The following is a 57,491-nucleotide window of genomic DNA, read 5'->3' as shown; positions in this document are numbered from 1 at the left end:
GGCGCCGTGAGCAGCAGGAAGTCCAGGGCCGTGCCGATCGGGGTCACGGTGTGGAGGAGCTGGTTGGAGACGGCCTTCGCGCCGCTCAGGCGGGCGATCTCGGCGGCGGCGTTGAACTCGCTCGCCTCGTTGTCGAGGACCAGGTGGAAGACGAGGCCGACGACGGCGATGCAGAGGAGGGTCCCGCCGGTCCACAGCGCGGACAGCGGCGGGCGGCGGGTCCAGGCGCGGACGGCGCCCAGGCCGAGGACGACGGCGACGAGGATGTTCGTCCAGATGGTGAAGAAGCTCAGGACCACGAGCACGTTCCCGTACGCGCACTCGATGACCAGGCCCGTCGCCGCGGACGCGGCGATCAGGGCCCGGAAGGCCGCCGCCCAGGGGCGGCGGCCGACGGGGGACATGACGGCGGAGGCCGGCACGGCCGCGGAAGGGGGCGTGAGCATTCCCCCACCGTAAGCGGTCAGGCACGCGCCGTCAGGGTGAGCAGGGTGACCTCGGGCGGGCAGGCGAAGCGGACGGGGGTGTACCGGTTGGTGCCGCAGCCCGCCGAGACGTGGAGGTACGAGGTGCGCTCCTCCACCGTGTGCGTGGAGAGGCCCTTCACCCGGTCCGTGTCCAGGTCGCAGTTGGTGACGAGCGCCCCGTAGAAGGGGACGCACAGCTGGCCGCCGTGGGTGTGCCCGGCGAGGATCAGCTCGTACCCGTCGGCCGTGAAGGCGTCGAGCGCCCGCAGGTACGGGGCGTGCACGACGCCCAGCGTGAAGTCGGCGTCCGCGTCGGGGCCGCCGGCGACCCGCTCGTACCGGTCGCGCTTGATGTGCGGGTCGTCCAGGCCGGTGAAGGCGAGGTCGGCCTGCGGCAGCTTCAGCCGGCCGCGGGTGTTGGTGAGGTTGACCCAGCCGGCCGCGTCGAAGGCGTCCCGGAGGTCCTCCCACGGGTTGTGGACGGCGCCGACCACCGGCGGGTTGCCGTTGAGCCCGTGGCGGCCCTGCACCTTCTCCATCAGGTAGCGGGCGGGGTTGCGCGGCCGGGGCCCGTAGTAGTCGTTGGAGCCGAAGACGTACACACCGGGGAACTCCATCAGCGGCCCGAGCGCGTCGAGTACCTCCGGCACGGCCTCCGTGTCGGAGAGGTTGTCGCCGGTGTTGACGACGAGGTCGGGGCGGAGCCCCGCGAGGGACTGCAGCCAGGCGCGCTTCTTGCCCTGGCCGCTCACCATGTGGATGTCCGAGACCTGGAGGATCCGCAGGTCGCGCATGCCGCGCGGGAGGACCGGGACCGTCACCCGGCGGAGCCGGAAGGAGCGGGCCTCGATGCCGGCCGCGTAGACGATTCCGGCCGCCGCCGTCGCCGTGAGGCCTGCCGTGATCTTCAGGGGGATGCCGTACCGTGCGCGCATCCCCCCATCGTCGCAGACCCGCCGGGCCGAAATGCGCGGGCGGTCCGGGTGGCGCACCTGCCACACTTGACCCCATGACCACGCTCAAGGCGAAGCTCCAGGACGACCTCAACGCCGCGATCCGGGAGCGCGACGAACTGCGCTCCTCGACCCTGCGGCTCACCATCACCGCGATCACGAAGGAGGAGGTCGCGGGTACGACGAAGCGCGAACTCTCCGACGACGAGGTGCAGAAGGTGATCGCGAAGGAGGCGAAGAAGCGCCGCGAGGCCGCGGACGCCTTCGCCAAGGGCGGTCGCCCCGAGTCCGCCGAGCGGGAGAAGGCCGAGGGCCTCATCCTCGACGCGTACCTGCCGAAGCAGCTCAGCGACGAGGAGCTCGACGGCATCGTCGCGGCGGCCGTCGAGGAGGCGAAGGCGGCGGGCGCCGAGGGGCCGCGTGCCATGGGCGCCGTCATGAAGATCGTGAACCCGAAGGTGGCCGGCCAGGCCGAGGGCGGCCGCGTCGCCGCCGCGGTGAAGAAGCTGCTCGCGGGCTGATCCGCGGAGTCGGTACGAGGAAGGGCGCCCCACCTCAGGTGGGGCGCCCTTCCTCGTACCGGCCTGGCGTCAGTGGCCTCCGCCGCGGGGCTTGTTGCGGCCGCCGGGGAACAGGTCCGTCGGGAACGTGAACCCGGGGGACGGGGTGTCGCCGGGCTTGGCGTCGGCGGGCTTCTTGGGCTTGTTCGGGCCCTCGTCGCCTTCCTTCTCCTCGTCCTTGGGCTTGTCGGCCCGCGGCACGGGGACGGTGACGAAGCCCGGCGTCTGGCCGGCGTCCAGGGCGCCCGTCATCGCGATCTTCCAGATCGGGCCGGGGAGGCAGCCACCGCAGACCTTGTCGTAGTACTCGCCGCCGATGGTGATGTCGTACATCGACTTCTTCTCGCCGACGTCGTCACCGACCCAGACGGCGGTGGACAGGTTCGGGGTGTAGCCGACGAACCAGGCGTCCTTGCGGTCGTTGGTCGTACCGGTCTTGCCCGCGTTGTCGCGGTCGCTGAGGCCGGCCCGCGTACCGGTGCCGTCCTCGACGACGCCCTTCAGCATCTGGTTGATGGTGTCGGCGGTCCGGTCGCTCATGGCTCGCGTGCACTTGGTCTGCGGCACGTTCAGCTTGTCGCCGTTGGCGGCCTTGATCGACTCGATGGCGACCGGGGTGCAGTAGATGCCGCGGTTGGCGAAGGTCGCGTAGACGGACGCCATGTCGAGCGGGGTGGACTCGATGCTGCCGAGGGTGACGGAGGGGCTCTGCTTGATGGGCTTGCCCAGCTCGCGCTCGTAGCCGACGTTCTTCGCCATCGTCAGCGTCTCGCAGAGGCCGGCCATCTGCTCCAGCTTGGCGAAGTAGGTGTTGATGGACTTGCCGAGGGCGCTCGTCATGTCGAAGAGGCCCTTCTCCGACTCCATCTCGTTGCTCACCTCCCAGTTCGCGTAACCGGAGGGCTTGCCGTCGCAGCGGGTGTACTCGCTCTCGCTGATGTTGATCTTCGACGGGTCGTTGAAGCTCGTCGCCGGGCTGATGCCCTTCTCCAGGGCCGCGGCGGCGGTGATCGGCTTGAAGGTCGAGCCGACCTGGAAGCCGTACGTCGTGCCGCCCATCTTGCTGCCGACGGCGAGGTTCAGTGTCGTCTGGTGCTGCTTCTGGTCCAGGCCGTACGGACGGGACTGGCCCATCGACAGGATGCGGCCGGTCTTGGGCTGGACCTGCACCACGGAGGCGGCGACCGGGTCGTCCTTGTTGACCTTCGCGACGGCGGCCTCGTTGGCGGCGGCCTGCGCGCGCGGGTCGAGCGTGGTCCTGATGGTGAGACCACCCAGGTTCCACAGCTTCGACCGCTCCTCGGAGGTCTTGCCGAAGGTCGGGTCGCTGAGGATCGTCTTGCGGACGTAGTCGCAGAAGAAGCCGGCGCCGTCGACGGCGGTGATGCAGCCGTTCTTCGGGGTCTTGACCTTCAGCTTGATCGGCTTGGCCTTGGCGGCGTCCGCCTCGGCCTGACTGATGTCCTTCACGTCGGCCATCCGCTGGAGCACCATGTTGCGGCGCTTGGTGGCTTCCTGGATGTCGTTGATCGGGTCGTAGCGGCTCGGCGACTGGACGAGACCGGCCATCATCGCCGCCTCGCCCAGGTCCAGGTCGGCGGCGTGCTTGGAGAAGTACCGCTGGGAGGCGGCCTCGATGCCGTAGGCCTGCTGCCCGAAGAACGTGATGTTGAGGTAGTTCTCCAGGATCTTCTTCTTGCCCAGCTCCTCCTCGACCTGGATCGCGAACTTCAGCTCGCGGACCTTGCGGCCGATGGTCTGCTGGGTGGCCTGCGCGACCTTCTCGGGGTCGTCACCGGCCTCCTCGACGAAGACGTTCTTCACGTACTGCTGGGTCAGCGTGGACGCGCCCTCCGAGACCCCGCCCGACTGCGCGTTCTTGTTGATCGCACGCAGTACGCCCTTGAGGTCGATCGCCCCGTGCTCGTAGAAGCGCCCGTCCTCGATCGCGACGATCGCCTTCTGCATGTACGGGGAGATCTTGTCGATCGGCACGACCTTCCGGTCACGCGAGTACACCGTGGCGATCAGGCCGCCCTCGGCGTCCAGGATCGTGGTGCGCTGACTCAGCGGTGGGGTCTTCAGATTGGAGGGGATCTCGTCGAACCCCTCCACCGTGCCCTTCGCCGCCAGCCCGAGTGCCCCGGCCGCGGGCAGGGCGATGCCCGCCAGCACGGCTCCGGCGAGCACACTGACACCGAGGAACTTGGCGGCCTGCTGGGTCCCGGTCAGACCACCGCCCGAGCGCTTCTTTGCCATGGGGGCAGCCTACGTTCTCATTCGCCGGACACACGTATATGCCTTGGCCTAAGCTGCTCCCAACTGTCACAGCAGTGCGGTCTCGCATCAAGACCCGGGTGTGACATCGGCATGAAATTCCGTGACCCCGAAACACGGGAACCTCGTGTCCGATTCCTGTTGGTGTGTCATGCGGTGCCCGAAATGGGCCCGTCGAGGAAGGGCATGTCCAGGCGATATGTCCGTTAACACACTCATGTCCTTCGATCACTCCCCTGGGTGATCTGACGCGCACGCATAGTCCGTTCGGGCCATTCAAGATTGGGCCCGAAGGGGGTGTTGCGCTGTGCCCACCTTCCGTAACGTCCCAACTGGCAGCGGTGAATATGCCGCTGCCGCCGTGGGGGAGCCTCGATTCGGGAGAGGACGGCGCCGGTATGGGCTGGGTAGCTGACTGGAGTGCGCAGGCGGCCTGCCGCACTACCGATCCGGATGAACTTTTCGTGCAGGGAGCGGCACAGAACAGGGCAAAGGCGGTGTGCACCGGATGCCCGGTGCGGACCGAGTGCCTCGCCGACGCCCTCGACAACCGCGTGGAGTTCGGCGTGTGGGGCGGCATGACGGAGCGCGAGCGACGCGCCCTGCTGCGCCGCAGGCCGACCGTCACCTCGTGGCGCCGGCTCCTGGAGACCGCGCGGACGGAGTACGAGCGGGGAGCGGGCCTGCTGCCCGTGGCGATCGACGACGACGCGACGTACGAGGCGTACGCCGCGGTCGGCTAGAACCGCTCGACGCGGCTCGGCGCGGTGCCGAGGCGCTCGGCGAACAGGCTCAGGCCGAGGGCGTCCGCCCCGCCGTGAGCCGGTCACCGATGACCCGCAGCCCGGCGAGGTCGTGCACATCGCCGGGCAGGGCGGCCACTTCGGTCACCGCCACCTCCGGGTGGAGCGCGGTGAAGCGGTCGCGGGTGCGCTGCTCACGCGCGAGCACCCGCATGCGCTCGGCATGCAGGCGCAGGAGTCCCGCGGTGAGATGACGTACGTCCACGTCTGTTGTTTCCTGTGCCGGTTCGGCTGTGGGGGCAGCCTCGGGTACGGGATGTGCGGCGGCGGTGGCGAGATCGTTCGGCTCGGGCACTGTCCCGTGCTCGGACTCGGGCCGGGACTCGTGCTCGGACTCGGGCTCGGTGGCCGGGGAGCCACCCAGTCCAGCCTTCCCGCCCCCCTGATCCACAATGCGCCCCTCGTCAAGATTTTCCGCGGCGGCCCGCGCCCGCTCGGCCGACAGCCGGGCGGCGCCACTGCCGTGGACGCGGTTGAGGACGAGACCGGCCAGCGGCATCTCCTCGGCGGCCAGCCGCTCCACGAAGTACGCGGCCTCGCGCAGCGCGTCCCGCTCCGGCGTGGCGACCACGAGGAAGGCCGTGCCCGGGGCCTGGAGCAGTCTGTACGTGGCGTCCGCGCGGGTCCGGAAGCCGCCGAACATCGTGTCCATCGCCGCGACGAACGTCTGCACGTCCTTGAGGAACTGACCCCCGAGCAGCTTCCCCAGGGTCCCGGTCATCATCGACATGCCGACGTTGAGGAACTTCATCCCGGCCCGGCCGCCCACCTTCGCCGGGGCCATCAGCAGCTTGATGAACTTCCCGTCCAGGAAGGACCCGAGCCGCTTCGGCGCGTCCAGGAAGTCGAGGGCCGACCGGGACGGCGGGGTGTCGACGACGATCAGGTCCCACTCGTCGCGGGCCCGGAGCTGACCCAGCTTCTCCATCGCCATGTACTCCTGCGTACCGGCGAATCCGGCCGACAGGGACTGGTAGAAGGGGTTCTCCAGGATCGCCCGCGCCCGCTCCGGCTCCGCGTGCGCCTCGACGATCTCGTCGAAGGTCCGCTTCATGTCCAGCATCATGGCGTGCAGTTCGCCGCCGTCGGAGCCCTTGATGCCGTCGACCTTGCGGGGCGTGTTGTCGAGGGAGTCGATGCCCATGGACTGGGCGAGCCGGCGTGCCGGGTCGATGGTGAGGACGACGACCCGCCGTCCGCGCTCCGCCGCCCGCACGCCGAGCGCCGCCGCCGTGGTCGTCTTCCCGACCCCGCCGGCCCCGCAGCACACGATGATGCGGGTCCCCCGGTCGTCGAGCAGCGGATCGAGCTCCAGGAGGGCAGGGCGGTCGAGCCCGTTGGCGCCTTCGCCCGCGGCGCCGGGGCCGTCCTCCGGGGCGGGCCGGTTCGCGGCATCGGGTCCGGTCGCCGCGTCGGGTCCGTCCACGGCGTCCGGCCCCTCCCCGGCGTCGGGTCCGTCCGCGGCGCCTGCCTTCTCCGTCACGCGCCCACCCCTTGCTTCCGCAGTTCCTTCGCCAGCCGGTAGAGCCCGGCGATGTCCGCCCCGTCCCCGAGGAAGGGGAGTTCGTACGAGGGGACGCCGACGCCGTCCAGGACCGCGCGCTGCGTCCGCTCCAGCTCCACCCGCCGCGCGTGCTCGGCCGCCTCGTCGAGGAGCGGCTCGACCAGGCGCGCGCCGCCCGTGACGCCGGCGGCGGCCAGGGTCCGCGCGATCGCGTCCCGGTGGTCGCCGGAGGCGGCCCGTACCGCCGCCTCGTCGAGGACGTGCGGGCGGACCATGTTCACCACGACCCTGCCCACCGGCAGCTCCGCGGCCCTCAGCTCCGCGATGCCGTCCGCGGTCTCCTGGACCGGCATCTCCTCCAGGAGGGTCACCAGGTGCACCGCCGTCTCGGGGGACTTGAGGACCCTCATGACGGCCTGCGCCTGGTTGTGTATCGGGCCGATCCTCGCCAGGCCCGCGACCTCGTCGTTCACGTTGAGGAAGCGGGTGATGCGGCCGGTGGGCGGCGCGTCCATGACCACGTGGTCGTAGGTGGGCCGGCCGTCCTTCTCGCGCCGCCGCACCGCCTCGCACGCCTTGCCGGTCAGCAGCACGTCCCGGACGCCCGGCGCTATCGTCGTCGCGAAGTCGATCGCGCCGAGCTTCTTCAGGGCCCGCCCCGCACCGCCCAGTTTGTAGAACATCTGGAGGTAGTCGAGGAGCGCGCGCTCGGCGTCGATCGCCAGCGCGTACACCTCTCCGCCGCCCGGGGCGACGGCGATCTTGCGCTCCTCGTACGGAAGGGCTTCCGTCTCGAAGACCTGTGCGATGCCCTGCCTGCCTTCGACCTCGACGAGGAGGGTTCGCTTCCCCTCCGTCGCGAGGGCGAGGGCGAGGGCGGCGGCGACCGTCGTCTTACCGGTACCGCCCTTGCCGCTGACGACCTGGAGCCTGCTCACGCTGTCGAGCCTAACCACTGGCGGCCGCGCGCAATCAGCGGACCGCCCCGGAGAAGCCACCTAGGGGGACCTTCGGGGGCCACCTCGGCGGACAGCCCGGCGGCAGCGGATACAGTCGGCCCCATGACCAAGTGGGAGTACGTCACGGTGCCGCTTCTGGTGCACGCGACCAAGCAGATTCTGGACACCTGGGGCGAGGACGGCTGGGAGCTCGTCCAGGTCGTGCCCGGGCCGAACAACCCCGAGCAGCTCGTGGCCTACCTGAAGCGGGCCAAGGCGTGAGCGGGGCCGTCGAGGCGCGGATCGCCGAGCTCGGCCTGACCCTGCCCGAGGTCGTGCCGCCCCTCGCCTCCTACCAGCCGGCCGTGCAGTCCGGCGTGTACGTCTACACCTCGGGCCAGCTCCCGATGGTGGCGGGCAAGCTTCAGCTGACCGGCAAGGTCGGCGCCGAGGTCACGCCGGAGGAGGCCAAGGACCTGGCCGCCACCTGCGCCCTCAACGCGCTCGCGGCCGTGAAGTCGGTCGCCGGTGACCTCGACCGCATCAAGCGCGTCGTGAAGGTCGTCGGCTTCGTCGCCTCCGCCGCCGACTTCACCGGTCAGCCCGGCGTCATCAACGGCGCCAGCGAGCTGCTCGGCGAGATCCTCGGCGACAAGGGCGTGCACGCGCGCAGCGCCGTCGGCGTGGCCGTGCTGCCGCTCGACGCGCCGGTCGAGGTCGAGGTCCAGGTCGAGCTCGTCGAGGCCTGACGTCCCGGACGGATGCGGAGAGCCGGTTTTCCACAGGCGTGGGAAACCGGCTCTCGTGCATTCCGATGCTTGCGCATAGCATCCGGCCATGTCGAATGGTCAGTCGAAGCAGGCGAAGCAGTCGAACGGGCAGTGGTACCCGGCGGAATGGCCCGACCGCATCCGTGCCCTCGCCGCCGGTGAGCTCACCCCCGTGACGCCCCGGCGCGCCGCCACCGTCCTGCTCCTGCGGGACGGGGCCGCGGGGCCCGACGTCCACATGCTGCGCCGCCGCACCTCGATGGCCTTCGCGGGCGGTGCGTACGCCTACCCCGGCGGCGGCGTCGACCCGCGCGACGAGCAGCCGGTGCGCTGGGCGGGCCCGTCCCTGGAGACGTGGGCGGCCCGGCTCGGCCTCGACGACCCGGCGCAGGCCCAGGCCGTGGTCTGCGCCGCCGTGCGCGAGACCTTCGAGGAGGCGGGCGTGCTGCTCGCCGGGGAGACCGAGGACGGCGTCGTCGGCGACACGACGGGCGAGGACTGGGAGCGGGACCGGCAGGCGCTCGTCGCCCGGGAGCTGTCCTTCGCCGACTTCCTGGACCGGCGCGGTCTCGTCCTGCGTTCGGACCTGCTGGGCGCGTGGGCCCGCTGGATCACCCCGGAGTTCGAGCAGCGCCGGTACGACACCTGGTTCTTCGTGGCGGCGCTCCCGGCCGGCCAGCGCACCCGGGACGTCTCCGGGGAGGCGGACCGCACGGTCTGGATCCGCCCGGCGGAGGCCGCCGGCGGCTACGACCGGGGCGAGCTGACGATGATGCCGCCGACGATCTCGACCCTGCGCAGCCTGGAGGCGTACGGGACGTCCGCCGAGGCGCTGGAGGCGGCGGGGGAGCAGGACCTGACCCCCGTCCTCGCACAGGCGCGTCTGGAGGGCGACGAGCTGGTCCTGAGCTGGCCGGGGCACGAGGAGTTCACCAAGGTCATCCCCACCGGGGGTGAGCGATGAGCGACGCCGCCGCCCTGCCCGGCCAGCCGCGCGGCCTCGTGGAGTCGGGGCCCGCGACCGCCCGCGCCGTGAACGTCCTCGCGCCGAACCCGTCCGCGATGACCCTCGACGGCACCAACACCTGGCTGCTCTCCGAGCCCGGCTCCGGCCTCGCCGTCGTCGTCGACCCGGGGCCGCTCGACGAGGGCCATCTGCGCCATGTGATCGACACCGCCGAGAAGCTCGGCAAGCGGGTCGCGCTGACCCTGCTGACGCACGGCCACCCGGACCACGCGGAGGGCGCGGGCCGATTCGCGGAGCTGACCGGGACGGCCGTGCGGGCCCTCGACCCCGCGCTGCGGCTCGGCGACGAGGGGCTCGGCGCCGGGGACGTGGTGACGGTCGGCGGCCTGGAGCTGCGGGTCGTCCCGACGCCCGGCCACACCTCGGACTCGCTCTCGTTCCACCTGCCGGCCGACCGGGCGGTGCTGACGGGCGACACGATCCTGGGGCGCGGGACGACGATGGTCGCGCATCCGGACGGGCGGCTCGGGGACTACCTGGACTCGCTGCGGCGGCTGCGCTCGCTGACCGTCGACGACGGGGTGCACACGGTCCTGCCGGGGCACGGTCCGGTCCTGGAGGACGCGCAGGGGGCCGTGGAGTTCTACCTGGCGCACCGGGCGAGCCGGCTGGCCCAGGTCGAGACGGCGGTCGAGGCCGGGCACCGGACGGCGGCGGACGTCGTCGCCCACGTGTACGCGGACGTGGACCGCTCCCTGTGGCCGGCGGCCGAGCTGTCGGTACGGGCGCAGCTGGAGTACCTGAGGGAGCACGGCCTCACCTGATCCGCGGGGCGGGACCGGCGCGACCCGCCCAGCGGCCGGACCCGGGTGCCGCAGCGAGTCCGGGCGCCGTGCCCGACCCGGGCGCCGTGCCGGACCCGGGTGTCGCGCCGGGGCTCGTGACGTGGGACCCGGAACCGCTCGGGCTTTCCCCGTGTCTTACGCTCCGCTTACATCTGGCCGTAGCTTCGGGGGGATCGCCCGTGTTCGTCTTCGCCATCCTGCTGTTCATAGCCGCAGTGGTGCTCTTCTTCGTCGGCCGCGCCAACGACTCCAAGGGGCTGAAGTTCGGCGCCCTCGGCGCGCTCCTGGCCGGCCTCTTCTCGCTGGTCGTGAGCATGACGTACGTGATCAGCGCGTACGAGGTCGGCGTGCCGGTCGCCTTCGGCAAGGTGGGCCAGCCGATGACCTCCGGCATGCACGTGAAGTCGCCGTTCACGGACGTCACGACCTTCTCGACCCGCCCGGTCGACCTCAACCTCTCCGACAAGGACGTGGTCGAGGTCCGCTCCTCGCAGGGCGGTGTCATGTACGTCGAGCTGACGGTGAAGTGGTCCGTCGACCAGGCCAAGGCCGTCGAGCTGTACAAGCTCGCGGGCAGCGAGGACGCCATCCAGCAGCGGCTGGTCTACCCGGACAGCCGTGAGATCGTCCGCAACGTCTTCGCCCGCCACACCAGCGAGGAGGGGTACGCCTCCGACCGCGAGGGCATCAACGCCGAGATCGGCACCCTGATCAAGGAGCGCCTGGCCCCGCGCGGCATCGACGTGACCACGGTCAACCTGCGCAACGTGAAGCCCTCGGACGCCCTCCAGGGCCAGATCGACCGCAAGATCCAGCAGGAGCAGGCCACCGAGCGGGCCATCGAGGCCTCCCGTACCGCCAAGGCCGAGGCCGACCGGCGCCGCATCGAGGCGGAGGGCATCGCCCGCGCCAACAAGATCCTCAACGACTCGCTGACGGACAAGGTCCTGATGAACCAGTGCATCGACGCCTACAAGGAGGCCGCGGCGAAGAACCCGGTCTACGCGGTGCCCTGCGGCGGCAGCGGCTCCACCCCGGTGATCGTGGACGGCTCGAAGCGCTGACCTCCGCACGTACGGGAAAGGCCGCCCCGGTCGTCGGACCGGGGCGGCCTTTCCACGTGTGCGGAGCCGCGTACGGCGGTGCTTACCGCGAGCGCTTCGCGAGGCGCTCCACGTCGAGCAGGATCACGGCACGGGCCTCCAGGCGCAGCCAGCCGCGCTGGGCGAAGTCGGCGAGCGCCTTGTTGACCGTCTCGCGGGAGGCGCCGACCAGCTGGGCCAGCTCCTCCTGGGTGAGGTCGTGGACGACGTGGATGCCCTCCTCCGACTGCACGCCGAAGCGGCGCGACAGGTCGAGGAGCGCGCGGGCGACACGGCCCGGGACGTCGGAGAAGACCAGGTCGGACATCTGGTCGTTGGTCTTGCGGAGGCGGCGGGCGACGGCGCGCAGCAGCGCGGTGGCCACCTCGGGGCGGGCGTTCAGCCAGGGCTGGAGGTCGCCGTGGCCGAGGCCGAGCAGCTTGACCTCGGTCAGCGCGGTCGCCGTGGCGGTGCGCGGGCCCGGGTCGAAGAGGGACAGCTCGCCGATGAGCTCGCCGGGGCCGAGGACGGCCAGCATGTTCTCGCGGCCGTCGGGGGAGGTGCGGTGCAGCTTCACCTTGCCCTCGGTCACCACGTACAGGCGGTCACCGGGGTCGCCCTCGTGGAAGAGCGCGTCGCCACGGGCGAGCGTCGCCTCACTCATCGAGGCGCGCAGCTCGGCAGCCTGCTCGTCATCGAGCGCCGCGAAGAGCGGGGCGCGCCGCAGAACGTCGTCCACGAGTTCTCTCCTACTGTCGACCTGCTCAAAGGACCTGGGTCCCATGATGCCGGACGCACAAAACAGTGCGATCAATCACAACAAGTTTGACGTACCGAGTCGCTCGTCCGTACGTCAGGGGCCCGATTGGGCTCCGATCGGCCACGCCCGGGGCGGATGTCGGCGGCGGCGCCTAGGCTGGCCGGGTGTCCAACTCGCCGGTGAGAGCGCAGGCCAAGGGGGCTGAAAGAGTGTCGGGCGAAGGTAATTCCGCTGTGGGCGAACGCGGCGTGTCGAAACGGGCAAAGGGTGCAAAAGGGGAGTCCGTGGGGCCTGTGAAGACCCCCACGCCGACGGACCCCGCCGCGCCCGCGCCCGGCAAGCCCGCCCGGCCCACGAAGCCCGCCCGCGTTGCCAAGCCCGTCGCCAAGCCCACCGCGCCCGAGTCGCGGCTCGCGATGGTGCGGCGGGCGCGGCGGATCAACCGGGAGCTGGCCGAGGTCTACCCGTACGCCCATCCGGAGCTCGACTTCCGCAACCCCTTCGAGCTGCTCGTCGCCACGGTCCTCTCGGCGCAGACCAACGACCTGCGGGTCAACCAGACCACCCCGGCCCTCTTCGCGAAGTACCCGACGCCCGAGGACCTCGCCGCGGCCGTGCCCGAGGAGGTCGAGGAGCTGATCCGGCCGACCGGCTTCTTCCGCGCCAAGACCAAGTCGATCATGGGCCTCGCCGCCGCCCTCAGGGACGACTTCGGCGGACAGGTCCCCGGCCGTCTGGAGGACCTCGTCAAGCTCCCCGGCGTCGGCCGCAAGACCGCCTTCGTCGTCCTCGGAAACGCCTTCGGGGTCCCCGGCATCACCGTCGACACCCACTTCATGCGCCTCGCCCGGCGCTGGCGGTGGACCGAGTCCGACGACCCGGTGAAGATCGAGGCCGAGGTCGCCACGATCTTCCCGAAGAGCGAGTGGACGATGCTCTCGCACCGGGTGATCTTCCACGGCCGCCGGATCTGCCACGCCCGCAAGCCCGCCTGCGGCGCCTGCCCGATCACCCACCTCTGCCCCGCGTACGGCGAGGGCGAGACCGACCCCGAGAAGGCGAGGAAGCTGCTCAAGTACGAGATGGGCGGCTTCCCCGGCCAGCGCCTCAACCCGCCGCCCGGCTACCCGGGCCGCCCGGCGCCCCCGCTGGGCGGCGGCGCGTCACCCGGCGGCGAGGCCTGAACACGCCGGGTGAACACGCCGCCGGGAACGAACCCGTCCACCGATCGCGTTGAGAACCACGGGGGTGCCCATGACGCGCACTGACGAAGAGATCCACGGGCCCGGCACGGCCGGGCTGCTCAGCAGGGACGGGCTGCCCGACTGGCTCGAGCCCGTCGACCGGGCCGCCCGCACGGTCAGACCCGAGCAGCTGAGCCGCTTCCTGCCGCCCGAGAGCGGCTCCGGCCGCCAGTCCGCCGTCCTCGTCCTCTTCGGCGAGGGCGAGCGCGGACCCGAGCTGCTGCTCATGGAGCGCTCCGGCAGCCTCCGCTCGCACGCCGGGCAGCCCTCCTTCCCCGGCGGCGCCCTCGACCCCGAGGACGGCGATCCGGCGGACGGCGGCCTGCTGCGCGCCGCCCTGCGCGAGGCCCAGGAGGAGACCGGCCTCGACCCGGAGGGCGTCCAGCTCTTCGGCGTGCTGCCCCGGCTCTACATCCCGGTCAGCGGCTTCGTCGTCACCCCCGTCCTCGGCTGGTGGCGCGACCCCAGCCCGGTCGGCGTCGTCGACCCCGGCGAGACCGCCCGCGTCTTCACCGTCCCCGTGGCGGATCTCACGGACCCCGCGAACCGCGCGACCTCCGTCCACCCGCTCGGCCACGAAGGCCCCGCGTTCCTCGTCGCATCCGCTCTGGTCTGGGGTTTCACGGCCGGCGTCATCGACAAGCTGCTCCATTTCGCCGGCTGGGAGCGTCCCTGGGACCGGTCCAAGAAGGTCCCGCTCGACTGGCGCTCATGACAGGCTGACCTTCGGGCGGACCGGCCTTCGGGCCGACCGACCCCGGGCGACCGGAAACGAATCTGCGAGGCTATTGACGGTGAACGTGCTGGACATCCTGTTGCTGCTCGCCGCCGTATGGTTCGCGATCATCGGTTACCGCCAGGGCTTCGTCGTCGGCATCCTCTCGGTGATCGGCTTCCTCGGCGGCGGTCTCGTCGCCGTTCTGCTGCTGCCGATCCTCTGGGACCAGCTGACCGACAACAGCGAGGTCTCGACCACGGCGACCGTCGTCTTCGTGATGATCGTCATCGTCAGCGCCTCCGTCGGCCAGGCCTTCACCACCCACCTCGGCAACAAGCTGCGCCGCCACATCACCTGGTCGCCGGCCCGCGCCCTGGACGCCACCGGCGGCGCCCTCGTCAACGTGGTCGCGATGCTGCTCGTGGCCTGGCTGATCGGCTCCGCCCTCGCCCGTACCTCGCTGCCCACCCTGGGCAAGGAGGTACGGACCTCCAAGGTGCTGCTCGGCGTGGAGCAGGTGATGCCGGATCAGGCCTCCGGCTGGTTCGACGACTTCAGCTCCACCCTGGCCCGCAGCGGCTTCCCCCAGGTCTTCAGCCCCTTCGCGAACGAGCCGATCACCCCGGTCACCCCGCCCGACCCGGCGCTCGCCCACAGTCCCGTGGCCGCCCGCGCGCAGCGCTCCATCGTGAAGGTCGTCGGCACCGCGCAGAGCTGCGGCAAGGTCCTCGAAGGCACCGGCTTCGTCTTCGCCGACCGCCGCATCATGACCAACGCCCACGTCGTCGGCGGCGTCGACGAGCCGACCGTCCAGATAGGCGGCGAGGGCAAGCTCTACGACGCCAAGGTCGTCCTCTACGACTGGCAGCGCGACATCGCCGTCCTGGACGTGCCGGGCCTGCGGGCCACGCCGCTGGCCTTCACCGACGAGGACGCCCACAGCGGCGACGACGCGATCGTCGCCGGATTCCCGGAGAACGGCTCGTACGACGTGCGCTCGGCCCGTGTGCGGGGCCAGATCAGCGCCAAGGGCCCCGACATCTACCACCGTGGCGATGTGCGCAGGGACGTGTACTCGCTGTACGCGACGGTCCGCCAGGGCAACTCCGGCGGTCCGCTCCTCACGGAGAACGGCGAGGTGTACGGCGTGATCTTCGCCCGCTCCCTCGACGACGCGAACACCGGATACGCCCTGACGGTCGACGAGATCCGTGAGGACATCGAGCGCGGCCGGACCGCCGACCAGCAGGTCGACACCCAGACCTGCGCCCTGTGAGCGCCGGCTCTACGGAGCGCTAAGCGGTGTCTCTGGGGTGCCGGAGCCGGGCCGAGACCCAGCGGGCCCGGCGGCGCAGGATGCGCGAGATCCCCACGCCTTGCGCCGCGTGGCCCGCGTCCGCGGTGCCACCCCTCTCGCGGGAGCCCGGCCCCGTGGCCGAGCGGCGGTCGCGTGCTGTCGTGTCACCGTAGTCGTGCGTCCAGCCCATACTTCGACGTCTGCCCGGGGGCCAAGGTCGGTAACCGCCCCGGGGCCCGCCAATTGGAGTATGCGCGGGGCACATGGCCGTTCGACGCAAGCCTGTACGCCGGCACGGTCCCTGAAAGGGGCTCAGCGGTCGGGTTCGGGGTCCTTCAGCCAGTTGACGAGCTCCGTGGTGAAGGCCACCGGGTCCTCCTCGTGCGGGAAGTGCCCGAGGCCGTCGAAGAGCCGCCAGCGGTACGGCGCCTCCACGTACTCGCCGGACCCCGCGGCGCTGCGGGTCCGCATCACCGGGTCCAGGGAACCGTGCAGGTGGAGCGTCGGCACCCGGACGGGCCGCTTCATGCGCCGGTTGAACTGGATGCCGTCCGGGCGGGCCAGCGACCGCACCATCCACCGGTACGGCTCGATCGAGCAGTGCGCCGTCGACGGGACGCACATCGCCCGCCGGTACGTCTCGACGGCCTCCTCGTCGACCGGCTTCGGACCCGACCAGTCCCGGATCAGCTCGCCCACGAGCGCGCCGTCGTCCGCGACGAGCTGACGCTCCGGCAGCCACGGCCGCTGGAAGCCCCACACGTGCGAACCGGCCCGCGACTGGGCGAAGTCGGAGAGCATCGCCGAGCGCCAGCGGCGCGGGTGCGGCATCGAGGAGACGACGAGCCGGCGCACCAGCTTCGGCCGCATGACGGCGGCCGTCCAGGCGAGGTAGCCGCCCAGGTCGTGCCCGACGAGCGCCGCGTCGGGCTCGCCCAGGGAGCGGACCACGCCGGTGATGTCGAGGGCCAGGTTGGCGGGGTCGTAACCCCGCGGCGTGCGGTCGCTGCCGCCGACCCCGCGCAGGTCCATCGCGACGGCCCGGAATCCGGCCTCGGCGAGGGCGGGCAGCTGGTGGCGCCAGGTCCACCAGAACTGCGGGAAGCCGTGCAGGAGCAGCACCAGCGGGCCGTCGCCCATCTCGGTGATGTGGAAGCGGGCGCCGTTGGCGGCCACGTCACGGTGCGTCCACGGCCCGTCGAGCCGTACGGGCCCGCCGTTGCCGCTGCTGCTCTCGGGGAGGGTCATACGGACGAGCGTGCCACAGCGGAGGCCTTGTCGAGCGCGGGCTGCTGCGCCGGACGGGGGTGCGGCTTCGCGTTCTGCATGATCGCCGCGGTCTGCTTGGCGGAGGCGATGGACTTCTCCGGCGGCTTGAGCTTCTTGAACTTGGAGTACGCGATCAGCCCGAGCAGCGCCGCGACCAGCACGTTGAAGGCGAAGGACAGCAGGAAGCACCAGACGAGGTTCCAGCCCCCGTTTCCGTTGTGCCCGCCGGTCCAGGTGTTGATGGCGTACGCGAGCGCGAAGCTCAGCATCGGCAGCGAGAAGAGCAGCACCACGGCGGCCGCGGTGCCCGCCGCGCTGCCGATCGCGCCACGCTTGACGTCCTGTCGGATCTCGGCCTTGGCCAGGGCGATCTCGTCGTGCACCAGCGCGGACATCTCGGCGGTCGCCGAGGCGACCAGCTGACCGAGGCTGCGCTCGGTGCCGTCGAACGGGTCGCTCATCGCTGCTCCCTCTCCTTGTGTCTACGGTCCGACTCAGATCATGCCGGACGGTCGCCCCCGTCGCGCGACGCCCCCGCCAGTTGGGCGCGCTGCCGGTGCTCCGCGGCCTTCCGCTCGTAGATCTCGGCCATCCGCAGGTGGTACTCCGGGTTGTCCTCCTCGTAGATGTCGGGGATGCCGTCCTCGTCCTCGTCGCGCTCCTCGGCGGAGACGAGGGCCTGGTACTTCCGGACCCGCAGCTTCAGCAGGACGGAGGCGAGGACGGCCGCGATCAGCGAGCCGATGAGGACGGCGGCCTTCACCTCGTCGGTGAGGACGGCGTCCCCGGCGAAGGCGAGTTCGCCGATGAGGAGCGAGACGGTGAAGCCGATCCCGGCGAGGGTGGCGACGGCGAACACGTCCGGCCAGGCCAGGTCAGGATTGAGCTCCGCACGGGTGAAGCGGGCGGCGAGCCAGGTGCCGCCGAAGATGCCCATCGCCTTGCCGACGACGAGACCGAGGACCACGCCGAGGGTGACCGGCTGGGTGAAGACGTCGTGGATCGCGCCGCCGGAGATGCTCACACCGGCGGAGAAGAGCGCGAAGAGGGGGACGGCGAGCCCGGCCGAGAGCGGCCGGACCAGGTGCTCGATGTGCTCGCCGGGGGAGTGCTCCTCACCCTCGCGGGTGGTGCAGCGCAGCATCAGGCCCATGGCGACGCCGGCGATGGTGGCGTGGACGCCGCTGTTGTACATCAGGCCCCAGATGACCAGGGCCAGCGGCACGTACACGTACCAGCCGCGGACGCCCTTGCGGAGCAGTACCCAGAAGACGACGAGTCCGGCGACGGCGCCGCCGAGCGCGGCGAAGTTCAGCTCGCTGGTGAAGAAGATCGCGATGATCAGGATCGCGAACAGGTCGTCGACGACGGCGAGGGTCAGCAGGAACGCGCGGAGCGCGGACGGCAGCGAGGTGCCGATGACGGCGAGGACGGCGAGCGCGAAGGCGATGTCGGTCGCGGTGGGCACGGCCCAGCCGTCGAGCGAGCCGCCGCCGACGATGTTCTCCAGGGTGTAGACGAGGGCGGGGACCGCCATGCCGCAGAGGGCGGCGATGACGGGGAGCATGGCGGCCTTGGGGTCGCGCAGCTCACCCGCGACGAGCTCGCGCTTGAGCTCGATGCCGGCGACGAAGAAGAAGATCGCCAGGAGGCCGTCGGCCGCCCAGTGCTGGATCGACAGGTCGAGGCCGAGGGCGGCGGGGCCTATGTGGAAGTCGCTGACGGTCTCGTAGCTCGCGCTCAGCGGGGAGTTCGCCCAGACGAGCGCGGCGACGGCGGCGAAGAGCAGCAGGACGCCGCCGACGGTCTCGGTGCGCAGCGCGTCGGCGATGTAGCGCCGCTCGGGCAGCGAGAGACGGCCGAGGAACTTGCGGTCGTTGGGCACGGACACGTGGGTGACCTCCGTCGGGCGGGCAGGGCGAAGCACATGCCGACCAGACTTCCCGGCGCACCTAGGTCTTTCTGTCGCGTTCCTGACGCGATCCTTACTTTACCTAACGAGCCCGGGGTGTGTCCGGCGAGATTCACTTTATGGAGTTTCGTGGCTTTCGTCCCATCGGGGGCGGGCATGGGAAACGCCCGCCCCGAGCGGCTCGGGACGGGCGTTTCCCGGTGCGTGAGGGTCAGTCCTCGCTGGACGTGGCCGGCAGCTGGGTCTGGATGAGCGACATCACCGAGGAGTCGGTCAGGGTGGTGACGTCACCCAGCTCGCGGTTCTCCGCGACGTCGCGCAGCAGACGGCGCATGATCTTGCCGGAGCGGGTCTTCGGGAGCTCCGCCACCGGCAGGATCCGCTTCGGCTTGGCGATCGGGCCGAGGGTCGCGCCCACGTGGTTGCGCAGCTCGGCGACGAGGTTCTCGTCCTCGGTGGCCGTGCCGCGCAGGATGACGAAGGCGACGATCGCCTGGCCGGTCGTCTCGTCGGCGGCGCCGACGACGGCCGCCTCGGCGACGGCCGGGTGCGAGACGAGGGCCGACTCGACCTCGGTCGTCGAGATGTTGTGACCCGAGACGAGCATGACGTCGTCGACCCGGCCGAGCAGCCAGATGTCGCCGTCCTCGTCCTTCTTGGCGCCGTCACCGGCGAAGTACTTGCCCTCGAAGCGGGACCAGTACGTGTCGATGTAGCGCTGGTCGTCGCCCCAGATGGTGCGGAGCATCGACGGCCACGGCTCGGTGAGGACCAGGTAACCGCCGCCGCCGTTCGGGACCTCGTTCGCCTCGTCGTCGACGACGGTGGCGGAGATGCCCGGCAGCGGGCGCTGGGCGGAGCCCGGCTTGGTCTCGGTGACGCCCGGCAGCGGCGAGATCATCATCGCGCCGGTCTCGGTCTGCCACCAGGTGTCCACGATCGGGGTCCTGTTCGCGCCGATGTGCTCGCGGTACCAGATCCAGGCCTCGGGGTTGATCGGCTCGCCGACGGAGCCGAGCACGCGGAGGCTGGACAGGTCGAACTTCGCGGGGATGTCGTCTCCCCACTTCATGAACGTGCGGATCGCGGTGGGCGCCGTGTAGAGGATCGTGACGCCGTACTTCTGCACGATCTCCCAGAACCGCCCCTGGTGCGGGGTGTCCGGGGTGCCCTCGTACATGACCTGCGTCGCGCCGTTGGCCAGCGGGCCGTAGACGATGTACGAGTGCCCGGTGACCCAGCCGATGTCGGCGGTGCACCAGTAGACGTCGCTCTCCGGCTTGAGGTCGAAGACGGCGTGGTGGGTGTAGGCGGCCTGGGTGAGGTAGCCGCCGGAGGTGTGCAGGATGCCCTTCGGCTTCCCCGTGGTGCCCGAGGTGTACAGGATGAAGAGCGGGTGCTCCGCCGGGAACGCCTCCGGGGCGTGCTCGGTGGACTGGCGGGCGACGATGTCGTCCCACCAGACGTCCCGGCCCTCGGTGAAGGCGGTGTCCTGGCCCGTACGGCGGACCACGAGGACGTGCTCGACCTGCGGGCACTTGGCGACGGCCTCGTCGATGGCCGGCTTGAGGGCGCTCGGCTTGCCGCGGCGGTAGCCGCCGTCGGCGGTGACGATCACCTTGGCGTCGGCGTCCTGGATGCGGGAGGCGACGGCGTCGGCCGAGAAGCCGCCGAAGACCACCGAGTGGGCGGCGCCGACACGGGCGCAGGCCAGCATCGTGATGGCCGCCTCGGGGATCATCGGCAGGTAGACGGCGACCCGGTCGCCCTTGCGGACGCCCAGCTCGGTCAGGGCGTTGGCGGCCCGGGAGACCTCGTCCTTGAGCTCGGCGTAGGTGATGGCGCGGCTGTCGCCGGGCTCGCCCTCGAAGTGGATGGCGACCCGGTCGCCGTGGCCGGCCTCGACGTGCCGGTCGACGCAGTTGTACGCCACGTTCAGCTCGCCGTCCGCGAACCACTTGGCGAACGGCGGGTTCGACCAGTCGAGGGTCTCGGTCGGCTCGGTGGCCCAGCTGAGCCTCCTGGCCTGCTCGGCCCAGAAGCCCAGCCTGTCCGCCTTGGCCTGCTCGTACGCCTCCGCCGTCACATTGGCGTCCGCGGCCAGCTCGGTGGGCGGCGCGAACCGCCGCTCTTCCTTGAGCAGGTTGGCCAAGGATTCGTTGCTCACGACATCTCCCTTTCCCAGGGCGTCCTCTGTGCGTATGTGTCCCGTGTCATAGCTCACCAGTCGCAGGCCCGGGTGACAAGAGCATCCAGGAAATTGGTTTAGACCTATGAGTGGCTTGACGTGCGGTGGCCCCTCCGTCCCGAGCGGTGGGAGAAGGGGCCACACAGTCTCACGGCCGGGGGGACCGAAAGGTTCAGGACGCGCGAGCGGCTTCGAGGCGACCGGAGGCTTCGAGACGGTCGGATGTTTCGAGCTGGCCGGAGGCTTCGAGACGGTCGGATGTTTCGAGCTGGCCGGGGGCTTCGAGGCGGTCGGACGCCTCGAGGTGGTCCGTCGGCATCACCTGGGTGAAGACGTCGTCGTAGCTGTGCACCTCGTCCGTCCCGGAGAGCAGATACGCCTGCGCCTCGCCGACGTGGAAGTACACGCCGTGCAGCGTGAGCGTGCCCTCGGCCAGCCGGCGCGCCACCGACTCGTACGCCCGCAGGTGCTCCAGCTGCTGGACCACGTTGGTCAGGCAGAGCTGCTCGACGGCGTCGGCCGGAAGGCGCCCGGAGATGCGGGCCCAGGCGTGGCGTCGGCTCGCCATCCGCTCCAGGCTGGGCCGGCCGTGGCGCAGCCAGCGGCGGAGCGGGGTCGGCGGGTCGTCCGGACTGCCGCCGAGCAGGGCCTGCATCGCGCCGCACCCGGAGTGGCCGCAGACGGTGATCGACTCGACCCGCAGCACCTCCACCGCGTACTCGATCGCCGCCGCCACCGAGTCGTCCCCGCTCTCCTCGCCGGGCAGCGGGACGAGATTGCCGACGTTGCGCACGGTGAAGAGGTCGCCGGGGCCGCTTGAGGTGATCATGCTGGTGACGAGCCGGGAGTCGGCGCAGGTCAGGAAGAGCTGCGAGGGCCGCTGCCCCTCCCGGGCGAGCCGGGCGAGCTCGTCCCGCACGAGCGGCGCGGTGTTCCGCTGGAACTTGCCGATGCCGCTCGCCAGGTGCAGCCGCGTCGTGGGCCCGGTCTCGGCGGGCGTCTCGGTGGTCGGTTCCCCGCACTGGTGGTTGTGCCAGGGCGTCCAGGGGCGGCAGCAGGGGTGCGAGGCGGAGTCGGTGACCGGCGTGGGCTCGGCGATCCGGGCGCCGGAGGGCCCGGTCGTCTCGACCGCCCCGCCGTGCGCCAGGTGCCCCGCGGTCCAGTCGCTCAGCGTCTCGTAGGCGGCGTGGTCCATGAAGGACCCGTCGAGCTCGACCACCACGTCGGAGCCCTGCGGCAGCTGGTGCAGGGCCCGGCTGAGCCGGGGCACGGCGAGGAAGGTCAGCTGGCCCCGGACGCGCAGCAGGTGGCGCCCGTCCCGCTCCTCGCGGGTGATCCGGGTGCGGGTCAGCCGGTGCAGGGCGACCGCGATGGCCACGGCGATGCCGAGGGCGACGCCTTCCAGGATGCCGACGAGGACGACGCCGGCCAGCGTCACCGCGTAGACGACCACCTCGCGGTGCCGTGTGACCGTACGGATGTGGGTGATGCTCACCATCTGGATGCCGACCACCATGACGAGGGCGGCGAGCGCGGGCAGCGGGGTCAGCTCGAGGACGGGCACGAGCAGCAGGGCCGCGAGCACGATCCACAGGCCGTGCAGCATCGTCGAGGCGCGACTCACCGCGCCCGCCGAGACGTTGGCGACGCTGCGGACCGCGACCCCGGCGACCGGGAGCCCGCCGAGCGCTCCGGAGAGCACGTTGGCCGCGCCCTGGCCGGCGAGCTCGCGGTCGAGTGCGGAGCGGGGGACGCTCCGGCCCTGGTTCCCGCCCGCGGCGGCGCGCGCGGCGACCAGCTTGTCGACCGCGACGGCCGACAGCAGCGACTGCACGCTGGTGACGAGGGTGATCGTGAGCACGCCGGCCGCGATGCCGAGGACCGGGCCCTCGGGCAGTCCGGGCAGGGCGTGGCTGCTCCAGGACGGCAGGTCCACGCGGGGCACGGCGAGTCCGGCGAGGGTGGCCGCGGCCGTGGCCCCGGCCACCGCGACGAGCGCGGCCGGGACCTTCCGTACGAGCCGCCCCGCACGGCCCGGCAGCCGCGGCCAGCCGAGCAGCACGGTCACGGTGAGGGTGCTGATGACGAGCGCGGCGGGGTGCGCGTGCGCCAACTGGGCGGGCAGGCCCAGGACGTTGGCGACGGCGGAGCTCTGCGGGGTGCCGCCGAGCACGATGTGGAGCTGGGCGAGGGCGATGGTGACGCCGATGCCGGCCAGCATGCCGTGCACGATCGCGGGCGAGACGGCGAGCGCCGAACGGGCCACGCGCAGGGCGGACAGGGCGAGTTGGGTGAGGCCGGCGAGGACGGTGATGGCACAGGTGGTGCGCCAGCCGTACCGGTGGATGAGCTCGGCGGTCACGACGGTGAGTCCGGCGGCCGGGCCGCTCACCTGGAGCGGGGAGCCGCCGAACCGGCCGGCGACGAGGCCGCCGACGGCGGCGGCCACCAGGCCGGACTGGAGCGGGGCTCCGGTGGCGAGTGCGATGCCGAGTGAGAGCGGCAGCGCGATCAGGAAGACGGCGACGGACGCGGAGAGGTCGGCGCCGGCGACGCGGAAGCGGCGGGGTCCGTCCGGCGGGCTGTGGGGCCGCTGGATCCGGGGTCGGTTGGTCGTGCGGGCGGGGGTGCAGAGGGTCATTCCCGTCTCCTCCGGGGCAGCGCGGTCGCGGCTCGTGCGGGGTGCAGCGGCGGGATTTCCGGCGAGAGCCTCCGGAGTGATTCGAGTGGAGGATCAACGCTCAGTAAATGGATCGTAATGGAGAGTAAAGACTGCGGCATTATTTTCGGGGCAAACAGGGCAATGATTCACCGGATCCGGTGACAGGGCGTGCGCATGTTGCCTGTCGTTGTCGGCCCCTGGTCCTCGCGGTGCGACGTTTACGCCGCTTGTACGGAAATCCGAGGATCTGAGGAGAGGTGCGCGGATGTCAGACGCCCGCAGAACGACCACCGTCCGGAGGAAGGCGCTCGCCGTCGGCGCCCTCACCCTCGCTCTCGCCACCGGCCTCGCCGGCTGCTCGGGATCCGACGGCACCGCCACGAAGGGCACGCCGGGCGCGGGTGCGGGCGTCGGTTCCGGCGCGAAGAAGGGTCCGGCCGCGGCCCCGCAGACGCCCCGGCTGATCGGCGACGGCTCGACCGCCTTCACCGGCGCGCAGCCCCACCAGCCGGTCTGGCACAAGCTCAAGCCCGGTGAGACCCCGCCGCAGTTCGTGGTCTTCTCGTGGGACGGCGCCGGCGAGGACAGCCAGAAGCTCTTCTCCCACTTCCGCGCGGTGGGCAAGAAGTACGACGCCACCATGACGTACTTCCTCAGCGGCGTGTACCTGCTGCCGGAGGACAAGCGGGAGCTCTACGACCCGCCGCAGCACAACGCCGGCAGCTCCGACATCGGCTTCAACGACGTCGAGGGCATCCGCGCCACCGTCCGCGAACTGCGCGGCGCGTGGCAGGAGGGCAACGAGATCGGCACCCACTTCAACGGCCACTTCTGCGGGAAGGAGGGCGGCGTCGGCAACTGGTCGGTCGACGAGTGGAAGAGCGAGATCAACCAGGCCAAGTCCTTCGTCAAGCACTGGAAGACCAACGCCGGCCTGCGCGCCGAGCAGCCGCTGCCCTTCGACTACGACAAGGAGCTCGTCGGCGCCCGCACCCCCTGCCTGGAGGGCCGGACGAACTTCGTCCGGGCGGCGGCGCAGATGGGCTTCCGCTACGACACCAGCGGCGTCAACGACCAGATCTGGCCCAAGAAGGACCTGGGCCTGTGGGACCTGTCGATGCAGCTCGTGCCCGTCCCGGGCCGCGCCTTCCAGACCCTGTCCATGGACTACAACTTCCTGGTGAACCAGTCGGGTACGACCCAGGGCGACCCCTCCCAGCACCGCTACTGGGGCGACCAGATGCGCGACGGCCTGGTGCAGGCCTTCGAGCGCTCCTACCGGGGCAACCGCGCGCCGCTGATCATCGGCAACCACTTCGAGTCCTGGAACGGCGGCACGTACATGCGGGCCGTCGAGGAGACCATCGCCACCGTCTGCGTGCAGAGGGACGTCAAGTGCGTGTCCTTCCGCCAGCTCGCCGACTGGCTCGACGCCCAGGACCCGGACGTCATCGCCAAGATGCGCACCCTGAAGGTCGGCGAGGCCCCGGCGGCCGGCTGGAAGGCCTTCCTGGCCCCCGAGCCGGCCACCCCGGCGGCCGCCGGAGCACAGGGCGTCAAGCCGGCTGAACGGCGCTGAGTCCTTCGGTCAGTACGAAATCGGGGTCGACCTGCGCCGCCAGGTCGGCCCCGGTCTTGGCGTTGCCCCAGCTCTCCGCGTTGCGCAGGTGGAAGTGGACCATCTGGCGCGTGTAGCGCTCCCAGTCGCGGTGGGCGTACGAGTCGTCCGCCGCGTCCTGGAGGGCCTGGAGCGACATGCGGTTCTCCGCCTCCAGGAGCTCGAAACGGGGCGGGCGGCCCTTCTCCATCGCGCGGACCCAGTCCGAGTGGCCCACCGTCACGAGCAGGTCCTCGCCGACCTCCTCGCGCAGGAAGTCCAGGTCGTCCTGGCCCTGCACCTTGTTGCCGACGACCTTGAGCGCGACACCGAAGTCCCGCGCGTACTCCTTGTACTGGCGGTAGACCGAGACGCCCTTGCGGGTCGGCTCGGCGACCAGGAAGGTCATGTCGAAGCGGGTGAAGAGGCCGGACGCGAAGGAGTCCGAACCCGCCGTCATGTCGACGACCACGTACTCGTCGACCCCGTCGACCAGGTGGTTGAGGCAGAGCTCCACCGCGCCGACCTTCGAGTGGTAGCAGGAGACCCCGAGGTCCGACTCGGTGAACGGCCCGGTCGCCATCAGTCGGATCTCGCCGTCGTCGAGCGCGACCGGACGCGCGCACGCCTCGTACACCGGGTTGTCCTCGCGCACCCGCAGCAGCCGCGAACCCTCCCCGGGCGGCGTCGTCTTGATCATCGTGTCGGCGGAGGCGATCCGTGGATTGCTGCCCCGCAGGTACTCCTTGATGAGCGGCAGATGCGCGCCCATCGCGGGCAGCGCGGCGGCCTCCGCCTCGGGCAGACCGAGCGCGGCGCCCAGGTGCTGGTTGATGTCGGCGTCGACGGCGACGACCGGCGCTTCGTTGGCGGCGAGGTGGCGGATGAAGAGCGAGGACAGCGTGGTCTTGCCGCTGCCGCCCTTCCCCACGAAAGCGATCTTCATGTTCACCTAGGGTAGTGGCACGATCGCTACCCGTGGTCAAGCTGCGTGAAGAAGACCACTCCAACGTGGGGCGGGCCCCCAGGGCGCGTAGCCTCCCTACTTATGAGTACGCACGCCTCTGACCCCTTGGCCGCCCTCGGCTCCCTGCCGGGCGTCGCCGAAGCGGTGGACTCCGTACGCAAGGCCGTCGACCGGGTCTACGGCCACCGCGTGATGCGCCGCCGCAGCAACGAGATCTCCTCCGAGGCGGCCCTGCGCGGCGCGCGCGGCTCGGCTGCCCTGTCCGGGGCCGACTGGGCCCTGGAAGAGGTCCGCCGGCGCACCGACTTCAGCGCCGACGCCGAGGCCCGCACCGTCGGTGCCGCCCTGCGCCTCGGCGCCGAGGCCGGGCAGCTGCTCTCCATCTGGCGCCAGTCGCCGCTGCGCGTGCTCGCCCGGCTGCACCTGGTCGCCGCCGGCGACACGGGCGCCCCGGCCGGCACGGGCGCCCTGGCCGGCACCGGCGTGGCCGACTCCGTGGGCCGACCCCGCCTGGACGGCGAGACGGTCGACGAACCGCTCATCGGCGCCCCGCTGCCGACGCCCGCCGAGGTCGCGGGCCGACTCGACGGCCTCGCCGAACTGATCGTCGCGGGCAGCGAGGCCCCCGCGCTCGTGACCGCCTCCGTGGTCCACGGCGAACTGCTCGCGCTGCGCCCCTTCACCTCGTACAACGGCCTGGTCGCCCGGGCGGCCGAGCGGATCGCGCTGGTCGGCAGCGGACTCGACCCGAAGGCCGTCTGCCCGGCCGAGGTCGGCCACGCGGAACAGGGGCGGGCCGCCTACCTCGCCGCGTTCGAGGGGTACCTGTCGGGCACCCCGGAGGGCGTCGGCGCCTGGATCGCCCACTGCGGCCGCTCGGTCGAACTGGGCGTCCGCGAGTCCACGGCCGTCTGCGAGGCCCTCCAGCGCGGCGCCGCCTGAGCCCCCGACCCCACCCGGCCTTTCGGGGGCACATGGGGCGTGGGCCTCATGTGCAGGGGTGCGGCCGGGACTGGTGAGGCGCGGCCGGGTCCGGTGAGGCGGAGCCGGGTCTGGTGGGGCGCGATCGCGTCCGGAGATGGTCCGCGACCGCTTCCGGAAACGAGGCGGGCCGCCTCTGGAAACCAGGCCGGGTCAAGCCCGGAAATGCGGCGTGGCCGGTGCCGGAAATGGGTTGCGGCGGCACCAGTCCTGGTACCGCCGCTGGCACGTCCACCCAGTTACCAAGCGTCCTCGATATGTGCCCATCAGGCCGGGAACTTTGCCCGTGGCCTGGTGCGGCTGGCCCGTAATCGACGGGTCGACGTCGCGTGGGTGCCCGGTTTCAGTGCTAGGTCCGTGGGGCCTTCATGCTCAACAGGTGATCCTCTCGGATGTCCTCGGTCTCGCGGGCCTGATTCCTTTCTACTCCTGTCCGGGGGGAAGCGAAAGTGGTGGATCCGCTTCTCCGTCGATTGCTCAAATCCGGGCAAAGTCGCCGGCGAGCTGCTGGGCGAGGGCGGCCTGCCGGCGCCGGGCCGCGTACCAGACGAGTCCGGCCCCGACGGCTGCCGCTCCCACCGCCGCCGCGGCGACGAGCGTGGGGCGGGGCGGCATCCGGAATTCGGGCAGCCGCTGCTTGAGGCGCACCGGCTTGTCGAAGGCGAGAACCGGCCACTCCCGCGCCACGGCCTCACGGCGCAGCGTCCGGTCGGGGTTGACCGTGTACGGGTGACCGACGGCCTCCAGCATGGGGATGTCGGTCGCCGAATCGCTGTACGCGTAGCAGCGCGAAAGGTCGTAGCCCTCCGACTCCGCGAGCTCCCGGACCGCCTCCGCCTTCGTCGGCCCGTAAGCGTAGTACTCCACCTCTCCGGTGAAGCATCCGTCCTCGCCGACCACCATTCGGGTGGCGACGACCCGATCGGCACCGAGCATCTCGCCGATCGGCTCGACCACCTCGGCACCGGAGGTGGAGACGATCACGACGTCGCGGCCGGCGGCGTGGTGTTCCTCGATGAGGGAGGCGGCCTCGTCGTAGATGATCGGGTCGATCAGATCGTGAAGGGTCTCGGCGACGAGCTCCTTCACCTGGGCGACGTTCCAGCCTTTGCAGAGCGCGGAAAGATATTCACGCATCCGCTCCATCTGGTCGTGATCGGCTCCGCCCGCCAGGAAGACGAACTGGATGTAGGCCGTCCGCAGGGCGGCGCGGCGGCTGATCAGTCCGCCCCGGTAGAAGGACTTGCTGAAGGTCAGCGTCGATGACTTCGCAATGACCGTCTTGTCCAGGTCAAAGAAGGCGGCTGTGCGCGGCAAGGAGTGGTTTTCCACAAGCCCGAGCATAGGTGCCCGCCATTCGGCGTACGCTGGGGCGCGTGGGTTTGCCTGAGAAGGCTCTCGGGTACACCATGGAAGTCACGGATCGTTCGCGACCGTGCTAACCCGGTCCGGCTCCTCCCCCCCCGAGTCGGCCGGAGAGACGACCCCCGCTCTCCCCCCCGGCGGGGGTCGTCGCATGTCCGGAGCCGTTTCGGCCCTGTGCGCCATCGCTTGCTCCCTTCCTTCCGTTCATCGGTCATGAGTGGACCGGGGCCCCGCCCGGCTCTCGATCCATCACTCACAGTAATCGGCGGACTGCGTTCCGGACAGTCCCCGTAGGAGTGGCGAAGTTATTCACAGCCCCCCGCTTATCCACAGTTTTTCGGTGAGATCGGCACGATTTCCAGGGCGGCCCCACGGTGATTCCTGTCGCGAAGTTCGCGGACACGAGGAATCACGAGAGGGGTGTGCGTCGTGGAGACATCCAGCACTTCCGGGACCAGGGGTACGACACACGGCTCGGCGCCGTGGGGACGGGAGCCGTGGGGGCCGGAGTCGTGGAGGGGCGGGCCGTGGAGGACCGGGTCGCGGGCAGCCGGCTCGCCACGGGCGGACGGACTGAGCGCGGACGGACCGGGGTCGAACGGACCGGAGCCGGATGAGACGGGGAGGGAGGTGACGGGGGCGGGCGGGCCGCGGCGGGCCGGGCCGCTGATCGTGACCGAGGACCTCGGGCTGCTCGACGACCTCCTGCGGCTGTGCGCCGCCGCCGGCGTCGAGCCCGAGGTCGACCACCGGGTGCCGGAGCGGCGGGCGAGCTGGACCGATCCGCCCCTCGTCCTGGTCGGTGACGACGTCGCGGCCCGCTGCCGGGGAGCGGTGCGGCGCCCCGGGACCCTCCTCGTCGGGCGTGACCGGGACGATCCGGAGCTGTGGCGGATGGCCGTCGAGATCGGCGCCGAGAGCGTGCTGAGCCTCCCGGGCGCCGAGAGCCTCCTCGTCGACCGCCTCGCCGACGCGGCCGAAGGAGTGGGCAGGGCGGCACTGACCGTCGGTGTCGTCGGCGGCCGGGGCGGCGCGGGGGCCTCCACCCTCGCCTGCGGTCTCGCGCTGGCCGCCGCGCGGGCCGGACACCGCACGCTGCTGGTGGACGGCGACCCGCTGGGCGGAGGGCTCGACGTGTTGCTCGGCGGGGAGCGCGAGGAGGGCAGGCGATGGCCCGACTTCGCCGCTTCGAAGGGCCGCCTGGCCGGCGGCGCCCTGGAGGAGTCCCTGCCGTCGGTGCGCGGGGTCCGGGTGCTCAGCTGGGGCAGGGACGCGGCGGCGCCGGTGCCGCCCGGGGCCGTGCGGTCCGTGCTCGCCGCCGCGCGGCGCCGGGGCGGGGCCGTCGTGGTCGACCTGCCGCGCGGGAGCGACCCGTCGGTCACCGAGGCCCTGGCCCAGCTTGACCTCGGACTGCTCGTCGTCCCGGGGGAGTTGCGGGCCGTCGCGGCCGCCCACCGGATGGTCTCGGCGATCGGGCCGGTCGTCCGCGACCTGCGCGCCGTGGTCCGCGGTCCGTACGCGGCGGGGCTCGACGAGAGGTGGGTCGCCGACGCGCTGCGACTGCCGCTCGCCGGTGAACTCCCCTACGACCCGGGGATCGTGGCCGACCAGGACGCGGGAGTGCCGCCGGGCGCCGAGCCCCGGGGCCCCCTCGGCCGGTTCTGCACCGCTTTCTGGGAGCACGCCGGCGGTGAGGCGTGACCGGGGCGGGGGGCGCCGCCCGGGGCGCGGTCGGCGGTGCGGAGGGTGCCGAGCTGCTCGATGCCGTGCGGCAGCGGCTCGCGGCGAGCGGGGCCGAGCCCACTCCGGCGCGCGTGGCGGCGGCGTTGCGGGCCCAGGGGCGGCTGCTCGGCGACGCGGAAGTGCTCGGCGCGGCCGAGGCGTTGAGGTGCGAGCTGATCGGCACCGGTCCGCTGGAGCCGCTGCTCGCCGACCCGGCGGTCACCGACGTCCTGGTCTCCGCGCCCGACGAGGTGTGGGTGGACCGGGGCACCGGTCTCGAACGGGCCCCGGTGTCCTTCCCCGACGCGGCAGCCGTCCGCCGCCTCGCACAACGGCTCGCGGCGGTGGCCGGGCGCAGGCTCGACGACGCCCGGCCCTGGGTCGACGCCCGGCTCCCCGACGGCACCCGGATGCACGCGGTGCTGCCGCCGGTCGCGGTCGGCTCGACCTGCCTGTCGCTGCGCGTGGTCCGCCCCCGTGCCTTCTCCCTGGAGGAGCTGGTCGCGGCCGGCACCGTGCCGCCGGGCGGTGCCCCGATCCTGCGGGCCCTGATCGACGCCCGCGTGTCGTACCTCGTCAGCGGCGGCACCGGGACGGGCAAGACCACGCTCCTCGCCTCGCTCCTGGGGCTCGTGGGGGAGCGGGAGCGGATCGTGCTCGCCGAGGACTCGGCGGAGCTGAGGCCGGACCACCCGCACGTCGTGCGCCTGGAGGCCCGGCCCGCGAACCAGGAGGGAGCCGGGCTCGTGACCCTGCGGGACCTGGTCCGCCAGGCGCTGCGGATGCGTCCCGACCGGCTGGTGGTCGGCGAGGTCAGGGGCGGCGAGGCGGTGGACCTGCTGGCCGCCCTGAACACCGGCCATGACGGCGGCTCCGGGACGGTCCACGCCAACACGGCGGCGGACGTCCCGGCGCGCCTCGAAGCCCTGGGCACGGCGGCCGGGCTCGACCGGGCCGCCCTGCACAGCCAGCTGGGCGCGGGCCTGTCCGTCGTCCTGCACGTCGTACGGGACCGGGACGGGCGACGGCGGATCGCCGAGGCGCACGTCCTGGAGCGGGACCGGGACGGCCTGGTCCGGACGGTTCCGGCGCTGCGGTGGGGCGCGGCCGGATTCGAGCGGGAGCGGGGCTGGGAGCGACTGAGGTCGCTGATCGGAGGGGGATCGCGGTGACGGGTGACCTGGTGCCGGTACGAAGCGCGGCACACGGGGCGGCGGCGCTCTGCACGGTGTTCGCCCTGTGGTGGACGGCCCAGCGGCGGCGCGGTGCGGGCCGGGCGCGCGCGGTGCTCGCGGACGGAGTCCCCGGCGGGCTCGGCGGCCGGGAGTGGCCGACGGTCGCCGCGCGGTGGTGGGCCGTGCTGCGCGGGCGGCGCGCGTGGCTGTGTCTGCCGGTGGCGGGAGTTCTCGCTCTCCTCGGCGAGTCACCGCTGCCGCTGGTGGCGGGGGCGCTCGCGGTGCCCCTGGTGGGACGGCGGCTGCGGGCCTCCGAGCGCACGAAGGAACGGGATGCGTGGGCCGAGCGGGTGGTGGCCCTGTGCGGGGCCGTCGTCGGCGAGTTGAGAGCCGGATGGCAGCCCGCGCAGGCGCTGTCCTTCGCGGCCCGGGAGACGGGCGCGCTCGGTGCCGCGGAGGCGCCGGTCCTCGCGGCGGCCCGGTTCGGCGGCGATGTGCCGGAGGCGCTGCGGCGGGCGGCCCGACAGGACGGTGCCGACGGCCTCGCGGGCATGGCGGCCTGCTGGCAGGTGGCCGTGGACGGCGGCGCGGGTCTGGCCGACGGGCTCGACCGGCTGGAGGCCGCCCTCCGGGACCACCGCGAGCAGCGCGACCGCCTGCGGGCCGAACTGGCCGGCGCCTGGGCCACGGTGACGGTGCTCGCCCTGCTCCCCGCCGCCGGACTCGCCCTCGGTGCCGCTCTGGGCGCGCACCCGCTGCGGGTGCTGCTGCACACACCGGCCGGCCTCGGCTGTCTGGCCGTCGGCGGGGCGCTGGAGGCGGCTGGGCTGTGGTGGGCCGCGCGGATCGTACGGGGAGGGGAGCGGGCGTGATCCGGGAAGCGGTTCACCACGTTCCGGCCGGCGTTCGAGAGGCGGGCCTTCCACTCCTGGCCGCGGTCCTGTGCGCGCAGGTCGTCCTGGAGGTGCTGCGCGGACTGCGGGCGCGCCGGACGCGGCGGCGGGCGGGTTCCCTCGTCGAGGGCCCGGAACCGCGCCCTCGGAAGGCCCGTGGCGGGGTGCCGTTGTGGATGGGGCGCTGGTTGCTGCCCCTGGTGGGTGTCGGCGTCGGCTGGGTGCTGTTCGGCGGCGTGGGCGGGCTGTGCGCCGGGGCCCTGGTGGCCGTCGGCATGAGACGGAGAGCGGCGCGGCGGGTCTCGCAGCCGACCGGCGATGAGAAGGAGGCGGTGCGCCACCTTCCGCTCGCGGCCGATCTGTTGGCGGCCTGTGCCGCCTCCGGAGCCGGGCCTGGCGAGGCGGCGGAGGCGGTGGGCCGGTCGCTGGGCGGCCCGCTCGGCGAGCGCCTGACCCGTACGGCTGCCGAGCTGCGGTTGGGCGGCGAACCGGCCGAGGTGTGGGGGAGGTTCGGCGCGATACCGGGTGCCGAAGGGCTGGCCCGCTGCATGGAGCGGGCCGGTTCCTCGGGAGCGCCGGCGGCGGAGGCCGTCGCCCGGCACGCGGCCGCCCTGCGCGCGGCCCGCGCCCGAGCGGCGGCGGCCGGGGCGCGTCGGGCACAGGTGCTGATCAGCGCGCCGGTGGGGCTCTGCTTCCTGCCCGCCTTCCTGGCGGTGGGCGTGGCCCCGGTGGTGATCGGCCTCGCGGCGGGGCTGCTGGGCGGATGAACGAGACGACAGGGCCCGACAGGGCACGAGACGACGAGAGGCGACGAGAGATGACGAGGCACGACGACATGGCGGAGCACGGCGAGGTACGGCGGGACGAGACGGGACGGGATCTGGAGGTCGGTGGGGCGGCCCGGGTGGGGTCGGCCGGTCGGTGGAGGGCACGGCGGGCGGCGGCGCGCCGGGACGAGGGGATGACCACGTCCGAGTACGCGGTGGGGACGATCGCCGCGGCGGCGTTCGCCGCGGTGCTCTACAAGATCGTGACCAGCGGGGCGGTCTCGGGGGCGTTGGAGTCGGTGATTGGGAAGGCACTCGATGCGCCGTTCTGACCGGGGTTTCGTGACGGTGGAGGCGGCGATGGTCCTGCCCGTCCTCGCGCTGTTCACGGTGACGCTGCTGTGGGCGCTGGCCGCGGCCGCCGCGCAGATCCGGTGCGTGGACGCGGCACGGGCGGGGGCGAGGGCGGCGGCCCGTTCGGAGCCGGTGGCCTCCGCCGAGGCGGCCGCCCGGGCCGCCGCGCCCGAGGGGGCCCGGGTGTCGGTGGTGAGGGAGGGCGAGCTGTGGCGCGTGACGGTGGAGGCGTCGGCCCCGGGCCCCCGGGGCATGGGCGTCACCCTGAGGGCCGACGCGTCGGCCCTCGCGGAGGACACGCTGGGCGGGGGCACGCCGTGACGGGCGGCGAGCGCCGGGACGTCCCCGCCTGGGGTACGGGCTCCGACCGTCGAGGCGTTCCCGGCGTGGGTGCGGGTGTCAGGCGTAGGGGCGTCCCCGGCCGGGGTGCGGGTGCCAGATGCCGGGACGTCCTCGGCCTGGGTGCGGGTGCCAGGCGTCGGCAGCCCCGCCGGCCCGGTGCCGAGCGTCACTGCGTCCCGCGGCGGGGCGCGCGTGGGGATCGGGGGTTCGCGACGGTGTGGGGTGCGTTTGCGGCCTGTGTGGTGTGTGTGGTGTTCGGGGTGGTGCTTGCGCTCGGGCAGGCGGTGGCGGCCCGGCACCGGGCCGGCGGGGCCGCCGACCTGGCCGCCCTCGCCGCCGCCGACCGGGCCCTGTGGGGCGAGGCCGAGGCGTGCGCCGCCGCCTCGCGGGTGGCCGTCGCGCAGGGCGCGGAGCTGGCGCGGTGTGCCGTGCGGGGCGAGGTCGCCGAGGTGACCGCGCGGGTCGTGCGCGGTCCGTACCGGCCGGAGGTCAGGTCGCGGGCGGGCCCTCCGGGGCGGGCTCCGACGCCGGAGGAGGCCCTTGCTCTGGAGGGGGCTCCGTCGCCGGGCGGTGCCCCGGGGCTGGAGGGGTCTCCGTTGCCGGGTGGGGTCCCGGGGCAGGCGGGGGCTCCGTTGCCGGGCGGGGTCCCGGCTCCGGTGGGGGCTCCGTCGCCGGGCCGGGTGCCGGGGCCGGAGAGGTTTCCGGGGCCTCCCTCAGGAGTTCCGTGAGGAGGCGGACCGCGCCGCGCTTGTGGAGCGGATCGTTGCCGTTGCCGCACTTGGGGGACTGGATGCAGGAGGGGCAGCCCGCCTCGCACTCGCAGGAGGCGATGGCCTCCCGGGTGGCCTTCAGCCAGGCGCGGGCGGTGTGGAAGGCGCGCTCGGCGAATCCCGCGCCGCCCGGGTGCCCGTCGTACACGAAGACGGTGGGCAGCAGGGTGTCGGGATGGAGCGGTACGGACACGCCGCCGATGTCCCAGCGGTCGCAAGTGGCGAAGAGCGGCAGCATCCCGATGGAGGCGTGCTCGGCGGCGTGCAGGGCGCCGCCGAGGATCTCCGGGGTGATCCGGGCGGCGTCGAGCTGGTCCTCGGTGACCGTCCACCACACCGCGCGGGTGCGCAGGGTGCGGGGCGGCAGGTCGAGCTTGGTCTCGCCCAGCACCTCGCCGGTGATCAGACGGCGGCGGAGGAAGGAGACGACCTGGTTGGTGACCTCGACGGAGCCGTAGCAGAGGCGGCCGGCTCCCCAGGGGATCTCGGTGTCGGTTTCGAGCACGGCGATGGAGGTGGTGTCACGGGCGGTGGTGGAGTACGGCGGGACGGCCTCCTCGACGAGGGCGACGGAGTCCTTGAGGTCGAGCTCCCGCACCAGGTAGGTGCGGCCCTGGTGGAGGTGGACGGCGCCCTCGTGGACGGCGGTGTGGGAGGCGGCCTCGTCGACCGTGCCGAGGAGGCGGCCGGTGCCGGCCTCGACGATCCGGACGGGGCTGCCGCCGCCGCCCCGGATGTCGGTGAGGTCGGCGGCCCGCTCGCGGCGGGTCCAGTACCAGCCGGTGGAGCGGCGGCGCAGCAGCCCGGCCGCTTCCAGCTGGGGCAGCAGGCCGGGGGCGGCCGGGCCGAAGAGGGCCAGGTCCGGCTCGGTCAGCGGGAGCTCCGCCGCGGCGGCGCACAGATGGGGGGCGAGGACGTAGGGGTTGTCGGGGTCCAGGACGGTCGTCTCGACCGGCTGCTCGAAGATCGCCTCCGGGTGGTGGACGAGGAAGGTGTCCAGCGGGTCGTCCCGGGCGACCAGGATCGCGAGGGCGCCCTCACCCGAACGGCCGGCGCGGCCCGCCTGCTGCCACAGGGAGGCCCGGGTGCCCGGGTAGCCGGCGATCAGGACGGCGTCCAGGCCTGAGACGTCCACGCCCAGCTCCAGGGCGGTCGTGGCGGCCAGGCCGAGGAGCTCGCCGGAGTGCAGGGCCCGCTCCAGGGCGCGGCGCTCCTCGGGCAGGTAGCCGCCCCGGTAGGCGGCGACGCGGCGGGCGAGCGCCCGGTCGGTCTCGGCCAGCCGTTCCTGGGCGATCACCGAGATCAGCTCGGCGCCGCGCCGGGAGCGGACGAAGGCGACCGAGCGGACGCCCTGCCGGGTCAGGTCGGTCAGCAGGTCCGCGGTCTCGGCGGTCGCGGTGCGGCGCACGGGCGCGCCGCGCTCGCCGTGCAGCTCGGTCAGCGGCGGCTCCCAGAGGGCGAAGACGAGCTCGCCGCGCGGGGAGGCGTCGTCGGAGACCTCGGTGACCGGCAGGCCGGTGAGGCGGCCGGCGGCCAGCGCCGGTTCGGCGGAGGTGGCCGAGGCGAGGAGGAAGACGGGTTCGGAGCCGTACCGGGCGCAGACGCGGCGCAGACGGCGCAGCACCTGGGCGACGTGGGAGCCGAAGACGCCCCGGTAGGTGTGGCACTCGTCGATCACGACGTAGCGCAGGGAGCGCAGGAAGGAGGACCACCTGGGGTGGGAGGGGAGTATGCCCCGGTGCAGCATGTCGGGGTTGGTCAGCACGTGGTTCGCGTACTGCCGGACCCATTCGCGTTCCTCGACCGGCGTGTCGCCGTCGTAGACGGCGGGGCGGATCCGGTTGCCGAGCGGGGCGGCCAGTTCCCGCACGGCGCGCCGCTGGTCGGCCGCGAGGGCCTTGGTGGGCGCCAGGTAGAGGGCGGTGGCACCGCGGCCGTTCGGGGCCTCCGAGCCGTCCAGGAGGGTGCTGAGGACCGGGGCGAGGTAGGCGAGCGACTTGCCCGAGGCGGTTCCCGTGGCGATCACCACGGACTCGCCGTCCAGGGCGTGCTCGGCGGCCTCCGCCTGGTGCGCCCAGGGGTGCTCGATCCCGGCCGCCTCGATCGCCGCGATCACCTCCGGACGGATGCGGTGCGGCCAGACGGCATGGCGGCCCTCCCGGGCGGGCATGTGCTCCGTATGAGTGATGCGCGCGGACCGGCTCTCGCCCGAGGAGAGCCGGTCGAGGACCGTGCCGGGAGAGGGGCGGCTGCCCGTTTCCCCGGCGGGACGACGGGGGCGGTGATTCTTGGCCATCGGCACCGAGTGTGTCACTGCCATGACGGACAATGCTTCCAAGGCGTCGTGCATGGCTGCTGGTAAGTGATTGAATGCCATTGCGGCTGGCGTTCCGTTCCTCGGCTCCGCCCCGGAGACCCGAGGGAACGATCGCCCGATAGCAAGGTGCTGGAGGATCCGTGGACCTGTCCCTGTCGACTCGCAATGTGACCGGCGCTGGTGGTGACCGTACGGTCGTCGAGGTCGGTGGCGAGATTGATGTGTATACCGCGCCCAAGCTGCGCGAGCAGTTGGTCGAGTTGGTGAACGACGGCAGCTACCACCTGGTCGTCGACATGGAGGGAGTGGACTTCCTCGACTCCACCGGCCTCGGTGTGCTCGTCGGCGGCCTGAAGCGCGTTCGCGCGCACGAGGGCTCGCTGCGTCTGGTCTGCAACCAGGAGCGCATTCTCAAGATTTTCCGGATCACGGGTCTCACCAAGGTGTTCCCGATCCACACCTCGGTCGACGAGGCCGTCAACGCCGTCGACTGAGCCCAGGGGGTTCGCATGGCCACCGTTGAACTCCGCTTCAGCGCTCAGCCGGAGCACGTCCGCACGGCCCGCCTGGTGGCGGCCGCGGTCGCGCGCCGGGCGGGTGTGGACGAGGCGGTCCTCGACGAGGTGCGTCTCGCTGTGGGTGAGGCCTGTTCCCGTGCGGTCGGGCTGCATCGCAGCAACGACGTCATGACCCCCATCCGGGTCGTCTTGACCGAGGAGGAGAAGACGTTCTCCATCGAGGTCGGCGACGAGGTTCCGGGTGCGGGGGTGGCGGCGGCCGATGCCGCCGGCGTCCCCGGCGCGCGGGCCTCGGCCCCGGCCGAGGACTTCGACGACGCCGACGGCGAGGACGAGATGGGGCTCGCGGTGATCCGCGGGCTGGTCGACGACGTCGAGGTGAGCGCCGGCGAGGACGGCGGCACCATCCGGATGACGTGGCCGGTGAGCTCGGCGGACATCCTGTCCTGACCCCGTAGACGTACGAATCTTGACCCGTACACGTACGAATCCTGACCGCGTGCACGTACGAAGGCGAGAGGCCCTGCAATCGCAGGGCCTCTCGCCTTTTCCGCGGGTTCTCCGGGTGCCCTCGCCCACGAAGTGGTGCATCCCCGTATGTGCCGGTTCGTCTCCCTATGATCCGTCCCCATGTACCCCACAACGCTCGCCGCGGCGGTGCTCACGAGCGGGAACCGGACGATCGTGATCGTCGTCGCGGCCGTCGCCCTCGCCGCGCTGATCGTCGCGCGGCTCCTCGTCCGCCAGGTGCTCGCGGCCGGTGAGGGCACCGAGAGGATGCGGGAGATCGCGGCCGCCGTGCAGGAGGGCGCCAACGCCTACCTCGCGCGGCAGCTGCGGACCCTCGCCGTCTTCGCGGCCGCCGTGTTCTTCCTGCTGATGCTGCTGCCCGCCGACAACTGGTCGCAGCGTGCCGGACGTTCCCTGTTCTTCCTGGTCGGGGCGCTGTTCTCGGCGGTCACCGGCTACCTCGGCATGCGGCTGGCCGTACGGGCCAACGTGCGGGTCGCCGCCGCGGCCAGGGAGGCCACCCCCGCGCCGGGCGAACCCGAGAGGGACCTGAACGAGGTCGCGCACCGGGCCATGCGGATCGCGTTCCGCACGGGCGGGGTCGTCGGCATGTGCACGGTCGGCCTCGGACTGCTCGGGGCCTCCTGCGTCGTCCTCGTCTACGCCGCCGACGCGCCCAAGGTCCTGGAGGGATTCGGGCTCGGCGCCGCGCTCATCGCCATGTTCATGCGCGTGGGCGGCGGCATCTTCACCAAGGCCGCCGACGTCGGCGCCGACCTCGTCGGCAAGGTCGAGAAGGGCATCCCCGAGGACGACCCGCGCAACGCCGCCACCATCGCCGACAACGTGGGCGACAACGTCGGGGACTGCGCCGGCATGGCCGCCGACCTCTTCGAGTCGTACGCCGTGACCCTGGTCGCCGCGCTCATCCTCGGCAAGGCGGCCTTCGGCGACCACGGCCTCGCGTTCCCCCTGATGGTGCCCGCGATCGGCGTGGTCACCGCCGTGATCGGCATCCTCACGGTCGCCCCGCGGCGCGCCGACCGCGGGGGGATGAGCGCGATCAACCGCGGATTCCTGGTCTCGGCGGTCATCTCGCTGGCGCTCGTCGCCGTCGCCGCCTTCGTGTACCTGCCGTCCTCGTACGCCGAGCTCGAGGGCGTCACGGAGCCGGGCATCCACCGCCACGCCGGCGACCCGCGGGTCCTCGCCCTGGTCGCGGTCGCCCTCGGCATCGTCCTCGCCGCGCTCATCCAGCAGCTCACCGGCTACTTCACCGAGACGAGCCGGCGGCCGGTCCGGGACATCGGCAGGTCCTCGCTCACCGGCCCCGCCACCGTCGTCCTCGCGGGCGTGGCGCTCGGCATGGAGTCCGCCGTCTACACGGCCCTGCTGATCGGGCTCACCGTCTACGGGGCGTTCCTGCTCGGCGGCGCCTCGATCATGCTCGCGCTGTTCGCGGTGGCCCTCGCCGGGACGGGCCTGCTCACCACCGTCGGGGTCATCGTCGCCATGGACACCTTCGGTCCGGTCGCCGACAACGCCCAGGGCATCGCGGAGATGTCCGGGGACGTCACGGGGGCGGGCGCGCAGGTCCTCACCGATCTGGACGCCGTGGGCAACACCACGAAGGCCATCACCAAGGGCATCGCCATCGCCACCGCCGTCCTGGCGGCCTCGGCGCTCTTCGGCTCGTACCGCGACGCCATCGCGACCTCGGTCGCAGACGTCGGGGAGTTCGGGGTGAGGCTGAGCGAGGTGACGCTCTCGATGGACATCTCGCAGCCCAACAACCTCTTCGGGCTGATCCTCGGCGCGGCCGTCGTCTTCCTCTTCTCGGGACTCGCGATCAACGCCGTGTCCCGGTCGGCCGGATCGGTCGTCTACGAGGTGCGGCGGCAGTTCCGCGAACACCCCGGGATCATGGACTTCACCGAGAAGCCGGAGTACGGGCGGGTCGTCGACATCTGCACCAAGGACGCGCTGCGCGAACTCGCCACGCCAGGGCTGCTCGCCGTGATGGCCCCGATCGCCGTCGGCTTCTCGCTCGGCGTCGGCCCGCTCGGCGCGTACCTCGCCGGGGCGATCGGTACGGGCGCGCTGATGGCGGTCTTCCTCGCCAACTCCGGTGGCGCCTGGGACAACGCGAAGAAGCTGGTCGAGGACGGGAACCACGGCGGCAAGGGCAGCGAGGCGCACGAGGCGACCGTCATCGGGGACACGGTCGGCGACCCGTTCAAGGACACGGCGGGCCCGGCGATCAACCCGCTCCTGAAGGTGATGAACCTGGTCGCGCTGCTCATCGCCCCGGCCGTCGTGCGGTTCAGCTACGGCGGTGACGCGAGCCCCGGACTGCGGGCGGCGGTCGCCGCGGTCGCGCTCCTCGTCGTGGTCGGCGCGGTCCGGGCATCCAAGAAGCGTTCGGTGGAAGTGTCCTGACGTGGCGTCCGTCTCATTTCCCGGACGTTTACGGGGTGGTCGTGAGGTTCATCCCTTGGTTCAAAAGGATTCAAAATGGGATGAATCTATCGCCCGTAAGGTGGAAGTAGCCCGTTCGGCGTGTATGTTCCGGGGCCGAGAGCCTTGGAAGGGACCGATCCGTTGAACAAGAAGCTTGCGGCCGCACTGTCCGGCGGCGCGGTACTGGTGCTCGCGCTGTCCGGTTGCAGCAGTGACGAGGGCGACAAGGTGGGTGACTGGGCGAAGACCTTCTGCGACCAGGCCAAGCCCCAGATCCAGAAGCGGGCCGACGCCCACCAGATCATCATCTCGACCGCCGCCGACAGCAAGCCGGCCGAGATCAAGGCGGCCGACTCGCAGGCGTTCCAGGACATCGCGAACGCCGACCGCGCCCTCGCCAAGGCCGTCGAGGCCGCCGGGGCCCCGCCCGTCCAGAACGGCGAGACGGTCCAGCAGGACGCGATCAAGGAGCTCAACGCCACCGCGCTGGCCTACGAGGGGCTCAAGAAGCAGGTCGACGCGCTGGACGCGACGAACCAGCAGAAGTTCGCGGACGGTCTCCAGGGCGTCGCCGACGGCCTGACCAAGATCGAGAAGATGGACCAGAACGCCCTGTCCAAGCTGGAGGAGGGCGAGCTGGGCCAGGCGATGGCCAAGCAGCCCGGCTGCCAGAAGCCCACGGCCTCGGTCCCGCCGAAGACCTCCGCCTCCCCGAACGCCGGCGGCACCTCCGACTCCGGTTCCTCGACCCCGACGAAGACGCCGTCCGCCACGCCGAGCAAGAAGGCGACGGCCGCCACCAAGAGCGAGTAGCAGCCTGGGCCGATCGGGCCGGCGGCGGCGCCGATCGGCCCGGCGGTGGCGGCGATGCGGCCCGGCGGTGGCGGCGATTCGGCCCGGCGGTGCCGGTGATGCGGCCCGGCGGTGGCGGCGATCGGCCGTGCGCCGCCGGGTCGGCCGCCCGGATGTCGGTGGCGGCCGTCACAATGGAGCGGTGAGTACGACCAGCCTGCCTTCCCGCCTCCCGGTGCCCGCGCACGCCACCCGTCTGCGCGAGGCCCTGCTCGCCGCCGACTTCACCGCCGACGGCCTGCTCGACCTGCTCGGCGCCCCGGCCTACGCGGCGCTCGCCCGCAGCGAGACCGTCCCCGCCCTGCGCGCCACCCGCGGTGACTCCCCGCTGGAGACCCTCGTCCGGCTCTTCCTGCTCCAGGAGCCCGTCCCTGCCGACCGGGCGGCCGCCGCGCTCCCGCTGGACGAGGCCCTCGCCGACGGCTGGGTGGTCCGCGAGGACGGCACCGTGCTCGCCACGGTCGACGTCCGGCCGTACGGCGGGCCGGACGGCGAGGACTGGTTCATCGTCTCCGACCTGGGCTGCGCCGTCGGCGGCGCAGGCGGTATCGGCAAGAAGGAGGAGGGCGTCGTCCTCGGCGTCGGCGGTGCCTCCACCACCCTCGCCGGCATCACGGTCCGTACGCCGGTCTCCTCCGCGCTCGACCTCGGCACCGGCTCCGGCATCCAGGCGCTGCACGCCGCCCAGCACGCCACCCTGGTCACCGCCACCGACCTCAACCCGCGCGCCCTGGACTTCACCCGGCTCACCCTCGCCCTCTCCGGGGCCCGGGAGGCCGAGCTGCTGACCGGCTCGCTCTACGAGCCCGTCGACGGCGACACGTACGACCTGATCGTCTCCAACCCGCCGTTCGTGATCTCCCCCGGCGCCGGACTCACCTACCGCGACGGCGGGATGAGCGGCGACGACCTGTGCCGCACGCTCGTCCAGCAGGCCGGGGAGCGGCTCAACGACGGCGGGTACGCCCAGTTCCTCGCCAACTGGCAGCACGTCGAGGGCGAGGAGTGGCAGGAGCGGCTCCGGTCCTGGGTGCCGCGCGGCTGCGACGCCTGGATCGTGCAGCGCGAGGTCCAGGACATCACCCAGTACACGGAGCTCTGGCTGCGGGACAGCGGCGACCACCGCGGCGACCCGGACGCCTACCGGGCGGCGTACGACCGCTGGCTCGACGAGTTCGAGGCGGGCAAGACCCGCGCGATCGGCTTCGGCTGGATCACCATCCGGCGCAGCCAGGCCGTGGCCTCCGGCGCGGTCGAGCCCTCGATCGTCCTGGAGGAGTGGCCGCACCCCGTCGAGCAGCCCCTCGGCCCCACCGTCCGCGCCCACTTCGAGCGCCAGGACTACCTGCGCCGCCACGACGACGCCGCGCTCCTCGCCGACCGGTTCACGCTCGCGCCCGAGGTGGTGCAGGAGCAGGTCGGGATGCCCGGCGCCGAGGACCCGGAGCACGTGGTGCTCCGGCAGAACCGCGGCATGCGCCGCGCCACCAAGGTCGACCACGTCGGCGCCGGTTTCGCCGGCGTGTGCGACGGCACGCTCAGCGCCGGCCGCATCCTCGACGCGATCGGGCAGCTCATGGGCGAGGACCCGGTGATGCTGCGGGACCGCACCCCGCAGGCGATCCGGTTGCTCGTCGAGGAGGGCTTCCTCATCCCCGACTCCCTGCTCCCCGGCGCCACGCCGCCGGTGGCCGAAGGGAGCGGTGCTTGATACGGATCGAGCTGGACGAGGCGTCGCTCGGGGCGACCCGGATCGCGATCAGCCCGCTGCGCGACGCGTTCTGCTCGATGCACCTCGCGCAGCCCCACCGGCACCCTTCCTGGCCCTACCAGGAGTGGATCGGGCAGGCGCGCGAGGTGTGGCGCGAGGACGACCGGCTCCGCCCGCTGTGGGACCTGTTCGTCAGGGAGCGGCACGAGGTCTCCGACTTCCTGCTGCCCCGGCCCTTCGGCACGGTCCACGTCCACGAGGAGCTCGCCGCGCTCCGGGCCACCGACCCGGAGTTCGTCCGCGCGCAGGCGGCCCTCTGTTACCCGGACCTGCTCGACGCGCCCTTCCTCCAGCCGTACCTGAAGGACCCGGAGGCCGCCTGCGCGGCGCTCGCCGACGCGTACGCCGCGTACTGGGAGGGCGCGATCGAGCCGTACTGGCCGACGATGCGTCGGCTCGTCGAGGACGAAGTGCTCGTCCGGGCCAGGACGTTCGCGACCGAGGGCGTCGACGCGCTGTTCGCGGGCCTGGAGACCCGGGGACGGTGGCAGCCGCCCGTACTCGAACTGACCAAGCACATCGACGCCGAGTACGCGCCCGGCGAGCGGCGCCTCGTCCTCGTGCCGCTGGTCTTCGCCGAGGGCTGCCGGCTCTACTCCACCGACGACCCCGAGGTCTTCGCCCTCAGCTTCCAGGCCCGGGGCGCCGGAGCCCTGCGCGAACCGGCCGAGCCCGCGGCCGAGGACCGGCTCGGGCTGATGCTCGGCCGAGGCAGGGCCGCGGTCCTGCGCGAGCTGGGCGGGCCCCTGACCACGGCCGGTCTCGCCGACCGGCTCGGCCTGGCGCCCAGCACCGTCTCCGAGCACCTCTCGGTGCTCGCGGAGGCCGGCGTCGTGACCCGCCACCGCGTCGGGCGCTCCGTGTACTACCAGTTGACGGACACGGGCCGTTCCCTGCTCGCCCTGCTCACCGGGGAGGACGTCCTCACGGCCGTGGCCTGAGCCCGGCGTACGAGCGACGATTCGGGGCCTCCCGAATCGATGGCCCGGCCCTCCCGCCTGCTCCTACCGTCCGGCGCATGCTCGCAATCGAGGCGGACGCGCTGCGCCGCACCTACACCAGCAGGACCGGGTGGCCGCGGTCCCGGCGGACCGAGACCGAGGCCGTGCGCGGGGTCACCTTCGAGGTGGCGCCCGGGGAGCTGTTCGGCCTGCTCGGGCCCAACGGCGCCGGCAAGACCACCACCATCAAGATGCTCAACACCCTGCTCCTGCCGACCTCCGGCACCGCCCGGGTGTTCGGCCACGACGTGGCCCGCGACCCCGTCGCCGTACGCCGCAGGATCGGGTACGTCTTCGGCGGCGACCGCGGCCTGTACGACCGGCTCTCCGCCCTCGACAACCTCCGCTACTTCGCCGAGCTGTACGGCGTCGGCGCCCGCGACCAGAAACGGCGCATCGCCGAACTCCTCGACCTCGTCGGCCTGGTGGGCCGCGAGAAGGAACGGGTCGAGGGCTACTCGCGCGGCATGCGCCAGCGCCTCCACATCGCCCGCGGGCTGCTCCACCACCCCGACGTCCTCTTCCTCGACGAGCCGTCCATCGGCGTCGACCCCGTCGCCGCCCGCGATCTGCGCCGCACGGTCGCCGACCTGGCCGCCGCCGGCACCACCGTCCTCCTCACCACCCACTACATGGCCGAGGCCGATGAACTCTGCGACCGGATCGCCGTCATCGCGGGCGGCCGCGTCCGCGCCCTCGGCACCCCCGGCAGCCTCAAGTCCCTCGTACGGGAAAGGGACGTGCTGGAGATCGAGGCGTACGGCGTGGACGCGGAACGGCTCGACCGGGTACGGCGCGTGCCCGGCGTCCGGGGCGTGTCGGCCGAGGACCGGGGCGCCCTGCAGACCGTCACCGTGCAGACCGGACGCGGCGCCTCCGATCTGCACGGACCCGTCCTCGCCGCCCTCGACGGCGTACGGATCGGCCGGGTCACGAGCCGCGAACCGTCCCTGGAGGACGCCTACATCGCGATCGTCGAGGAGGCCACGGGGAAGTCCGGATCCACGTCCGGGGACGTGCACGGCGGCGTGCACGGAGGCGTGTCCGAGGGAGTCTCCGCGTGACGCGCCTTCCACGGCTGATCCTCGTCGGGGTGCGCACCCACGTCTCGTACATGTCGCGCTCCCCGATCGAGATCACCTTCGCCGTCCTCGTCCCGCTCGTCTACGCGACCCTCGCCGTCTACCTGTTCCGTGCCGCGGGCGACCCGGACCGGCTGCTCACCGCCTCCGTGGGCGCCGGACTCATGGGCATCTGGGGCTCGGTGCTCTTCGGCTCGGGCGGCGCCGTGCAGAACCAGCGCTGGCTCGGCACCCTGGAGACCCTCGTCGTCGCGCCGACGCCGCTCGCGCTCGTCCTCCTCCCCATCACCCTCGCGACCGCCGTCATCGGCACGTACGCGATGGGCGCCACCGTCCTGTGGGGCGTCCTGCTCTTCGACGTGCCGCTCGACTTCGCGCACCCGCTGCTCTTCCTCGTCGCCGTCCCGGTCTGTGTCCTCTCCCTCGGCATGACGGGGCTGCTGCTGGCCGCCACGTTCGTCCTGCTCCGCAACGCCAACGCCCTCGCCAACCCGCTCGACACCCCCGTCTGGCTGCTGTCCGGGCTGCTCGTGCCCATCACCGTGCTGCCCGCCTGGACCCACCCGATCTCCTGGGCGCTGCCCACCACCTGGGGCGCCCGGGCCGTGCACGCCGCGACCTCCGGCGGGGACGTGCTCACGCCGCTGCTCACCGCCGTCGCGCTCGGCGCCGGATACGCCCTCGCCGCCGTCCTCGTCCTCGGGCGGGTGGAACGCCGGGCACGCGCCGCCGCCACCCTCGCCCTCACCTGAAAGGCCACCGTCGGATGTTCCGCTTCCGGTGCCGGCTCCTCGGCTTCCGCTTCCACGCCTCCTCCCGGCTGCTCGTGGTCGGCGGGGCGATCTCCTACCGGGCGCTCTTCAACTGGACCACCCCGCCGATGTTCATCGGAACGCTCCTGGTCGGACCGCTTCTCCAGGTTTTCTTCTTCGTCTTCCTGGGGAGGGAACTGGGTGTCGCCGACGATCGTTTCCACCTTGTCGGCAACGCCGTTCTCGCAGCTTCCGCCTCCTGCGTGTACGGCGGCACGATGGCCGTCGCCAACGAGCGCCGGTACGGCACCCTCGGGGCCGTCCTGCTCTCGCCCCGCCGCCGTGTCCCCCTGTGGCTCGGACGAGCCCTCCCGTACGTCCTCAACGGGCTGTTCGTCAGCGCCTTCGTGCTCACTGTCGCCGCGCTCGTCCTCGGGCTGCCCGTCCCCGCCGGGTCGCTGCCCGGGCTCGGTCTGGTGCTGCTCGTCGCGGCGGGCGCCTGCTCGGCCTTCGGGCTCGCGCTCGGGGCGCTCGGGCTGCGTTTCCGGGACGTGTTCCTCGTGTCGAACGTGGCCAGCTCCGTGCTGCTGCTCCTGACCGGCGCCGCCGTGCCCCGGGAGACGCTGCCGGAGTGGATGCGGGCCGCCGGCGAGCTGTTGCCGCTCACGCACGCGGCGGACGCGGCGCGCGGGCTGACCGCCGGCGCCGGCCTGGACGGGCGCCTGCTCGGGGCCGAACTCGCGGTCGGCGCCGGATGGGGGCTGCTCGCCGTCGTCCTCCTCGCGGTCTTCGAGCGGGGGAGCCGACGCCGGGCGACGCTCGACGTGATGTGACGGCGGGACGTGATGTGACGGCAGGACGCGATGTGACGGCAGGAGGTGATGTGACGAAGCTCGAAGTGATGGGACGACAGAGGAAGGAGGGGCGGGGGAGGGCCCCGGGGCAGATCACTACCGGCCATCCTCGTGAACCCGTACCCGCACGGCCCGCTCCGTTCACCCGGAGTTCGCGCCTTCGATGCCCGGGGGTGTCAGCCTCGGCGGCGAGAGGCGAACACCGCACGTGAACGGAACGGGGTACGGGCATGGAGAGCGGGCCGGCGATCTTCGCGGGGACGGCGTTCACGCTGTTCGGAGGCGCGCTGCTGCTGTGGACCACCGTGCGGGCGCTGCACGGCCAGCCCGTGGCGCACGGGGTCGCGCCGCGTACCGCCGTCGCGCTGACGAGCCTCTCGGGGGCCGCCTCCCTCCTCCTCGGCGTCTGGTGCTTCGGCCGCCTCTGAGTCCGGCTCGCCGTCCGGCCCCGGACCCTCCCCGGGTTCCGCTCCCGGAGCGTTTGTGATCTCTCCGACATGTCCCCCACCGCGCCGGTCCGGGAGTCCGGGCGGCAGGAATGCCAGGACTCGGGTTACCGTTCGAGTGGCCGTTGCGGGCTTTCGCCGTTTGACACGGGGGCGGGTTGTACCGTCACACTCCGCAGCGACGGGAGCGTCACCGTCCGTGCGCTGCCGTGCGTGCCAGTGCCGTACGTGCCAGAGAGTGTCGATCCGGAGAGAAGAGCGAAGTTGTCCCCGACCAGCGAGACCGCACACGGCGGCCGCCGACTCGTCATCGTCGAGTCGCCTGCCAAGGCGAAGACGATCAAGGGCTACCTCGGCCCCGGCTACGTCGTCGAGGCGAGCGTCGGGCACATCCGCGACCTCCCCTCCGGTGCCGCCGAGGTGCCGGAGAAGTACACCGGCGAGGTGCGCCGCCTCGGGGTCGACGTCGAGCATGACTTCCAGCCCATCTACGTCGTCAACGCCGACAAGAAGGCGCAGGTCAGGAAGCTCAAGGAGCTCCTCGCCGAGTCCGACGAACTCTTCCTCGCCACCGATGAGGACCGCGAGGGCGAGGCCATCGCGTGGCACCTCCAGGAAGTCCTGAAGCCCAAGGTCCCCGTCCACCGGATGGTCTTCCACGAGATCACCAAGGACGCGATCCGCGAGGCCGTCGCCAACCCGCGCGAGCTGAACCAGCGCATGGTCGACGCCCAGGAGACCCGCCGCATCCTCGACCGGCTGTACGGCTACGAGGTCTCGCCGGTCCTGTGGAAGAAGGTCATGCCGCGGCTGTCCGCCGGCCGCGTGCAGTCCGTCGCCACCCGTCTCGTCGTCGAGCGGGAGCGCGAGCGCATCGCCTTCCGCTCCGCCGAGTACTGGGACCTCACCGGCACCTTCGGCACCGGCCGCACCGGTGACGCCTCCGACCCGTCCTCGCTGGTCGCGCGCCTCGCGACGGTCGACGGCATGCGGGTCGCGCAGGGCCGTGACTTCGGCGCGGACGGTCAGCTGAAGACCGCGAACGTGCTCCAGCTGGACGAGGAGAAGGCGCGGGCGCTGGCCGCCGCGCTCGCCGACACGGCGTTCTCCGTCCGCTCGGTCGAGTCGAAGCCGTACCGCCGCTCCCCGTACGCCCCCTTCCGGACCACGACCCTCCAGCAGGAGGCGAGCCGCAAGCTGGGCTTCGGTGCGAAGGCGACCATGCAGGTGGCGCAGAAGCTGTACGAGAACGGCTTCATCACCTACATGCGTACGGACTCCACGATCCTCTCCGACACCGCCGTCGCGGCGGCCCGGGCGCAGGTCACGCAGCTGTACGGCGCGGACTACCTGCCGGAGAAGCCGCGCGTCTACGCGGGCAAGGTCAAGAACGCGCAGGAGGCGCACGAGGCGATCCGGCCTTCGGGTGATCGTTTCCGCACCCCGGCCGAGACCGGCCTCACGGGCGACCAGTTCAAGCTGTACGAGCTGATCTGGAAGCGGACCGTCGCCTCCCAGATGAAGGACGCGACCGGCAACTCGGTCACCGTGAAGATCGGCGGCCGGGCGGCCGACGGCCGGGACGCCGAGTTCAGCGCGTCCGGCAAGACGATCACCTTCCACGGCTTCATGAAGGCGTACGTGGAGGGGGCCGACGACCCGAACGCGGAGCTCGACGACCGCGAGCGGCGCCTGCCGCAGGTCGCCCAGGGCGACGCGCTGACCGCCGAGGAGATCACGGCGGACGGCCACGCGACCAAGCCGCCGGCCCGCTACACCGAGGCCTCGCTGGTCAAGGAGCTGGAAGAGCGCGAGATCGGCCGCCCGTCGACGTACGCCTCGATCATCGGCACCATCCTCGACCGCGGCTACGTCTTCAAGAAGGGCACGGCGCTCGTCCCGTCCTTCCTGAGCTTCGCCGTCGTCAACCTCCTGGAGAAGCACTTCGGGCGGCTCGTCGACTACGACTTCACCGCCCGCATGGAGGACGACCTCGACCGCATCGCCCGCGGCGAGGCCCAGTCCGTGCCGTGGCTGAAGCGTTTCTACTTCGGTGAGGGCGAGTCCGGCGGTACGGGCGGCGCGGCGGACGCCGGGAACGGCGACGGCGACCACCTCGGCGGCCTCAAGGAGCTCGTCACCGACCTCGGCGCGATCGACGCGCGCGAGATCTCCTCGTTCCCCGTCGGCAACGGCATCGTGCTCCGCGTCGGCCGCTACGGCCCGTACGTCGAGCGCGGTGAGAAGGAGCAGGAGGGCCACCAGCGGGCCGACGTGCCCGACGACCTCGCGCCCGACGAGCTGACCGTCGAGCTCGCCGAGGAGCTGCTCGCCAAGCCGAGCGGCGACTTCGAGCTGGGCACCGACCCCGTCAGCGGGAACCAGATCGTCGCCAAGGACGGCCGCTACGGCCCGTACGTGACGGAGATCCTGCCCGAGGGCACCCCGAAGACCGGCAAGAACGCGGTGAAGCCGCGCACGGCCTCCCTCTTCAAGTCGATGGCTCTCGACACCGTCACCCTGGAGGACGCGCTCCGGCTGATGTCCCTGCCGCGGGTCGTCGGCACGGACGCCGAGGGCGTCGAGATCACCGCGCAGAACGGCCGCTACGGCCCGTACCTGAAGAAGGGCACGGACTCGCGGTCGCTCACGGACGAGGAGCAGCTCTTCACGATCACGCTCGAAGAGGCCCTCGCGATCTACGCCCAGCCGAAGCAGCGGGGCCGGGCCGCGGCCAAGCCGCCGCTGAAGGAGCTGGGCACGGACCCGGTCAGCGAGAAGCCCGTGGTCGTCAAGGACGGGCGGTTCGGCCCGTACGTGACGGACGGCGAGACCAACGCCACCCTGCGCACCGGCGACAGCGTGGAGACGATCACGCCGGAGCGCGGCTACGAGCTGCTCGCCGAGAAGCGCGCCAAGGGACCGGCGAAGAAGGTCGCCAAGAAGGCCCCGGCGAAGAAGACGGCCACGAAGACGGCGGCCAAGAAGACCACGGCCGCGAAGAAGACCGCCGCGAAGAAGACGACGACGGCGAAGACGGCCACGGCGAAGAAGACCGCCGCCACGAAGACGGCGGCGGCCAAGCCCGAGTGACCCTGGTAGGGGGGTGGGAGCGGTGCTCCCGCCCCCCTACGTTTGTTCGGGCGCGGGCCGCCGGGAGCAAGCCGTCCGGATAGGGTGGACGGATGACGCGAGCAGAGCAGCCAGACCGCCTGGGCGATTCCGACACGGCACTCGTCGCGGATTCCCGGGAGCGCGCCGTACGCGCCCTCTTGCGCCATCAGCCGCTGCGCCGACTGTGGAGCGCCCACCTGGTCGGCAGCACCGGTGACGCGCTCGCCCTCCTCGTCCTCGTGCTCCTCGGCTATCAGGCGGCCGTCGCCGAGGGCGCGCTCGGGGGCGGCTACCGGGGAGCCGCGTTCGCCGTGGCCGCCGTCGTCGGCGCCCGCCTCCTCGCCTCGGTCCTCTTCGGGGCCGTGCTCCTCGGGCCGCTGACCGCGCTCACCGGGCCGTCCGGACCGCTCGACCGGCGCTGGACCATGATCGGAGCCGACGGGCTGCGGATCGCGCTGCTCGTCATCGCCCCGCTGTGGATCGACTGGGTCCCGGCCAGCGCCCTCTGGTACCTGCTCGGCACCGTCTTCGTCACCGGCGCGGCCGAACGCCTCTGGACCATCGGCCGCGAGGGCGCCGCGCCCGCGCTGCTGCCCGCCCCGCCGCTCGAGGGCGCCGCCGTACGGCCGCTGCCCGACCACCTCGGCGCGCTGCGCCGGCTGTCCCAGCGGACCTCCTTCCTCGCCGTTCCCGCCGCGGCCGCCGTGCTGCTCGTCGCCACCCTCGTCGGGAACCTGCTCGGCGCCGGCATCGACTGGTTCACGCTGCACCAGGCGGCGCTCGGCTCGTACGTCGCCGCCGGACTGTTCGCCGCGTCCGTCACCGTCCTGTACGCGATGGCGCTGCCCGGCGGGGCGACGCCCCGGCCCCGCTCGCCCCTGGAGGGCCTGCGCCGGCCGAAGACCGGCACCGACGAGGGCAAGGGCCGCACCGGCGTCCTGCCGCTGCTCGTCCTCGCCTCCGCCACCGTCGCCGGCGCGATCGCCGCGGCCGCGTCCCTCTCCGTGCTCCACGCGTACGACCTGGGCGGCGGGCCCGCCACGTACGCCCTCCTGATCCTGGCGCTGAGCGGCGCCACCGCCGTCGGCATCCGCACCGCGGGCTCCGTCCTGCCCGTGCTGTCCCGGCGCAGGCTGCTCGCCCTCGCGATCGCCGTCACCGGCGTCGCGCTGATCGCGATGGGCCTGGTCCCGGACACGGCGACCGTGCTGTTCCTCGCCGTCCTCGCCGGGTACGCGGCCGGGGTCGCCGCCAACACCGGCCACACCCTGATCGACCAGGAGACCGAGGAGCCCCGCCGGGCCCGGACCACCGAGCACCTCCAGGCCACCGCCCGCGTCGCCATGGGCATCGGCGCGCTCGCCGCCCCGCTGCTCGCCGCCGCGATCGGGCCGCACCGGCTCGCGTCCGGCGAGTTCGTCTTCGCGCACGGCGGCGCCGCCTTCACGCTCGCCCTCGTCGGCGCCCTGCTGCTGCCGGTCGCCGCGCTCGTCCTCGCGAAGACCGACGACCGGGCGGGCGTCCCGCTCCGCCGCGACCTGCGCGACGCGCTGCGCGGCTCCGACCCGGTCCAGGCTCCCTCCCCGACCGGCTTCTTCATCGCCCTGGAGGGCGGCGACGGCGCCGGCAAGTCCACGCAGGTCCAGGCGCTCGCCGAGTGGATCCGCGCCAAGGGCCACGAGGTCGTCGTCACCCGCGAGCCGGGTGCCACCCCGATCGGCAAGCGGCTCCGCTCGATCCTCCTCGACGTGTCGTCGGCGGGGCTCTCGAACCGCGCCGAGGCCCTGCTGTACGCGGCCGACCGCGCCGAACACGTGGACTCCCTGGTCCGCCCGGCCCTGGAGCGGGGCGCGATCGTCCTCTCCGACCGGTACATCGACTCGTCCGTGGCCTACCAGGGCGCGGGCCGCGACCTGTCCCCGACCGAGATCGCCCGCATCTCGCGCTGGGCGACCGACGGTCTCGTGCCGCATCTGACCGTCGTCCTCGACGTCTCCCCGGAGACCGCGAGGGAACGGTTCACCGAGGCTCCCGACCGGCTCGAGTCCGAGCCGCCGGAGTTCCACGCGCGCGTACGGGCCGGATTCCTCGCCCTCGCGGCCGCCGACCCCAGCCGCTACCTCGTCGTCGACGCCGGCCAGGAGCCCGAGGCCGTCACCACCGTCGTGCGCCACCGGCTCGACCGGATGCTGCCGCTCTCCGAGGCCGAGGTGAAGGCCGCGGAGGAGGCCCGCCGGAAGGCCGAGGAGGAGGCCCGGCGCCTGGCGGAGGAAGAGGCCGCCCGCAAGGCCGAGGAGGAGCGCCTGGAGCGCGAGCGCCAGGAGCAGCTCGCCAAGCTCCGTGCCGAGGAGGAGGAGCGCAAGCGCCGCGAGGAGGAGGAAGCGCGCCGCCTGGAGGCCGAGCGGAAGGCCGAGGAGGCCCGCCGGAAGGCCGAGGAGGAGCGTCTCGCGGCCGAGGAGGAGGCCCGGCGCGTCGCCGCCGAGGAGAAGGCCCGCAAGGAGGAAGAGGAGCGGCTCCGCAAGGAGGCCGAGGAGGAGGCCCGGCTCCGGGCCGAGGCCGAGGAGCGCCGCCTGGAGAAGCAGCGCAAGGCCGAGGAGGCCCTGCTGCGCGCCGAGGAGGCCCGCCGGATGGCCGAGGCCGCCGCGGCCGCGAAGGCCGCGGAGGAGGCGGCGGCGAGGGCCGCCGCCGAGAAGCTCGCCGCCGAGGCCGCCGCCAAGGCCGCGGCGGAGCGTGCGGCCGCCGAGCGCGCCGCGGCGGAGATCGCCGCCGCGCAGCGTGCCGAGGCGGCGAAGGCGGCCCGCGAGAAGGCCGCCCGGGAACGCGAGGCCGCGGAGAAGGCCGCCGCCGAGCGGACGGCCGCGGCGGAGCGGGCCGCCAGGGCCACGGAGGTCTCGGCGAACGAGGTCACCGTGCCGACCCCGATCGTGAAGCCGGACGCGCCGGCCGTCTCGCCGGACGAGGTCACCGTCGAGACCCCGATCGTGCGTTCGGAGGCCGACGAGACCGCCGTCCTGCCGCAGATCCGGGACCCGCGGGGCGTCGACGAGACCGCCGTGCTGCCTTCCGTACGGGACCGGGCCTCCGACCCTGCCGACCGGGTGCCGCCGGGCATCTTCCGCGACGAGCGCGACGGGCGCGACGGGCGCGACGAGCCTCACGGGGCGAACGACCGGACCCGCGAGCTGCCCCAGCTCGACGAGAACGGCCGCCCGCGCCGCCGCTCCGACTGGGCGGAGGAGACCCCGCTCGACGACCTCCCGACCCTCGCGGACGAGCTGTTCGGCCCGCACGAGGACGAGGACGAGGGCCCGCGCCGACGTCGCTGAGCCGGAGTGGGGGTGTAGCTGGCTCCACCCCCACTCCGGTAGCCCGCCCCATCCCGCTGTGACCTGCGCTTTTCTAGCGTTGCCGGTATGACGACGACAGCAGTGACGGAGAGCGGGGCAGCCCTCGCACTGGACGGGGTGAGCCGCGTGTACGGCGGCGGGGCGCCCGCGCTCGACGGGATCGACCTGGTCGTGCCGCGCGGGCGTCTCGTGGCCGTGATGGGCCGATCGGGCTCCGGCAAGTCCACCCTGCTGCGCTGCGCGGCCGGGCTCGAACGGCCGACGGCCGGGCGGGTGCGGATCGGGGGCACCGACCTCGCCTCCCTGAAGGCGACCGCTCTGACCCGGCTCCGGCGCGACCGGATCGGGTTCGTCTTCCAGTCGCTCAACCTCGTCTCCGCCCTGAACGTGCGGGAGAACGTCACCCTGCCGCTGCTCCTCGCCGGGGCCCGCGAAGGCCGGGCGCTCGACGCCCTCGCCCTGGCCGGTCTCGACGCCGTGGGGCTCGCCGACCGGGCCGAGGACCGGCCCGAGAGCCTCTCCGGCGGCCAGCGGCAGCGGGTCGCGATCGCCCGCGCCCTGGTCAACGAGCCCGAGGTCGTCTTCGCCGACGAGCCGACCGCCGCCCTCGACCCGGTCACGGCGTCCGGGGTCCTCGCCCTGCTGCGGCGCGCGGTCGACGAGCAGGGGCGCACGGTCGTCCTCGTCACCCACGACCCGGTCGCCGCCACCTGGGCGGACGAGGCCGTGTTCCTGGAGCACGGCCGGATCGCCGGCCGACTCGACCGCCCGGACGAGGAGCGCGTACGGGCGGCACTCGGCGTCCGTACGGAGACGGGTCGGCAGCCGGCGGTGGCGCGATGAGCCCGGGCGGGAACTCCGCCGTGCGGCTGCTGGCCGCCCGCTCGCTGCGGGCCCACCGCACGGCGTGGGCCGCCGTGTTCGCGGCCGTCGCCGTCACCTCCGCCCTGCTCGGCGCCCTGGCCCTCGCGCTGGGCTCCGCCGGACTCGGCCACGCGCGCGTGGAGCGGTACGCCGCCGCGCCCGTCGTCGTCGCCGGCGACCAGGAGGTCCGCTGGACGGTCGAGCCGTGGGGCAGCGAGCCGAGGACCGAGACGGTGGGCCTGACCGAGCGGGTACGGATTCCCGAGGCGGCGGTCGACGTCCTGAGGACCGTGCCCGGGGTACGGGAAGCGGTCCCCGACCGCACGTTCCGCGTACGGGAGCCGGACGGCACGCGCGCGTACCCCGGGCGCCCCTGGGAGGCGGCCCGGCTCGCCCCGTACCGGCTGACCGACGGACGGGAGCCCCGGCGGGCTGGGGAGACCGTCGTGGGAGCCGGGCTCGGCGCCGCCGTCGGGGACACCGTGGCCGGGCGGACGGTCGTCGGGGTGGCCGAAGGGCCCGCCGCGCTGTACGTCACGGCGGGGGAGGCGCGGCGGCTCGCCGGGCATCCCGGCACCGTCGACGCCGTCGGAGTCCTCGCCGAGCCCGGCATGCCCGTGGACACCCTCCACGCACGCGTACGGGCCGCCCTCGACACCGCAGGGCTGAAGGACACGGCGGCCGGGCAGCCGCTGCGGGCGCTGACCGGGAACGGCAGGGGCGGAGCCGAGCACCTCGGCGCGCCGCCCGCGCGCGCGGAACTGCTCCAGCTCCTCGCGGCCGTCGCCGCGAACGTCCTCCTCGTCGCCGTCCTCGTCCTCGCCTCGCTCGTCGCGCAGGCCCTCCAACAGCGCGCCGCGGAGCGGGAACTGCTGCTCTCGGTCGGTGCGACGCCCCGTCAGGTGCGGGGCGCGGCGGGCCGGGAGGTGGTCCGGGTGGCGGGTGCGGCGGCGCTGCTCGGCGCGCTCGCGTCCGTACCGGTGTTCCTGGTGCTGTGGTCGGTGCTGCGGGCCCGTACCGGAGTCGTACCGGAGGGCCTCGAACTGCCCGCCCCGCCCTGGCTGTTCGCCGCCGTCCTCGTCGCCGCCGCCCTCGTGGTGGGCATCGCGCGGCTCGTGGTCCTCTTCGCGGCGCGCCGGCCGGGACGCCCGGGGAAGGGCGGCGCCCGCCGTGGCGCCGGGCTCGTGCTGCTCGTGCTCGGCGCGGGCTCGGCCGGTACGGCCACGCTCCAGGGCGGCGACGCGGCCGCTGCCGCTGCCGGGGCGGCCACCGTGACGCTGGTCGCCGGGTGCGCGCTGCTCGGGCCGTGGATCGCGGGGGCCGCGATGACGGTCCTGGACCGGCCGTTCCGGAGGTTCGGCGGCGCCCCCGGGCGACTCACGGCCGCCGGTGCCGCCGCGCACTCGCGCCGGATCGGAGCCGCGCTCGTCCCCGTCGTCCTCGTCACCGCCTTCGCGGTCGTCCAGCTGTCGGCGGGCGCCACCATGGAGCGGGCCGCCGCCGCGCAGGCGCGCGCCGCGACCACCGCCGGCCTCGCCCACTCCGGCACGACGGCGGAGCGGGTGCGGCGGCTCCCGGGGGTGGACTCGGCCACGGACGTGCTGCGTTCGTCGGTGGTCCTGGCCCGCACGGAGGCCGGCTCGCCGCGCCTCGACCGGCTCCCCGTCCTCGGCGTGGACGCCGAGGGGCTCGCGGGCACGCTCGACCCGGGCGTCGTCGCGGGCGACCTGGCCGGACTCGCCGGGGCGGGCACGGTCGCGGTCGGGGCCGATATGGCCGACTCCCTTGAGGTGAAGCCGGGTTCGACGGTGGAGCTGCGGTTCGGCGACGGGGCGCAGAAGCGGCTCCGGGTGGTCGCGGTCTACGGACGCTCGCTCGCCCTCGGGGAGTTCCTGCTGCCGAAGGCCGAACTGGCCCCGCACATGAGCGATCCGTACCCCGCGCGCGTACTGGCGTCCGGCGTCCGTGGGACCGCCCCCGTCGCCCCCGAGGCGGTGACGCCCCCCGGGGCCGAGCTGAACGGGTTCGTCTCCGGCGGGATCGTCGCCGCGATCGGCGGCCTCACCCTCCTGTCCGTCCTCAGCACCCTCGCCCTGATCGGCGCCGGGCGGCGCGACGAACTGGGGCTGCTGCGTCAGGTCGGCGCCTCGGCGGGGCAGCTGCGCCGGATGCTCGGCCTGGAGGCGGGGTTCCTGACCGTGACGGGCCTCCTCGTCGGGCTCGTGGTGGGCGCGCTGCCGCTGACCGCGTTCGCCTGGGCGCTCACCGGCGGCCTGCCGTACCTGCCGCCCGCACAGGCCGGCACGATCGTGGGCACCGTCCTCGTCACGGTGGCGGCGGGCGTGTTCCTGCCGGTCGCCCGGACCGCTTCCAGGCGTTGAGGCAGACGAGTCCTGGGTGTTGAGGCAGGCGGTCCTGGGCGTCGAAGCAGGCGCGTCCTGGGCGGCTGCTAGGCGTTGAGGTACGCCAGGACGGCGAGGACGCGGCGGTGGCCGCCGCTGTCGGTCGGCGGCAGGCCGAGCTTCAGGAAGACGTTCCCGATGTGTTTGTGCACGGCCCGCTCGGTGACCACCATCGAGCGGGCGATCGTGCCGTTGTCGTGGCCCTGCGCCATCAGCTCCAGGACCTCGCGCTCGCGGGGCGTGAGGGAGTCCAGCGGGTCGTCGCGGCGGCGGGCCATCAGTTCGGTGACGACCTCCGGGTCCAGGGCCGTACCGCCGGACGCGACCCGCTCCAGGGCGTCCAGGAACTCGTCGACCCGGCCGACCCGGTCCTTCAGGAGGTAGCCGACGCCCCGGGCGCCGCCGCCCAGGAGCTCGGCCGCGTACGTCTCCTCCACGTACTGCGAGAGCACGAGCACCGGCAGCTCCGGGAGCCGCTCGCGGGCCGCGAGCGCCGCCCGCAGCCCCTCGTCGCGGAAGTCCGGCGGCAACCGCACGTCGAGGACGGCCACGTCCGGCCGGTGCTCCAGGAGCAGCGGCAGGATCTCGGGGCCGGTGGCCGCGACCCCGGCGACCTCGTGGCCGGACGAGGTCAGCAGCAGCACCAGGCCCTCCCTGAGGAGGGCGTTGTCCTCGGCGATCACCACACGCACGGAAGCTCCACTTCGATCACGGTCGGGCCCCCGACGGGGCTGGTCAACCGTACGGTGCCGTCGAGCGCGGCGACGCGGCGCCGCATGCCCGTCAGGCCGGAGCCGCCGCTCTCGCCCGCCTCGGCCCCGCCGCGGCCCTCGTCCCGCACGCGCACGCGGAGGGCGGCCGGTTCACGGCTCAGGGAGACGGAGGCGCGGTCGGCGCCGCTGTGCTTGGCGGCGTTGGTGAGCGCCTCGGCGACCACGAAGTACGCGGCGGCCTCGACGGCGGCCGGGGCGCGGGGACCGTCCTGCGCGTGGTCGCCGAGGCCGGTCACCGCCACCGCCGTCTCCAGGCCGCTGCTCGCCGCGAGGGCCCGT

General features: G+C 73.0%; 49 protein-coding genes and 1 pseudogene (2 of these 50 running past the window's edge). 33 read left to right on the top strand and 17 right to left on the bottom strand.

All coding sequences use genetic code 11. The annotated features are described in order from the left end of the window. Together GGE06_RS14800 and GGE06_RS14795 are read right to left on the bottom strand one after the other, a co-directional pair. Positions 1-446, bottom strand: partial view of a Pr6Pr family membrane protein gene (locus tag GGE06_RS14800; RefSeq protein ID WP_116160238.1) — the 5' portion only. The gene continues 292 nt to the left of window position 1, outside the view; 446 of the gene's 738 nt are visible here — the first part of the coding sequence; the start codon lies at positions 444-446; the stop codon falls past the left edge of the window. 17 nt (positions 447-463) lie between these two features. Further along, positions 464-1,402 carry a metallophosphoesterase gene (locus GGE06_RS14795; protein WP_116160239.1) on the bottom strand — a complete coding sequence of 313 codons (939 nt, stop codon included), beginning with the start codon at positions 1,400-1,402 and terminating at the stop codon, positions 464-466. 74 nt (positions 1,403-1,476) lie between these two features. On the opposite strand from GGE06_RS14795, the gene GGE06_RS14790 reads away from it, so the two are divergent. Next, positions 1,477-1,941, top strand: coding sequence for a GatB/YqeY domain-containing protein (locus GGE06_RS14790; RefSeq protein WP_116160240.1), 465 nt, complete (start codon positions 1,477-1,479; stop codon positions 1,939-1,941). A gap of 69 nt (positions 1,942-2,010) precedes the next feature. On the opposite strand, the gene GGE06_RS14785 is transcribed toward GGE06_RS14790, so the two are convergent. Next, the gene (locus GGE06_RS14785) at positions 2,011-4,239 is read right to left on the bottom strand and encodes a transglycosylase domain-containing protein (protein WP_116160241.1); all 2,229 of its coding nucleotides are present in this window, start codon (positions 4,237-4,239) and stop codon (positions 2,011-2,013) included. Positions 4,240-4,655: 416 nt separating this feature from the next. On the opposite strand from GGE06_RS14785, the gene GGE06_RS14780 reads away from it, so the two are divergent. Next, positions 4,656-5,000, top strand: a complete 345-nt coding sequence (locus GGE06_RS14780; RefSeq protein ID WP_181924596.1) for a WhiB family transcriptional regulator — start codon at positions 4,656-4,658, stop codon at positions 4,998-5,000. Between the two features lie 49 nt (positions 5,001-5,049). On the opposite strand, the gene bagB is transcribed toward GGE06_RS14780, so the two are convergent. After that, on the bottom strand, positions 5,050-6,375 hold the full coding sequence (gene bagB, locus GGE06_RS14775) for an ATPase BagB (RefSeq protein ID WP_116165444.1): 1,326 nt from the start codon (positions 6,373-6,375) through the stop codon (positions 5,050-5,052). 164 nt (positions 6,376-6,539) lie between these two features. Beyond that, positions 6,540-7,502 (bottom strand): ATPase BagA, encoded by a 963-nt coding sequence (bagA, locus tag GGE06_RS14770; RefSeq protein ID WP_181924597.1) that lies wholly within the window; start codon positions 7,500-7,502, stop codon positions 6,540-6,542. Positions 7,503-7,625: 123 nt separating this feature from the next. Between bagA and sp36 the strand changes: the two genes are divergently transcribed. The 5 genes from sp36 to GGE06_RS14745 all read left to right on the top strand — a co-directional run bounded on the left by sp36 (position 7,626) and on the right by GGE06_RS14745 (position 11,148). Then, a complete protein-coding gene (gene sp36, locus GGE06_RS14765; protein WP_116160244.1) occupies positions 7,626-7,784 on the top strand; it encodes a Sp36 family protein in 159 nt (52 codons plus the stop codon). Continuing rightward, on the top strand, positions 7,781-8,251 hold the full coding sequence (locus tag GGE06_RS14760) for a RidA family protein (protein WP_116160245.1): 471 nt from the start codon (positions 7,781-7,783) through the stop codon (positions 8,249-8,251). The genes sp36 and GGE06_RS14760 overlap by 4 nt, the downstream gene beginning before the upstream one ends. Positions 8,252-8,339: 88 nt before the next feature. Then, positions 8,340-9,236, top strand: coding sequence for an NUDIX hydrolase (locus GGE06_RS14755; protein WP_184931043.1), 897 nt, complete (start codon positions 8,340-8,342; stop codon positions 9,234-9,236). Next, a complete protein-coding gene (locus tag GGE06_RS14750) occupies positions 9,233-10,063 on the top strand; it encodes an MBL fold metallo-hydrolase (RefSeq protein ID WP_116160247.1) in 831 nt (276 codons plus the stop codon). Before GGE06_RS14755 ends, GGE06_RS14750 begins: the two co-directional genes overlap by 4 nt. A 200-nt stretch (positions 10,064-10,263) precedes the next feature. Next, entirely contained in the window at positions 10,264-11,148 is an 885-nt protein-coding gene (locus GGE06_RS14745; protein ID WP_116160248.1) for a prohibitin family protein, read from the top strand. Between the two features lie 82 nt (positions 11,149-11,230). Here the strand turns inward: GGE06_RS14745 and GGE06_RS14740 are convergent, their stop codons facing one another. Then, complete coding sequence (locus GGE06_RS14740) at positions 11,231-11,905, bottom strand: Crp/Fnr family transcriptional regulator (RefSeq protein ID WP_015034542.1); 675 nt, start codon at positions 11,903-11,905, stop codon at positions 11,231-11,233. Positions 11,906-12,090: 185 nt separating this feature from the next. Between GGE06_RS14740 and nth the strand changes: the two genes are divergently transcribed. From nth to GGE06_RS14725, 3 genes are all read left to right on the top strand, one after another. Beyond that, positions 12,091-13,110: an endonuclease III gene (nth, locus tag GGE06_RS14735; RefSeq protein ID WP_184931042.1), complete on the top strand. Its 1,020-nt coding sequence runs from the start codon at positions 12,091-12,093 to the stop codon at positions 13,108-13,110. 70 nt (positions 13,111-13,180) lie between these two features. Then, positions 13,181-13,885 carry an NUDIX hydrolase gene (locus tag GGE06_RS14730; RefSeq protein WP_116165445.1) on the top strand — a complete coding sequence of 235 codons (705 nt, stop codon included), beginning with the start codon at positions 13,181-13,183 and terminating at the stop codon, positions 13,883-13,885. Positions 13,886-13,964: 79 nt separating this feature from the next. Next, on the top strand, positions 13,965-15,164 hold the full coding sequence (locus tag GGE06_RS14725; protein ID WP_116165446.1) for a MarP family serine protease: 1,200 nt from the start codon (positions 13,965-13,967) through the stop codon (positions 15,162-15,164). A gap of 19 nt (positions 15,165-15,183) precedes the next feature. On the opposite strand, the gene GGE06_RS42555 is transcribed toward GGE06_RS14725, so the two are convergent. The 6 genes from GGE06_RS42555 to GGE06_RS14700 all read right to left on the bottom strand — a co-directional run bounded on the left by GGE06_RS42555 (position 15,184) and on the right by GGE06_RS14700 (position 23,195). Further along, positions 15,184-15,375, bottom strand: coding sequence for a hypothetical protein (locus GGE06_RS42555; protein WP_116160250.1), 192 nt, complete (start codon positions 15,373-15,375; stop codon positions 15,184-15,186). Between the two features lie 122 nt (positions 15,376-15,497). Next, positions 15,498-16,433 carry an alpha/beta fold hydrolase gene (locus GGE06_RS14720; RefSeq protein WP_116160251.1) on the bottom strand — a complete coding sequence of 312 codons (936 nt, stop codon included), beginning with the start codon at positions 16,431-16,433 and terminating at the stop codon, positions 15,498-15,500. Next, positions 16,430-16,915, bottom strand: coding sequence for a phage holin family protein (locus GGE06_RS14715; RefSeq protein ID WP_116160252.1), 486 nt, complete (start codon positions 16,913-16,915; stop codon positions 16,430-16,432). Before GGE06_RS14715 ends, GGE06_RS14720 begins: the two co-directional genes overlap by 4 nt. 38 nt (positions 16,916-16,953) lie before the next feature. Beyond that, positions 16,954-18,345 carry a Na+/H+ antiporter NhaA gene (nhaA, locus tag GGE06_RS14710; RefSeq protein WP_116160253.1) on the bottom strand — a complete coding sequence of 464 codons (1,392 nt, stop codon included), beginning with the start codon at positions 18,343-18,345 and terminating at the stop codon, positions 16,954-16,956. Positions 18,346-18,577: 232 nt separating this feature from the next. Further along, entirely contained in the window at positions 18,578-20,533 is a 1,956-nt protein-coding gene (gene acs / locus GGE06_RS14705; protein WP_184931041.1) for an acetate--CoA ligase, read from the bottom strand. A gap of 193 nt (positions 20,534-20,726) precedes the next feature. Further along, positions 20,727-23,195, bottom strand: a complete 2,469-nt coding sequence (locus tag GGE06_RS14700) for a SulP family inorganic anion transporter (protein ID WP_246532567.1) — start codon at positions 23,193-23,195, stop codon at positions 20,727-20,729. Positions 23,196-23,481: 286 nt separating this feature from the next. On the opposite strand from GGE06_RS14700, the gene GGE06_RS14695 reads away from it, so the two are divergent. Then, positions 23,482-24,795: a polysaccharide deacetylase family protein gene (locus GGE06_RS14695; protein ID WP_116160255.1), complete on the top strand. Its 1,314-nt coding sequence runs from the start codon at positions 23,482-23,484 to the stop codon at positions 24,793-24,795. Here GGE06_RS14695 and GGE06_RS14690 read toward each other — a convergent pair. Next, complete coding sequence (locus tag GGE06_RS14690; protein WP_116160256.1) at positions 24,773-25,759, bottom strand: ATP-binding protein; 987 nt, start codon at positions 25,757-25,759, stop codon at positions 24,773-24,775. The genes GGE06_RS14695 and GGE06_RS14690 overlap by 23 nt on opposite strands. A 102-nt stretch (positions 25,760-25,861) precedes the next feature. On the opposite strand from GGE06_RS14690, the gene GGE06_RS14685 reads away from it, so the two are divergent. Beyond that, entirely contained in the window at positions 25,862-26,722 is an 861-nt protein-coding gene (locus tag GGE06_RS14685; RefSeq protein WP_184931040.1) for a Fic family protein, read from the top strand. Between the two features lie 516 nt (positions 26,723-27,238). Here the strand turns inward: GGE06_RS14685 and GGE06_RS14680 are convergent. After that, on the bottom strand, positions 27,239-28,105 hold the full coding sequence (locus GGE06_RS14680; protein ID WP_116160258.1) for an HAD family hydrolase: 867 nt from the start codon (positions 28,103-28,105) through the stop codon (positions 27,239-27,241). A gap of 651 nt (positions 28,106-28,756) precedes the next feature. On the opposite strand from GGE06_RS14680, the gene ssd reads away from it, so the two are divergent. The 7 genes and pseudogenes from ssd to GGE06_RS44070 form a co-directional block, all read left to right on the top strand. Continuing rightward, positions 28,757-29,827 (top strand): septum site-determining protein Ssd, encoded by a 1,071-nt coding sequence (gene ssd, locus GGE06_RS14675; protein ID WP_312883141.1) that lies wholly within the window; start codon positions 28,757-28,759, stop codon positions 29,825-29,827. Continuing rightward, on the top strand, positions 29,824-31,020 hold the full coding sequence (locus tag GGE06_RS14670; RefSeq protein WP_184931039.1) for a TadA family conjugal transfer-associated ATPase: 1,197 nt from the start codon (positions 29,824-29,826) through the stop codon (positions 31,018-31,020). The genes ssd and GGE06_RS14670 overlap by 4 nt, the downstream gene beginning before the upstream one ends. Next, positions 31,017-31,895 (top strand): type II secretion system F family protein, encoded by an 879-nt coding sequence (locus GGE06_RS14665; RefSeq protein ID WP_312883140.1) that lies wholly within the window; start codon positions 31,017-31,019, stop codon positions 31,893-31,895. Before GGE06_RS14670 ends, GGE06_RS14665 begins: the two co-directional genes overlap by 4 nt. After that, a complete protein-coding gene (locus GGE06_RS14660) occupies positions 31,892-32,683 on the top strand; it encodes a type II secretion system F family protein (RefSeq protein WP_376773544.1) in 792 nt (263 codons plus the stop codon). Before GGE06_RS14665 ends, GGE06_RS14660 begins: the two co-directional genes overlap by 4 nt. Then, entirely contained in the window at positions 32,680-33,015 is a 336-nt protein-coding gene (locus GGE06_RS14655) for a DUF4244 domain-containing protein (protein ID WP_246532566.1), read from the top strand. Before GGE06_RS14660 ends, GGE06_RS14655 begins: the two co-directional genes overlap by 4 nt. Beyond that, positions 33,002-33,358 (top strand): TadE family type IV pilus minor pilin, encoded by a 357-nt coding sequence (locus tag GGE06_RS14650; RefSeq protein ID WP_221518115.1) that lies wholly within the window; start codon positions 33,002-33,004, stop codon positions 33,356-33,358. Before GGE06_RS14655 ends, GGE06_RS14650 begins: the two co-directional genes overlap by 14 nt. Then, positions 33,247-33,828 (top strand): annotated as a pseudogene (locus GGE06_RS44070) (Rv3654c family TadE-like protein); the annotation flags it as partial. The gene GGE06_RS14650 and the pseudogene GGE06_RS44070, both read left to right, overlap by 112 nt. Positions 33,829-33,868: 40 nt before the next feature. Here GGE06_RS44070 and GGE06_RS14640 read toward each other — a convergent pair. Next, positions 33,869-36,526 (bottom strand): DNA 3'-5' helicase SftH, encoded by a 2,658-nt coding sequence (locus GGE06_RS14640; protein ID WP_246532565.1) that lies wholly within the window; start codon positions 36,524-36,526, stop codon positions 33,869-33,871. A gap of 80 nt (positions 36,527-36,606) precedes the next feature. Between GGE06_RS14640 and GGE06_RS14635 the strand changes: the two genes are divergently transcribed. The 14 genes from GGE06_RS14635 to GGE06_RS14570 all read left to right on the top strand — a co-directional run bounded on the left by GGE06_RS14635 (position 36,607) and on the right by GGE06_RS14570 (position 56,418). Further along, complete coding sequence (locus tag GGE06_RS14635; RefSeq protein WP_056569340.1) at positions 36,607-36,960, top strand: STAS domain-containing protein; 354 nt, start codon at positions 36,607-36,609, stop codon at positions 36,958-36,960. A gap of 15 nt (positions 36,961-36,975) precedes the next feature. After that, complete coding sequence (locus tag GGE06_RS14630) at positions 36,976-37,434, top strand: ATP-binding protein (RefSeq protein WP_116160259.1); 459 nt, start codon at positions 36,976-36,978, stop codon at positions 37,432-37,434. Between the two features lie 180 nt (positions 37,435-37,614). Next, positions 37,615-39,933, top strand: coding sequence for a sodium-translocating pyrophosphatase (locus GGE06_RS14625; RefSeq protein WP_116160260.1), 2,319 nt, complete (start codon positions 37,615-37,617; stop codon positions 39,931-39,933). A 162-nt stretch (positions 39,934-40,095) separates the two neighbouring features. Further along, complete coding sequence (locus GGE06_RS14620) at positions 40,096-40,767, top strand: small secreted protein (RefSeq protein ID WP_184931037.1); 672 nt, start codon at positions 40,096-40,098, stop codon at positions 40,765-40,767. Between the two features lie 181 nt (positions 40,768-40,948). Continuing rightward, entirely contained in the window at positions 40,949-42,517 is a 1,569-nt protein-coding gene (locus GGE06_RS14615) for a DUF7059 domain-containing protein (RefSeq protein WP_116160262.1), read from the top strand. Then, positions 42,514-43,518: an ArsR/SmtB family transcription factor gene (locus tag GGE06_RS14610; protein WP_116160263.1), complete on the top strand. Its 1,005-nt coding sequence runs from the start codon at positions 42,514-42,516 to the stop codon at positions 43,516-43,518. Before GGE06_RS14615 ends, GGE06_RS14610 begins: the two co-directional genes overlap by 4 nt. A gap of 77 nt (positions 43,519-43,595) precedes the next feature. Continuing rightward, the gene (locus tag GGE06_RS14605; RefSeq protein WP_246532564.1) at positions 43,596-44,642 is read left to right on the top strand and encodes an ABC transporter ATP-binding protein; all 1,047 of its coding nucleotides are present in this window, start codon (positions 43,596-43,598) and stop codon (positions 44,640-44,642) included. Next, entirely contained in the window at positions 44,639-45,412 is a 774-nt protein-coding gene (locus tag GGE06_RS14600; protein WP_116160264.1) for an ABC transporter permease, read from the top strand. Before GGE06_RS14605 ends, GGE06_RS14600 begins: the two co-directional genes overlap by 4 nt. A 14-nt stretch (positions 45,413-45,426) precedes the next feature. Further along, positions 45,427-46,245: an ABC transporter permease gene (locus GGE06_RS14595; protein ID WP_116160265.1), complete on the top strand. Its 819-nt coding sequence runs from the start codon at positions 45,427-45,429 to the stop codon at positions 46,243-46,245. Between the two features lie 251 nt (positions 46,246-46,496). Next, a complete protein-coding gene (locus tag GGE06_RS14590) occupies positions 46,497-46,694 on the top strand; it encodes a hypothetical protein (protein ID WP_116160266.1) in 198 nt (65 codons plus the stop codon). A 282-nt stretch (positions 46,695-46,976) separates the two neighbouring features. Beyond that, entirely contained in the window at positions 46,977-49,805 is a 2,829-nt protein-coding gene (gene topA, locus GGE06_RS14585) for a type I DNA topoisomerase (protein ID WP_184931036.1), read from the top strand. A gap of 92 nt (positions 49,806-49,897) precedes the next feature. After that, positions 49,898-53,152 (top strand): dTMP kinase, encoded by a 3,255-nt coding sequence (tmk, locus tag GGE06_RS14580; RefSeq protein ID WP_184931035.1) that lies wholly within the window; start codon positions 49,898-49,900, stop codon positions 53,150-53,152. A gap of 87 nt (positions 53,153-53,239) precedes the next feature. Further along, positions 53,240-54,016 (top strand): ABC transporter ATP-binding protein, encoded by a 777-nt coding sequence (locus GGE06_RS14575; protein ID WP_116160269.1) that lies wholly within the window; start codon positions 53,240-53,242, stop codon positions 54,014-54,016. Further along, on the top strand, positions 54,013-56,418 hold the full coding sequence (locus tag GGE06_RS14570) for an FtsX-like permease family protein (RefSeq protein ID WP_184931034.1): 2,406 nt from the start codon (positions 54,013-54,015) through the stop codon (positions 56,416-56,418). The genes GGE06_RS14575 and GGE06_RS14570 overlap by 4 nt, the downstream gene beginning before the upstream one ends. Before the next feature lie 68 nt (positions 56,419-56,486). On the opposite strand, the gene GGE06_RS14565 is transcribed toward GGE06_RS14570, so the two are convergent. Then, positions 56,487-57,131, bottom strand: coding sequence for a LuxR C-terminal-related transcriptional regulator (locus tag GGE06_RS14565; RefSeq protein ID WP_116160271.1), 645 nt, complete (start codon positions 57,129-57,131; stop codon positions 56,487-56,489). Continuing rightward, positions 57,119-57,491: the final stretch of a sensor histidine kinase gene (locus tag GGE06_RS14560; protein WP_184931033.1), read on the bottom strand. 812 nt of this gene lie beyond the right edge of the window; the window shows 373 of its 1,185 coding nt (coding positions 813-1,185); the start codon falls outside the window, past its right edge — the gene reads right to left on this strand; it ends in the stop codon at positions 57,119-57,121. Before GGE06_RS14560 ends, GGE06_RS14565 begins: the two co-directional genes overlap by 13 nt.

The sequence above is a fragment of the Streptomyces nymphaeiformis genome, from assembly GCF_014203895.1.
Taxonomy (GTDB): Bacteria; Actinomycetota; Actinomycetes; order Streptomycetales; family Streptomycetaceae; genus Streptomyces; species Streptomyces nymphaeiformis.
This window is presented reverse-complemented; position numbering and strand designations above follow the sequence as displayed.

What these genes read in the sequence shown, in the direction of transcription:
- GGE06_RS14625 (WP_116160260.1), top strand. Translation starts at nt 37,615, where the DNA reads ATGTACCCCACAACGCTCGCCGCGGCGGTGCTCACGAGCGGGAACCGG.
- GGE06_RS14590 (WP_116160266.1), top strand. Translation starts at nt 46,497, where the DNA reads ATGGAGAGCGGGCCGGCGATCTTCGCGGGGACGGCGTTCACGCTGTTC.
- GGE06_RS14755 (WP_184931043.1), top strand. Translation starts at nt 8,340, where the DNA reads ATGTCGAATGGTCAGTCGAAGCAGGCGAAGCAGTCGAACGGGCAGTGG.
- GGE06_RS14695 (WP_116160255.1), top strand. Translation starts at nt 23,482, where the DNA reads ATGTCAGACGCCCGCAGAACGACCACCGTCCGGAGGAAGGCGCTCGCC.
- GGE06_RS14690 (WP_116160256.1), bottom strand. Translation starts at nt 25,759, where the DNA reads ATGAAGATCGCTTTCGTGGGGAAGGGCGGCAGCGGCAAGACCACGCTG.
- GGE06_RS14650 (WP_221518115.1), top strand. Translation starts at nt 33,002, where the DNA reads ATGCGCCGTTCTGACCGGGGTTTCGTGACGGTGGAGGCGGCGATGGTC.
- GGE06_RS14605 (WP_246532564.1), top strand. Translation starts at nt 43,596, where the DNA reads ATGCTCGCAATCGAGGCGGACGCGCTGCGCCGCACCTACACCAGCAGG.
- GGE06_RS14790 (WP_116160240.1), top strand. Translation starts at nt 1,477, where the DNA reads ATGACCACGCTCAAGGCGAAGCTCCAGGACGACCTCAACGCCGCGATC.
- sp36 (WP_116160244.1), top strand. Translation starts at nt 7,626, where the DNA reads ATGACCAAGTGGGAGTACGTCACGGTGCCGCTTCTGGTGCACGCGACC.
- GGE06_RS14715 (WP_116160252.1), bottom strand. Translation starts at nt 16,915, where the DNA reads ATGAGCGACCCGTTCGACGGCACCGAGCGCAGCCTCGGTCAGCTGGTC.
- GGE06_RS14730 (WP_116165445.1), top strand. Translation starts at nt 13,181, where the DNA reads ATGACGCGCACTGACGAAGAGATCCACGGGCCCGGCACGGCCGGGCTG.
- GGE06_RS14780 (WP_181924596.1), top strand. Translation starts at nt 4,656, where the DNA reads ATGGGCTGGGTAGCTGACTGGAGTGCGCAGGCGGCCTGCCGCACTACC.
- GGE06_RS42555 (WP_116160250.1), bottom strand. Translation starts at nt 15,375, where the DNA reads ATGGGCTGGACGCACGACTACGGTGACACGACAGCACGCGACCGCCGC.
- GGE06_RS14595 (WP_116160265.1), top strand. Translation starts at nt 45,427, where the DNA reads ATGTTCCGCTTCCGGTGCCGGCTCCTCGGCTTCCGCTTCCACGCCTCC.
- GGE06_RS14575 (WP_116160269.1), top strand. Translation starts at nt 53,240, where the DNA reads ATGACGACGACAGCAGTGACGGAGAGCGGGGCAGCCCTCGCACTGGAC.
- GGE06_RS14640 (WP_246532565.1), bottom strand. Translation starts at nt 36,526, where the DNA reads ATGGCATTCAATCACTTACCAGCAGCCATGCACGACGCCTTGGAAGCA.
- GGE06_RS14750 (WP_116160247.1), top strand. Translation starts at nt 9,233, where the DNA reads ATGAGCGACGCCGCCGCCCTGCCCGGCCAGCCGCGCGGCCTCGTGGAG.
- GGE06_RS14685 (WP_184931040.1), top strand. Translation starts at nt 25,862, where the DNA reads ATGAGTACGCACGCCTCTGACCCCTTGGCCGCCCTCGGCTCCCTGCCG.
- GGE06_RS14570 (WP_184931034.1), top strand. Translation starts at nt 54,013, where the DNA reads ATGAGCCCGGGCGGGAACTCCGCCGTGCGGCTGCTGGCCGCCCGCTCG.
- GGE06_RS14680 (WP_116160258.1), bottom strand. Translation starts at nt 28,105, where the DNA reads ATGCTCGGGCTTGTGGAAAACCACTCCTTGCCGCGCACAGCCGCCTTC.
- GGE06_RS14655 (WP_246532566.1), top strand. Translation starts at nt 32,680, where the DNA reads ATGAACGAGACGACAGGGCCCGACAGGGCACGAGACGACGAGAGGCGA.
- GGE06_RS14785 (WP_116160241.1), bottom strand. Translation starts at nt 4,239, where the DNA reads ATGGCAAAGAAGCGCTCGGGCGGTGGTCTGACCGGGACCCAGCAGGCC.
- GGE06_RS14630 (WP_116160259.1), top strand. Translation starts at nt 36,976, where the DNA reads ATGGCCACCGTTGAACTCCGCTTCAGCGCTCAGCCGGAGCACGTCCGC.
- GGE06_RS14700 (WP_246532567.1), bottom strand. Translation starts at nt 23,195, where the DNA reads ATGACCCTCTGCACCCCCGCCCGCACGACCAACCGACCCCGGATCCAG.
- GGE06_RS14720 (WP_116160251.1), bottom strand. Translation starts at nt 16,433, where the DNA reads ATGACCCTCCCCGAGAGCAGCAGCGGCAACGGCGGGCCCGTACGGCTC.
- GGE06_RS14795 (WP_116160239.1), bottom strand. Translation starts at nt 1,402, where the DNA reads ATGCGCGCACGGTACGGCATCCCCCTGAAGATCACGGCAGGCCTCACG.
- tmk (WP_184931035.1), top strand. Translation starts at nt 49,898, where the DNA reads ATGACGCGAGCAGAGCAGCCAGACCGCCTGGGCGATTCCGACACGGCA.